Below are 57,429 nucleotides of genomic sequence, written 5' to 3'. Positions count from 1 at the left end.
GCGCGGGCGTCGTCGACGCGGGCGGGCAGGGCCTGGTGGCCGTCCTCGGCGCGCTGCTGGAAGCCGTCGGAGGGCGCCCCCAGGAGCGCGCCGTACGGCCCGCCCCCGACGTCCTGCCGCTGACCGGTGACTGCGCGGACGCGGGCGAGGGCAACGGCCCCGCCTTCGAGGTCATCTATCTGCTGGAGGCCCGCGACGAGGCGGTCGCCAAGCTGCGGAGCCGGCTGGACGCCCTGGGGGACTCCCTCGTGGTGGTCGGAGGCGACGGCCTGTGGAACGTCCACGTCCATGTCGACGACGCCGGAGCGGCCGTCGAAGCGGGGGTGGAGGCCGGCCGCCCCTACCGGATCCGGATCACCCACTTCGCGGCCGACCGGGGCTCGGCCCACCGGGAACCCGTCCAGCGCGCGGTCGTCGTGGTCGTACCCGGCGACGGGCTCTCCGGGCTGTGCGCCGAGGCCGGGGCCACCACCGTGCTCGCCCGCCCCGGCGAGCCGCCCGCCAGCGGCGAACTGGTCGATGCCATCCGCCGCGCGCACGCCCGCGAGGTGGTCCTGCTGCCGAACGACGCGCAGCTGCGCCACACCGCCGCCGCGGCCGCCGAACAGGCCAGGGGCGAGGGCATCCGCGTCGCCCTGGTCCCCACCCGCGCCGCCGTCCAGGGCATCGCCGCCCTCGCCGTCCACGAGCCCGGCCGCAGCTTCGACGAGGACGTCGTCGCGATGACCTCGGCGGCGGGCGCCACCCGGTACGCCGAACTGGCCGTCGCCGAACGGCAGTCGTGGACCATGGCGGGCATCTGCCAGGCCGGCGACATCCTGGGCCTGATCGACGGGGACGTCGCCGTCATCGGCGAGGACGTCCCCGGAACGGCCCGCACGGTCCTGGACCGGATGCTGTCGGCCGGCGGGGAACTGGTCACGCTGGTCCTGGGGGAGGACGTGCCCGACACCCTGGCCGACGAGCTGAGCGCCCACGTCCGGGAGGGCTACCTCGCCGTCGACACGGTCGTCTACCGGGGCGGCCACCAGGCGGCGCCTCTGCTCATCGGCGTCGAGTGACACGTCGGGCGGGGCGGCGCTCGGAGACATCTGTCAGTGGCGTGGTGTGCAATGGACCGCGTGTCCGCTTTCGATGAACCCCTCAAGAAGCTGCTCGGCGGAGCCACCGCGAAGGTGATGGCCGAACACCTCGACCTGCACACGGTCGGTGATCTGCTGCACCACTACCCGCGGCGCTACGAGGAGCGGGGCCGCCTCACGGCGCTCACCGAGCTTCCGCTCGACGAGCATGTGACGGTCGTCGCCCAGGTCGCCGACGCGCGGATCATGATGTTCAACAACGGCCGGGGCAAGCGGCTGGAGGTCACCCTCACCGACGGCAGCGGCCGGCTCCAGCTGGTCTTCTTCGGCCACGGCGTCCACAAGCCCCACAAGGAGCTCCTGCCGGGCCGGCGGGCGATGTTCGCGGGCAAGGTCTCCGTCTTCAACCGCAAGATGCAGCTGGCGCACCCCACGTACCAGCTCCTCGACGCGAAGGACACCGACGACCCGGCGGAGGTGACCGAGGCCGTCGACGCGTTCGCCGGGCAGCTGCTGCCGATCTACCCGGCCTGCAAGCAGCTCGACTCCTGGCGGATCGCCAAGGCCGTCGACACCGTCCTGCCCAGCGCGCAGGACGCGGTGGACCCGCTGCCCGAGGCGCTGCGCGAGGGGCGCGGATTCGTCCCGCTGCCGGAGGCGCTGCTCCGGATCCACCGCCCGCAGACCAAGGCGGACATCGCCGCCGCGCGGGACCGGCTGCGCTGGGACGAGGCCTTCGTGCTCCAGGTCGCACTCGCCCGCCGCCGTTACGCCGACACCCAGCTCCCCGCGGTGGCCCGCAGATCCGTCCCCGGCGGCCTGCTCGACGCCTTCGACGCCAAGCTGCCCTTCACCCTCACCGAAGGCCAGCAGAAGGTCACCGGGGAGATCTTCGGCGATCTGGCGACCGAACACCCGATGCACCGGCTGCTGCAGGGCGAGGTGGGGTCGGGAAAGACGATGGTGGCCCTGCGCGCGATGCTCACCGTCGTCGACGCGGGCGGCCAGGCCGCGATGCTCGCCCCCACCGAGGTGCTCGCCCAGCAACACCACCGCTCCATCACCGAGATGATGGGCGAGCTGGCCGAGAACTGGGGGCTCTGGCGCGAAGCGCCTCTTCAGGAGGGTGGTGGCGGGCGACGGGCGGGAATGCCCGGGGGCTCCGATCTCGGCACCAAGGTCGTCCTGCTCACCGGCTCCATGGGCACGGCGGCCCGCCGACAGGCCCTGCTCGACCTCGTCACGGGCGAGGCCGGGATCGTCATCGGCACCCACGCGCTGATCGAGGACAAGGTCCAGTTCCACGACCTCGGCCTGGTCGTCGTCGACGAGCAGCACCGCTTCGGCGTGGAACAGCGCGACGCGCTGCGTTCCAAGGGGAAGCAGCCGCCGCACCTCCTGGTCATGACGGCCACCCCCATTCCCCGTACGGTCGCGATGACCGTCTTCGGCGACCTGGAGACCTCCGTCCTCGACCAGCTCCCCGCCGGCCGCTCACCGATCGCCAGCCATGTCGTCCCCGCCAAGGACAAGCCCCACTTCCTCACCCGCGCCTGGGAGCGCGTCCGCGAGGAGGTGGAGAACGGCCACCAGGCCTACGTCGTCTGCCCCCGCATCGGCGACGACGCCGAGGAGGCCGCGAAGAAGGGGAAGGGGAAGAAGAAGGCCGCCCCCGAGGACGACGCCGAGAAGCGGCCGCCGCTCGCCGTGCTCGACATCGCCGACCAGCTCGCCAAGGGCCCTCTCTCCGGTCTGCGCGTCGAGGTGCTCCACGGCAGGATGCAGCCCGACGACAAGGACGACGTCATGCGGCGGTTCGCCGCCGGCGAGGCCGATGTCCTGGTCGCCACCACCGTCATCGAGGTCGGGGTCAACGTCCCCAACGCCACCGCGATGGTGATCATGGACGCGGACCGCTTCGGGGTGTCCCAGCTGCACCAGCTCAGGGGCCGCGTCGGCCGCGGCAGCGCCCCCGGTCTCTGCCTGCTGGTCAGCGAGGCCCACGAGGCGAGCCCCGCCCGGGCCAGGCTCTCCGCGGTCGCCGCCACCCTCGACGGCTTCGAGCTCTCCCGCATCGACCTGGAACAGCGGCGCGAGGGCGACGTCCTCGGCCAGGCCCAGTCCGGGGTCCGCTCCTCCCTGCGGGTGCTCAGCGTGATCGACGACGAGGAGGTCATCGCCGCGGCCCGCGAGGAGGCCGTACGCGTCGTCGCCGACGACCCCGAGCTGGAGCGCCTGCCCGAGCTGCGCACCGCGCTGGACGCCCTGCTCGACAAGGACAGGGAGGAGTACCTCGACAAGGGGTGATCAGGCGGATCCCCGGCGACGCCATATCGTGGGAGCACGGCACACGTCCCGTCCTGTGTGCCTCCCGCGACCCGAGGAACGACACCCATGACCCGCGTGATCGCAGGCGTGGCCGGCGGACGCCGCCTGGCCGTCCCGCCCGGCACCGGCACCCGCCCCACCTCCGACCGTGCGCGCGAGGGGCTGTTCTCCACCTGGGCGGCGCTCCTGGGCACGCTCGACGGCATCCGCGTCGCCGACCTCTACGCGGGCTCCGGCGCCGTCGGCCTGGAGGCGCTCTCGCGCGGAGCCGCCCACGCGCTGCTCGTGGAGGCCGACGCCAAGGCCGCGCGCACCGTCCGCGACAACATCCGCACCCTCGGCCTGCCCGGCGCCGAATTCCGCGCGGGCAAAGCGGAACAGATCGTGACGGGACCGGCACCCTCCGATCCGTACGACGTGGTCTTCCTCGACCCGCCGTACGCCGTCACCGATGACGATCTTCGGGAGATCCTGCTCACACTCCGTGCTCAGGGGTGGCTCACGGGCGACGCTCTCGTCACGGTGGAACGGAGCACCAGGGGCGGGCAATTCAACTGGCCCGACGGATTCGAGCCTCAGCGGGCCCGTCGCTACGGCGAAGCCACGTTTTGGTACGGTCGCGCCGCCTCTACGTGCGAAGACGCACGATGACCGCACCGGAGAGCGAGGGAACCACGTTGCGCCGCGCCGTCTGTCCGGGGTCGTTCGACCCCATCACCAACGGACATCTCGACATCATCGGTCGAGCCTCGAAGCTGTACGACGTCGTGCACGTCGCCGTGATGATCAACCAGTCCAAGAAGGGGCTGTTCACGGTGGACGAGCGGATCGACCTGATCCGCGAGGTGACGGCCGACTTCGGCAACGTCCAGGTCGAGTCCTTCCACGGCCTGCTGGTCGACTTCTGCAAGCAGCGCGACATCCCGGCGATCGTGAAGGGCCTGCGGGCCGTCAGCGACTTCGACTACGAGCTGCAGATGGCCCAGATGAACAACGGCCTCTCGGGGGTCGAGACGCTCTTCGTGCCGACGAACCCGACCTACAGCTTCTTGTCGTCCTCCCTGGTCAAGGAGGTCGCCACCTGGGGCGGCGACGTGGCGCACCTGCTGCCGCCGACGGTCCACGAGGCCCTCGTGGAACGACTCGGCCAGAAGTGAACCGCTGACTGTCCGTCACCAGGTGTCGGACGGGAGGCGACTGGCCTTACAGTCGTCCCGTCCGTCTCCAACAGCAGCAGAGAGTGGCGAGCACACGGTGGACGTGCAGAAGAAGCTCGACGAGATCGTCGAAACGGTCGGGAACGCCCGGTCCATGCCCATGTCGGCGTCCTGCGTGGTCAACCGGGCCGAACTGCTCGCGATGCTGGAGGAGGTCCGCGAGGCCCTGCCCGGCTCGCTGGCCCACGCCGAGGAGCTCATCGGCGGCCGCGAGCAGCTCGTCGAGCAGGCCCGGCAGGAGGCCGAGCGGATCATCGAGTCCGCCCGCGCGGAGCGCGGTTCGCTGATCTCCGGCACCGAGATCGCCCAGCGGTCCCAGGCCGAGGCGGACCGGATCCTGTCCGAGGCCCGCCGGGAGGCCGACGAGGTCCGCGGCGAGGCCGACGAGTACGTCGACAGCAAGCTCGCCAACTTCGAGGTCGTCCTCACCAAGACCATCGGCTCCGTCGACCGGGGCCGCGAGAAGCTCCTGGGCCGCAGCGAGGGCCTCGACGAGCAGGGTTACGAGGACCCCGACTTCGCCGAGGCGCCCGAGCGCAGCGCCGACCCCGAGACGCTCCGCCGGCGTGCCGACGACTACGTGGACACCAAGCTCGGCGCCTTCGAGGCCGTGCTCGCCAAGACCCTGGAGGCTGTCGGCCGGGGCCGCCAGAAGCTGCACGGCCGGGTCGCCACCGACGAGCTCGGCGCGCACATGGCCGCCCAGGACGCCGCGGGCGGCGGGCAGCACACCAGCGACGAGGACCACTGGGCCGGCCTGGCCGAGCTCGCCACCCCCGCTCCGCACCACAGCCCGCAGCAGCCCTCGTACGCGGAGCCCGCGCAGCCGGACTACGCGCCGGTCGCCGACTACCAGGACCCCGCGCAGACGGGTTTCCCCGTACAGGGGCAGCCCGAGCCGCAGTACGCGCAGACCTACGGCTACCAGGACTCGCAGCAGCAGCTCCAGGCCGACCCCTACGCCGCCTACCAGCAGCAGCCCGACGCGTACGGCGCCTACCAGCAGCAGGCGTACGACCCGAACCAGCAGCAGCAGGAGTACTGGCCGCAGCAGGGCCAGATCCCCGCTCAGCAGGGCGAGAGCGCGCTGGACGAGACCAGCCTCTTCGACACCAGCATGATCGACCTGGAACAGCTGCGCCGCTACGAACAGGGCCGCTGACCGGAGCGGGGCGACCGGATTGGGAGCTGGGCGGTACGTCCAGTATCCTGGCTCTTCGGTCGCGTGTATGTCCGCGATCCCGGCTGCCCTCTTTCCGTCAGGACAGGGGTGGCCCACCCGAAGCCGCACCACGCACATGATTTCGAAAGCAGGAAAAGCCCTGAACGGCCACCTCGATCACCGCAGCCCTCTCGTGTTCGATACGCGCGAGCTGGGCCGGCGTCCTGGTGCCATGAAGCGGCTGACCCGCACGGTGGAGGCACCCGGCTCCCCGAACCTCGGTATCGACGGGGTCATCGGTGTGCCGGAGAAGGCGCCCGTGGCGCTGGACCTCCGCCTCGAATCCGTCATGGAAGGGGTGCTCGTCACAGGCACCGCCCGTGCGACGGCCGAGGGGGAGTGCGTAAGGTGTCTGGAGCCGCTGGCCATCGAGGTCGCAGCGGACTTCCAGGAGATGTTCTCGTACCCTGACGCCGATGACCGGAACCGCAGCAGGACCGCGGACCCGGTCGACGACGCCGAGGACGACGAGGACAGGTTCTTTCTCGAGGACGACTCGTTCGATCTCGAGCCTGTGCTGCGTGACGCGGTGGTGCTCGCACTGCCGCTGCAGCCGGTGTGCAAGGAGACCTGTGCCGGTCTGTGTTCCGAATGCGGAATCAGGCTGGACGAGAATCCTGACCACCACCACGATGCCGTCGACATCCGTTGGGCGGCACTGCAAGGACTCGCCGAGACCGTTCAGGACGGCGAGAAGGACAACATGGGCGGCGCCGAACCGGGCGTCGACGAGAAGCAGGAGAAGTAGCCGTGGCTGTTCCGAAGCGGAAGATGTCGCGCAGCAACACGCGCCACCGCCGGTCGCAGTGGAAGGCTGCGGTCCCCACCCTGGTTTCGTGCGAGCGTTGCCAGGAGCCGAAGCTCCAGCACATTGCGTGCCCGAGCTGCGGCACCTACAACAAGCGCCAGGTCCTCGAGGTCTGAGCGGCTGGTGAGAGGCCCGATGTCTGAGTTGTCCAGCTCCAAGAAGCAGACAGACAACATCAACACAGCCTCGTCCCACACGCTTCTGGAAGGGCGGCTCGGGTATCACCTCGAGTCCGCCCTTCTGGTGCGTGCGCTGACCCACCGTTCGTACGCGTACGAGAACGGCGGTCTGCCCACCAACGAGCGGCTGGAGTTCCTCGGGGACTCCGTGCTCGGCCTGGTGGTCACGGACACGCTGTACCGCACCCACCCCGACCTGCCCGAAGGCCAGCTGGCCAAGTTGCGGGCCGCGGTGGTCAACTCGCGGGCGCTTGCGGAAGTGGGCCGCGGCCTCGAACTCGGCTCCTTCATCCGGCTCGGCCGTGGTGAAGAGGGCACGGGTGGCCGGGACAAGGCTTCCATCCTCGCCGACACCCTTGAAGCGGTGATCGGCGCCGTCTATCTCGACCAGGGCCTCGGCGCGGCCTCGGAGCTGGTTCACCGGCTCTTCGACCCGCTGATCGACAGGTCCTCCAACCTCGGAGCCGGCCTGGACTGGAAGACCAGTCTCCAGGAGCTCACCGCGAGCGAGAGCCTCGGAGTCCCCGAGTACCTCGTCACGGAGACCGGCCCCGATCACGAGAAGACCTTTACTGCTGCTGCTCGCGTCGGTGGTGTCTCGTACGGCACCGGCACCGGCCGTAGCAAGAAGGAAGCGGAGCAGCAGGCGGCGGAGTCCGCCTGGCGCGAGATCAGCGCCGCCGCGGAAGCGCGGGAGGCGGCGGCCAAGGCCGCTGTCGACGGAGGGGTCGCCGACACCCCTGCCGACCCGTCGCCGCACTCGGACGCAGCTCCGGCCTGAACGAAGGGGAAACCCCTCGGTGCCCTCGGGCATCGGGGGGTTTCGCTGTCTCCTCACCACCCCGACCGTCACTTCCCTTCCCGTCATCCCCCGAAGGAGCGCCCGCCGTGCCCGAACTGCCCGAGGTCGAAGTCGTGCGGCGGGGACTGGAGCGCTGGACGGCGGGCCGGACCGTCGAGGACGTCGAGGTCCTGCATCCGCGTGCGGTCCGGCGGCACCTCTCGGGCGGCGGCGACTTCGCGGCCCGGCTCCGCGGACTGCGCTTCGGCACGGCGATGCGCCGCGGCAAGTACCTCTGGGTGCCCCTCGACGAGGCGGAGTCCTCGCTCCTGGGCCACCTCGGCATGAGCGGCCAGCTCCTCGTGCAGCCCGAGGAGGCCGTCGACGAGAAGCACCTGCGCATCCGGATCCGCTTCGACGACGCCCTCGGTACCGAGCTGCGCTTCGTCGACCAGCGGACCTTCGGCGGGCTCTCGCTCCACGGGAACACCCCCGACGGCCTGCCCGACGTCATCGCCCACATCGCGCGCGACCCCCTGGACCCGGCCTTCGACGACACCGCCTTCCACCTGGCGCTGCGCCTGCGCCGTACGACGGTGAAGCGGGCCCTGCTCGACCAGTCCCTGATCAGCGGCGTGGGCAACATCTACGCCGACGAGGCGCTCTGGCGCAGCAAGCTGCACTACGAGCGGCCGACCGCGACCCTCACGCGCCCGAGGACGGCCGAGCTGCTCGGCCATGTCCGGGACGTGATGCGGGAGGCCCTCGACCAGGGCGGCACCAGCTTCGACAGCCTGTACGTCAATGTGAACGGGGAGTCCGGCTACTTCGACCGGTCGCTGGACGCCTACGGTCGCGAGGACGAACCCTGCCGCCGCTGCGGTACGCCGATGCGGCGGCGGCCGTGGATGAACCGCTCCAGCTATTTCTGCCCGCGCTGCCAGCGCCCGCCACGGGTCTCCTGACGCGCGCCGGACGCTCCCGGAGCGGTCAGAGGGGCTGGAGCCGGCGGCGCAGGAGGCAGAACTCGTTGCCCTCCGGGTCGGCCAGGACGTGCCAGCTCTCGGTGCCGGTCTGACCGACGTCGGCGGGCCTGGCCCCGAGGGCGAGCAGCCGCTCCAGCTCGGCGTCCTGGTCACGGTCGGTGGCGTTGACGTCGATGTGCAGGGGGAGCTTCCCGGCGCGCGGGTCGCTGCTCGGGCTGAGCACGAGGGTGGGCTGCGGACCGCCGAACCCGGTGCCGGGCGGCCCGATCTCGATGCTCCCGTCGTCCTCCCGGCCGATCTCCACGTAGCCGAGGACCTCGCTCCAGAACGCCGCGAGCCGCTCGGGGTCGGCGACGTCGAGGACCAGTTCACTGATACGGCATGCCATGCCCGTCAGTGTACGGAGACCCACGTGGCCGGCCCGGGACTTCCCAGAAGCCGGAGTCGCGGCCGGCCGGGGCTTCTCAGAAGCCGAAGTCCTGGGTCCACCAGGGGCCGCCGGAGCCGAGGTGGACGCCCACGCCGAGCGTCTTGTAGTCGCAGTTGAGAATGTTCGCGCGGTGACCCTCGCTGTTCATCCAGGCGTCCATGACGGCCTGCGCGTCGGCCTGGCCCCGGGCTATGTTCTCGCCGCCCAGGCCCTGCACACCGGCGGCGGCGGCGCGGTCCCAGGGGGTCGCCCCGTCCGGGTCGGTGTGGCCGAAGAAGTCGCGGGCCGCCATGTCCTCGCTGAAGTTCTGGGCGAGCGCGGTCAGTGAGGCGCTCGTGGTCACCGGGCTGCAGCCGACCTTCGCGCGCTCCTGGTTGACCAGGGAGAGCACGGCGGCCTGCGCGGTGCCGGCGGACGGGCTCGTCGAGGCGGTGGGCTTGCGGCTCGGGGTGGCGGAGGAGGACTCGGGAGTGGCCGGGGCCTTGGCGGCCGGGCTGGACGAGGTGCTCTTCCTCGGCTCCGCAGCGGGGGCCTTCGTCCGCTCCGGCGTCTTCGTGGCGGGCTTCGAGGCGGTGGCCGACGGCTTCTTGCTCGGCTTCGCGCTCGGGGTGGCGGAGGGCGACTTCGAGGGGGCGGCGGAACGGCCGGAACCCCGGTCGGCCTCGGCCGATGCGGAGGCCGACGTACGGCTGGTCGGCTCGGCCGAGGAATCGCCCTGGGTCAGCAGGTCGGGAGCGCCGCCCGCGTGGACCTGGTCGGCGGCCCCGCCACCGCTGACGCTGTAGCTGTCGCCACCGGGCAGCAGCCCCGAGGCCACGGCCACGGCTCCGACGGCCACGGCCGCGGAGACGCCGAGGAGCCCGGCGCGTACGGGCACACCGGCTCGCTTCTTACGGCGCGCACCCCGGCGCGCGTCCTCCGCGGTGGCCGCGTGCTGCTCAGCGGCGGGGGCCGCGCCTGCGCGTCGATGCCGTCCCATGCGCTGTGCCTTCCTCGTGCTCCGGGCGTCGTTCCGACGTCACCGTAAAGATCAAACTCACCCGTTCGGGTGAGGCTATTGCGAGGGGACCTTACGCCATGGCGGATTGGGGCGGCGTGCTCCTTGTGCAATTGGCCGGTTAGCGTTCGGGCATGAACGAAGACGCACGACTCGTCGTATGGGTACGCGGCCGAGTACAGCAAGTAGGGTTTCGCTGGTTCACCAGGGCAAATGCTTTGGAGATCGGAAACCTCACCGGCTTCGCCCTCAATCTCGACGACGGACGGGTGCAGGTCGTGGCCGAAGGGCCGCGTGACAATTGCCACCGTCTGCTCGACTGGCTCGGATCCGACGACACACCCGGACGCGTGGACGGCGTCACTGAGATCTGGGACACCCCGCGCGGTGGATACGAGGGATTCGCGATCCGCTGACCCCGCCCGGGAAAAGGGACCCGGATCCGCTGCGCGCACGAGGGATCGCGGGCGGTGAACGGAGGCCGCGCGGGAGTGCCGCACCCGAAATGACCTGCGGAAGGAGCCGGTACCCGGACATGGTTGCCAAGAGGCGCACGCCATGCCAGGCTGCGGCATTGACGAAGATCTCCACGCCCCTCGGGCCCCGCAGGAGAGTCGCGCCGCAAGATCGTCAGCCCGCGCGCCCCCGGGACACCCGGCCCCCTGGCGTGTGATCGTGTTGACCGTCAAACTTTTTGGTGAGACGCTGAAATCCCCGCGCACCTCAGCTGTTCGGCAGAGCTGGTGACAGCAGAACAGCAGTGAATTCACAGCACTGCTGAGCACCGCGGGTGCGATTCCCTCACGACCCACACCGCATCGGTCGGTCACTCAGTGTGGAGGACCTCTCATCATGGCAAAGGCGCTTCTCGGTTACGTCGGCGGTTCCGATCCGCGACTCCTCGCCGAGATGCGACGGCTTCAGAAGCGCGTCCAGGACCTGGAATCCGAGCTCGTACGGATCCAGGACGAGAACGACGCGCTCAACGCCGCCGCTCAGCACCAGGAGTCGCTGCTCGACAGCATCGACATCGACGTACCCCAGGCGGAGCCCGCGCTGACCTGACCCCACGGCCCTGCCGGGGCCGGCCGGGCCATACGCCAGCCGCTCGGGATCAATCACCGAAGTCTTCGTCACGGATCGTCGTCCCGGAATGTTCCGGAGCACCGAGGAATGCTCGTGGTCCGGTCCGCACGCGATCCGTCACGCTGGACTGTGCTCGGATGACTGCACAGCAGCACCGTGCATGATTTACAAGGGACGCTCCGGCGTCCCTTCTTTCTTTCCCCCCGGGCCGTCGTCGGCCTGTCGCTCTTCGCTTAACGTCTGATGTGCCCTGCACCTTCATCAGCGAAACCGAGAGTGAAAGGTAGAGTCCGGCGGCGTGCACCTCAAGGCCCTGACCCTCCGTGGTTTCAAATCGTTCGCCTCCGCCACCACCCTGCGGTTCGAACCGGGGATCACCTGTGTCGTCGGCCCCAACGGGTCGGGTAAATCGAATGTGGTGGACGCGCTCTCCTGGGTCATGGGGGAGCAGGGGGCCAAATCCCTGCGCGGCGGCAAGATGGAAGACGTGATCTTCGCCGGCACCACGGGAAGGCCACCCCTCGGCCGGGCGGAAGTGTCGCTGACCATCGACAATTCCGACGGCGCGCTCCCCATCGAGTACGCCGAAGTGACGATCACCCGGATCATGTTCCGCAACGGCGGCAGCGAATACCAGATCAATGGCGACACCTGCCGGCTGCTCGACATCCAGGAACTCCTCTCGGACTCCGGAATCGGCCGCGAGATGCACGTCATCGTCGGCCAGGGCCGGCTGGACTCCGTGCTGCACGCCGACCCGACGGGACGCCGCGCCTTCATCGAGGAGGCGGCCGGAGTCCTCAAGCACCGTAAGCGCAAGGAGAAGGCGCTGCGGAAGCTGGAGGCGATGGGCGCCAACCTGGCCCGCGTCCAGGACCTCACCGACGAACTGCGGCGCCAGCTCAAACCGCTGGGCCGGCAGGCCGCCGTGGCGCGCCGGGCCGCCGTCATCCAGGCCGATCTGCGCGATGCCCGGCTGCGGCTGCTCGCCGACGACCTGGTGCGGCTGAGGGAGGCGCTGCGGGAGGAGATCGCCGACGAGGCGGCCCTCAAGAAGCGCCGTGAGGCGGCGGAGGCCGACCTCAAGGCGGCACTCGCCCGCGAGGCGGACCTGGAGGACGAGGTGCGGCGGCTCGCGCCCCGGCTCCAGCGCGCCCAGCAGACCTGGTACGAGCTCTCGCAGCTGGCCGAGCGCGTGCGGGGCACCACCTCCCTCGCCGACGCCCGCGTGAAGAGCGCCACCGCCGCGCCGGAGGAGGAGCGCCGCGGGCGGGACCCGGAGGACATGGAGCGGGAGGCCGCCCGGATCCGCGAGCAGGAGGCGGAGCTGGAGGCGGCGCTCGAAGCGGCCGAGCACGCCCTGGAGGACACCACCGCGCACCGGGCCGAACTGGAGCGGCAGTTGGCGTCCGAGGAGCGCAGGCTCCGGGACGCGGCCCGGGCCATCGCCGACCGCCGCGAGGGGCTCGCCCGGCTCAACGGCCAGGTCAACGCGGCCCGCAGCCGCGCGGGTTCGGCGCAGGCCGAGATCGACCGGCTGGCCGCGTCCCGGGACGAGGCGCAGGAGCGGGCGGTCGCGGCCCAGGAGGAGTACGAGCAGCTCAAGGCCGAGGTCGAGGGGCTGGACGCGGGCGACGCCGAACTGGCGGAGCAGCACGAGGCGGCCAAGCGGGAGCTCGCCGGGGCGGAGTCGGCCCTCGGCGCGGCGCGCGAGGCGGTCACCGCGGCGGAGCGCAGCCGCGCGGCCGTCTCCGCACGGCACGAGGCGCTGTCGCTGGGCCTGCGGCGCAAGGACGGCACGGGGGTGCTGCTCGGCGCGGGGGACCGGCTCACCGGACTGCTCGGACCGGTCGCGGAGCTGCTCACCGTGGCCCCCGGGTACGAGGTCGCGGTGGCCGCCGCACTGGGCGCGGCCGCCGACGCCGTCGCGGTGACGGGCCCGGCCACGGCGGCGGACGCGATCCGCCTGCTGCGCAAGCAGGACGCGGGGCGTGCGGCGCTGCTGACGGGCGGAGCGGCGGGCGGACAGGTGCCCGCCCAGGCCACGGAGCAGCTGAGGCAGCCCGGCGACGGCCTCGCGGGACAGGTGCCCGGCCAGGCCTCGGGGGCGGAGCACGCCCCCTCGGCCGTCACGGCATCCGGTGCCGGGTCCGACGCCACGGCCTCGGGGACGGCGACGGCGGGCGCGGTGCAGGCCGGTCAGGCCGTCGCCACCGGGGAGACCGCCGCGCCCGCCGTCGCCGGACTGGTGCGGGGCCCCGCCGAACTGGTGGCGGCCGTAGGGCGGCTGGTGCGGGACATGGTCGTCGTCGGCACCCTGGAGGACGCGGAGGAGCTGGTCGCCGCCCACCCCGGGCTGACCGCCGTCACCGCCGAGGGAGACGTCCTGGGCGCCCACTTCGCGCACGGCGGGTCCGCAGGGGCCCCGAGCCTGCTGGAGGTCCAGGCCTCCGTCGACGAGGCCGCCGCCGAACTGGCCGAGCTGGCCGTGCGCTGCGAGGAACTCGCCTCGGCCCAGCGCGCCGCAGCCGCACGGCGGGCCGAGGGCGCGGCCCGCGCCGAGGAGCTGGGCGAGCGGCGCCGCGCCGGAGAGCGGGAGAAGTCCGGAGTGGCCCAGCAGCTGGGGCGGCTGGCCGGCCAGGCCCGTGGCGCGGCAGGGGAGGCCGAGCGGATGACCGCCTCGGCCGCCCGGGCGCAGGAGGCGCTGGAGCGGGCCACCGAGGAGGCGGAGGAGCTGGCGGAACGGCTGCTGGTCGCCGAGGAGACCCCGGTCGAGGAGGAGCCCGACACCTCCGTACGCGACCGGCTCGCCGCCGACGGTGCCAACGCCCGCCAGACCGAGATGGAGGCGCGCCTCCAGGCCCGTACCCACGAGGAACGCGTCAAGGCGCTCGCCGGGCGGGCCGACGCGCTGGACCGGGGGGCCCGTGCCGAGCGTGAGGCGCGCGCCCGCGCCGAGCAGCGCCGGGCCCGGCTGCGCCACGAGGCCGCCGTGGCCACCGCCGTGGCGTCGGGCGCCCGCCAGCTGCTCGCCCATGTCGAGGTCTCGGTCGTACGGGCCGAGGAGGAGCGGGGCAGGGCCGAGGCGGCGAAGGCCGAGCGCGAGCGGGAGCTGGCGGCCGAGCGGGGACGCGGCCGTGACCTCAAGAGCGAGCTCGACCGGCTCACCGACTCGGTACACCGGGGCGAGGTGCTCGGGGCCGAGAAGCGGCTGCGTATGGAGCAGGTGGAGGCGAAGGCGCTGGAGGAGTTCGGCGTCGAGCCGGCCGGCCTGGCCGAGGAGTACGGCCCCGAGCAGCTGGTGCCGCCGTCGCCCGCGGCGGAGGGCGAGGAGCTTCCGGCGGACCCGGAGGATCCGCGTAACCTGCCGAGGCCGTTCGTCAGGGCCGAGCAGGAGAAGCGGCTGAAGGCGGCCGAACGGGCGTACCAGCAACTCGGGAAGGTGAATCCTCTCGCCCTCGAGGAGTTCTCGGCGCTGGAGGAACGGCACAAGTTCCTCTCCGAGCAGCTCGAAGACCTGAAGAAGACCCGGGCCGATCTGATGCAGGTGATCAAGGAGGTCGACGAGCGGGTGGAGCAGGTGTTCACGGAGGCGTTCCGGGACACCGCGCGTGAGTTCGAGGGCGTCTTCTCCCGGCTCTTCCCGGGCGGCGAGGGCCGGCTCATCCTCACCGACCCGGACAACATGCTGACGACCGGTCTCGACGTCGAGGCCAGGCCGCCGGGCAAGAAGGTCAAGCGGCTCTCGCTGCTGTCCGGCGGCGAGCGATCCCTTACGGCCGTTGCCCTGCTGGTCTCCATCTTCAAGGCCAGGCCGAGCCCGTTCTACGTCATGGACGAGGTCGAGGCGGCCCTCGACGACACCAATCTGCAGCGGCTGATCCGGATCATGGAAGAGCTCCAGGAGAGCTCCCAGCTCATCGTGATCACGCACCAGAAGCGGACGATGGAGGTCGCCGACGCGCTGTACGGCGTCTCGATGCAGGGCGACGGAGTCTCCAAGGTGATCAGCCAGCGGCTGCGCTGAGCCCTCCCCGCAGTGGCTGACGCGTGGTCACATCGTCTTTACCGAATCTTCAACACTTCAACGCACCTTTTGGGCGCTCCTGGGTACTTGTGAGGAACCTCTTCACCGGAACCGGAGTCTTGACTTCGAAACTTGAACGCATAACCTCAGCAATGTTGTTTTTACCTTCAAGTGGTGGTCGGCCGGAAGCTGTGCGCCACTAGGAGGGCTCACCCCCCACACCTGACGTTGCGGCCAGGTACCAGGAGTTCATGTGACCAGCACATCTCGCGGACCGGAGTCCGGAGCCCGGGAGGCCCACCCGGACCACCTCGGCCATGTCATCTTCATCACCGCAGCCGCAGCGATGGGCGGCTTCCTCTTCGGATACGACAGCTCCGTGATCAACGGTGCGGTCGAGGCCATCCGTCACCGCTATGACATCGGATCGGGAACGCTCGCCCAGGTGATCGCCATCGCGCTGATCGGCTGTGCCATCGGCGCGGCGACGGCGGGACGCATCGCCGACCGGATCGGCCGTATCCGCTGCATGCAGATCGCCTCGGTGCTGTTCACCATCAGCGCCGTCGGCTCCGCGCTCCCGTTCGCCCTCTGGGACCTCGCCATGTGGCGGATCATCGGCGGCTTCGCGATCGGCATGGCCTCGGTCATCGGCCCGGCCTACATCGCCGAGGTCTCGCCGCCCGCCTACCGCGGCCGCCTCGGCTCCTTCCAGCAGGCCGCGATCGTCATCGGCATCGCCATCTCCCAGCTGGTCAACTACGGCATCCTGCAGCTCGCCGACGGTGACCAGCGCGGCAAGATCGGCGGCCTCGAGGCCTGGCAGTGGATGCTCGGCGTGATGGTCGTCCCGGCCGTCCTGTACGGACTGCTCTCCTTCGCGATCCCCGAGTCGCCCCGCTTCCTGATCTCCGTCGGCAAGCGCGACCGTGCCCGGAAGATCCTCGAAGAGGTCGAGGGCAAGAACGTCGACCTCGACGCGCGGGTGAACGAGATCGAGACGGCCATGCGCCGTGAGCACAAGTCCAAGTTCAGCGACCTGCTCGGGAGCCGCTTCGGCTTCCTGCCGATCGTCTGGGTCGGTATCGGGCTGTCGATCTTCCAGCAGCTCGTCGGTATCAACGTCGCGTTCTACTACTCGGCGACGCTGTGGCAGTCCGTCGGCATCGACCCGACCGACTCGTTCTTCTACTCGTTCACCACATCGATCATCAACATCATCGGCACCGTGATCGCCATGATCCTGGTGGACCGGGTCGGCCGCCGGCCGCTCGCACTCATCGGCTCCACCGGTATGGCCATCGCCCTGGCGTTCGAGGCGTGGGCCTTCTCCGCGGACCTGGTCGACGGCAAGCTGCCCAACACCCAGGGTGTCGTGGCCCTGATCGCGGCCCACGTGTTCGTGCTCTTCTTCGCCCTCTCGTGGGGTGTCGTGGTCTGGGTCTTCCTCGGCGAGATGTTCCCGAACCGGCTCCGCGCCGCGGCGCTCGGTGTCGCCGCCTCCGCGCAGTGGATCGCCAACTGGGCCATCACCGCGAGCTTCCCGAGCCTGGCCGACTGGAACCTGTCGGGCACCTACATCATCTACACCTGCTTCGCCGTGCTCTCGATCCCCTTCGTGCTCAAGTTCGTCAAGGAGACCAAGGGCAAGGCGCTGGAGGAGATGGGCTGATCCCCGCTGCCCCTCTCCTCGACCGCTGCCCCGGTCCGGCCCCATGCCGGCCCGGGGCAGCGGCATGTCACGGGCCCGGCCGCCGGACACGGCGTCAGAACCTGGCCGGCTCCCCGCCCATCCCGTCCGCGGGGCGCGGCAGCGCGGCGTACACCCCGGCCGCGACCAGGATCGTGGCCGCCCAGCCCAGCCCGTGACGCCCGATCCAGGACGCGGTGAGCGGGCCGGAGAACCACTCGACCTCGGTGAACAGCAGTCCCGTCACCAGGGCGGCGGCCCAGGCGGCCATGGCCGGCCGGCTGAAGCCCCCGGCGTACCAGTAGCCGCTGCCCGGCGCGGTGTCCATGAGGGCCACGGGATCGTACGTACGGCCTCTCAGCAGGTCCACGCCGAAGACCCCGAGCCACGCGGAGAACGTCACGCCCAGCAGCGTGAGGAACGACAGGAAGGTGTCGATGAAGCTGGTCGCCACCATCATCAGCGCTCCGCCGAGGAGCAGGCTGATCGTCGCGTTGACGCCCACGGCCCAGGCGCGGGGGATCGCGAACCCGAGGGTCTGCGCGGTGAAGCCCGCGGAGTACATCGACATCGCGTTGATCAGCGCCATGCCGACGACCGCCGTCAGGAGATAGGGCACCGAGATCCACTTCGGCAGCAGCTCGCCGATGAACGCCACGGGATCCTTCGTCACCGCCAGGTGCGGCGAGCTCACCGCCATCACCGCGCCCATCATCACCATCGGCAGCACGGTGACCAGCGCCCCGCCCACGGCCGCGCCGACCATCGCGCGGCCGGAGGCGGAGCGTGGCAGGTAGCGGGCGAAGTCGGGGGCGGAGGGGACCCAGCTGATCCCGCCGGCCGCCAGGGTCCCGATCCCCGCGATCATCAGTGCCGACGGGCCGGGGGGCCGGTCCAGGACCGTACGCCACGGGGCCGAGCCGATCAGATGGACCAGGACGAGCAGGCTCGCGGCGCCGAAGAGCTGGACGGAGGTCCGCGAGGACAGGCGCAGTGCCCTGATCCCCAGCCCGGACACGAGGAAGCTCGCCGCGACGAAGGCCGTCAGCGTCACCAGGATCAGCGTGTGGGTACGCCGGATGCCGAACGCCAGATCGAGAACCGCCAGCAGGGCGTACGAGCCGGTGACCGCGTTCACCGTCTCCCAGCCCCAGCGGACCACCCACAGCAGGGCCCCGGGGAAGAGATTGCCGCGCTGCCCGAAGACCGCCCTCGACAGTGCCATGCCCGGCGCCCCGCCCCGCTTGCCCGCGATCGACACGAGGCCCACCAGCCCGAACGAGACCACGGGCGCCGTGACCGCCACGAACAGCACCTGCCAGAAGTTCAGCCCGTCGAAGACGGTCAGCCCGGCTCCCACGGTCAGCAGCAGCACCGTCATGTTCGCCGTCACCCAGGTGGGGAAGAGGCTGCGGACCCGGCCGGTCCGCTCGTCGTCGGGGACGGGATCCAGGCCGCGGTTCTCCACGGGCAGCAGCGTACCTTTACGCCCAAACGTGGCATACCGACCATGCGGTGGACGCCCGCAGCTCCCGGCAGCCGCGCCGGACCACGGCTGTGGCCGATACTGGACGCGTTATGGAAATCGTCATCCTTGCTGTAGTCATCGCCCTGGTCGCGGTCGGCCTGATCAGCGGGCTCGTGGTCAGCAGCCGCAAGAAGAAGCAGCTGCCGCCCTCGGCACCGTCGAGCACGCCGACCCTCACTCCTCCCGCCGAGCCCCACGTCGGCGAGGAGGCCGAGACGCCGCGCGACGAAGCGCGGCGCACCATCGAGGAGGTCGGTCTCCCCGGCGCCGGGACTCCCGTGGAGGAGACCCCCGTCGTCATCGAGCCGGAGATCCCCGAGCTCGAAGTCCCCGAGCCCACCGCCGGCCGCCTGGTGCGGCTCCGCGCCCGGCTCGCCCGTTCGCAGAACTCCCTGGGCAAGGGGCTGCTCACGCTCCTGTCCCGCGACAACCTCGACGAGGACACCTGGGAGGAGATCGAGGACACCCTCCTCACCGCCGACGTCGGCGTCGCCCCCACCCAGGAGCTCGTGGAGCGGCTCCGTGAGCGGGTCCGTGTCCTCGGCACGCGTACGCCCGACGAGTTGCGCACCCTGCTGCGCGAGGAGCTCGTCACCCTGCTCGGTCCCGACTTCGACCGCACGGTGAAGACCGAGGGCGGCGAAGCGACCCCCGGCGTCGTGATGGTCGTCGGGGTCAACGGCACCGGCAAGACGACCACGACGGGCAAGCTCGCCCGGGTGCTCGTCGCCGACGGCCGCAGCGTCGTGCTCGGCGCCGCGGACACCTTCCGTGCCGCCGCCGCCGACCAGCTCCAGACCTGGGGCGAGCGCGTCGGCGCCCGTACGGTGCGCGGGCCCGAGGGCGGCGACCCCGCCTCGATCGCCTTCGACGCGGTCAAGGAGGGCATCGCCGAGGGCGCCGACGTGGTGCTCATCGACACCGCGGGCCGGCTGCACACCAAGACCGGCCTGATGGACGAGCTCGGCAAGGTCAAGCGCGTCGTCGAGAAGCACGGTCCGCTCGACGAGATCCTGCTCGTCCTCGACGCCACGACCGGACAGAACGGCCTCGTCCAGGCGCGGGTCTTCGCAGAGGTGGTCGACATCACCGGCATCGTCCTGACCAAGCTGGACGGCACCGCCAAGGGCGGCATCGTGATCGCGGTCCAGCGCGAGCTGGGCGTCCCCGTGAAGCTCATCGGCCTCGGCGAGGGGCCGGACGACCTGGCGCCGTTCGAGCCGGGCGCCTTCGTCGACGCGCTGATCGGCGACTGACCGCACGTACCCCGGGTACGCGTGAAGGGCGGTGGACCCCGGAGGGTTCACCGCCCTTCGGCGTTCACCACCGGTGGCATATGTAGGCGAGGGTGCCCAGCAGCAGCCTGGCCTGCGGGGGAGCGGCGGCCGTGTCCGGCACCGGCGGGCGCAGCCAGCGGACCGGGCCGAGGCCGCCGAGGTCCGACGGGGGAGCGGTGACGTACGCGCCGCGGCCCAGCGCGCGCAGGTCCAGGTCCGCGTCGTCCCAGCCCATCCGGTAGAGCAGCCCGGGCAGCCCGGCCGCGGCCCCGGGGGCGACGAAGAACTGGGTACGGCCGGACGGCGTCACCGACACCGGGCCCAGCGGCAGGCCCATCCGCTCCATCCGCACCAGTGCGCGCCTCCCCGCCGCCTCGGGGACGTCGAGCACGTCGAACGACCGGCCCACGGGGAGCAGCATCGAGGCGCCCGGCACCTCGGCCCAGGCGTCCGTGGCCATGCCGAGGGTGGCGCCCGGCGGCACCTCGTCGGCGAAGTCCAGCGGGTGCGCGCCGGGGGCGGAGCACGCCGTGTCACCGCACGAGCAGACGCCCGCCGAGGCGCGTGCGCCCGGCGCCACCGCCCAGCCCCAGAGTCCTGTGTATTCGGCCACCGCGGTCGCCCCGGCAGCACGGCCGCGCCGTCGCGTGCCGGACCGCATCTCCCGGATGCCGCCGATCGTGAAGCCCATGCCCCCTCCAACGGGTGCGACTCACCGGTGGTTACGACCGGAGTACGGGACGTCCTCCGCCGCCGCGGATCCGCCGGCGCGCGGGGTGGTGTCGCAGGAGTGTGCGAAGTGGACCGCGCGCCCCTGAGTGCTTCACTCCGCTTGCTGCTGATCGCGACCTGTCAAGTGAATCGCGGACTGCGCCGAACGGGTTAACTCGAAGGGGTGGCGAATGGTGGCGTTTCTGCAACGACCCTCGCAGGGGCGGTGATCGTAGGATTACCGTGGGTACTCGAAGCTGCAATTGCATGTGCAGTTGACTATGCCTCGGGCAAATCGCCGATCTGTTCGATAGTGCGCAACGCCCGTACGGGCCGCGCCGGGGCACGGCATTCTGGTAGAGGTTCGCGCGGACAGGTTTCGGCGGGATGGGGGCGTTCCAGTGAGTGGCAGCGGCGCAGGCGAGACGAATGCCGGGAAGCGCCCCAACGGGCAGTTGGGATCGTGGTTCGTCCGGAGCGGCTGGTCGAAGGGCGAGCTCGCCCGCCAGGTGAACCGCCGGGCCCGCCAGCTGGGTGCCCACCACATCAGCACCGACACCTCCCGTGTGCGCCGCTGGCTCGACGGCGAACAGCCCCGCGAACCGATCCCGCGCATCCTCTCCGAGCTCTTCTCCGAGCGCTTCGGCACCGTCGTCTCCGTCGAGGACCTCGGACTGCGCGCCGCCCACCAGGCGCCCTCGGTGGCGGGGGTCGACCTGCCCTGGGCGGGCCCGCAGACCGTCGCCCTGCTCAGCGAGTTCTCCCGCAGCGACCTCATGCTCGCCCGGCGCGGCTTCCTCGGCAGCTCCCTCGCCCTGGCCGCCGGCCCCACCCTCATCGAGCCCATGCAGCGCTGGCTGGTGCCCGTCAGCCGCGCGGGGCAGCCGGAACCCGAGCTGCCGACCGCCGAGAGCCGCCCCTCGCGGCTCTCCGGGCCCGAGCTGGACCTGCTGGAGTCCACCACGGCGATGTTCCGCCAGTGGGACGCCCAGTGCGGCGGCGGACTGCGCCGCAAGGCCGTCGTCGGCCAGCTCCACGAGGTCACCGACCTGCTCCAGGAGCCGCAGCCCCAGGCCACCGCGAAGCGCCTGTTCCGCTGCGCGGCCGAGCTGGCCGAGCTCGCGGGCTGGATGAGCTACGACGTGGGGCTCCAGCCCACCGCCCAGAAGTACTTCGTGCTCGCCCTGCACGCCTCCAAGGAGGCCGGCGACAAGCCCCTCGGCTCGTACATCCTCTCCAGCATGAGCCGCCAGATGATCCACCTCGGCAGGCCCGACGACGCACTCGAACTCATCCATCTCGCGCAGTACGGAAGCCGGGACTGCGCCACCGCGCGGACCCAGTCCATGCTGTATGCGATGGAGGCCCGCGCCTACGCCAACATGGGCCAGCCGAGCAAGTGCAAGCGGGCGGTCCGGATGGCCGAGGACACCTTCGCCGACGCCGCCCTCGACGACGAGCCCGAGCCCGACTGGATCCGCTTCTTCTCCGAGGCGGAGCTGCACGGCGAGAACTCGCACTCCTACCGTGACCTCGCCTATGTCGCCGGCCGCAGCCCCACGTACGCCTCGCTCGCGGAGCCCGTCATGGCCCGCGCCGTCCAGCTCTTCGGCGAGGACAAGGAGCACCAGCGGTCCTTCGCGCTCAATCTGATCGGCATGGCCACCGTGCATCTGCTCAAGCGCGAGCCGGAGGAGTCGACCGTGCTGGCCACCCAGGCCCTGAAGATCGCCAAGAGCGTCCGGTCGGAGCGCGTGAACACCCGGCTCCGCAAGACCGTCGACACCGCTGCCAGGGACTTCGGCGACATTCCCGAGGTCGCCAGGCTCACCGACCTGCTCACCGAGCAGCTGCCGGAGACCGCCGAAGCGGTCTGACACCGGCCCCCTGCCACCGGCCACGACGGCCCCCCGTACCACCCGACTCGGCTCCCCCATTGCCAGGTCAGCGGGTCGCCGTCGTGGCCGGTTCACGTTTCCGGGCGCTCCGGCCGCACCGTATGCGGCGCAGGCAGCATGGTAGGCAGCACAGGGGGCCCGACACCCCCGGTTCATCGGTACGTAACAACCGGCGCTTCTTCGTCACTGCGGTGAAACACCGTGCGGCATTCGTGGAAACCGCGCTGCGCGAATCTCATGGCGCATAACCGGCCCGCACCTTTTCACCGTGGTCCCGCACCCCCGCACGTGGCCGCACCGACGACGAGGAGACGCCGATGCCCCCAGGCATCACGACGCTTGCCGCAGACGCCCCCGAGCTGTCTGCCGCCAACACAGGGTTCATGCTCATCTGCTCCGCGCTGGTGATGCTCATGACCCCGGGTCTGGCCTTCTTCTACGGAGGCATGGTCCGCGTCAAGAGCACTCTGAACATGCTGATGATGAGCTTCATCAGCCTCGGGATCGTCACGATCCTGTGGGTGCTCTACGGATTCAGCCTCGCCTTCGGGACCGATGTCGGCTCCGTCATCGGCTGGAGCTCGGACTTCGTCGGTCTCAGCGGGATCGGCGTCACCGAACTCTGGGACGGCTACACGATCCCGACCTACGTCTTCGCGGTCTTCCAGCTGATGTTCGCCGTGCTCACCCCGGCCCTCATCAGCGGTGCCCTCGCCGACCGCGTCAAGTTCACCTCCTGGGCGCTGTTCATCACGCTCTGGGTCACCGTCGTGTACTTCCCGGTCGCGCACTGGGTCTGGGGCGCCGGCGGCTGGCTCTACGAGCTGGGTGTCATCGACTTCGCCGGCGGTACGGCCGTCCACATCAACGCCGGTGCCGCGGCCCTCGGCGTGATCCTCGTCATCGGCAAGCGGGTCGGCTTCAAGAAGGACCCGATGCGGCCGCACAGCCTGCCGCTCGTCATGCTCGGCGCCGCGCTGCTGTGGTTCGGCTGGTTCGGCTTCAACGCCGGCTCGTGGCTCGGCAACGACGACGGGGTCGGGGCCGTCATGTTCGTCAACACGCAGGTCGCCACCGGTGCGGCGGTCCTCGGCTGGCTCGCCTACGAGAAGATCCGCCACGGCTCCTTCACCACCCTGGGTGCCGCGTCCGGCGCCGTCGCGGGCCTCGTCGCCATCACCCCCGCGGGCGGATCGGTCAGCCCCCTCGGCGCCATCGCCGTCGGTGTGATCGCCGGTGTGCTGTGCGCCATGGCCGTCGGCCTCAAGTACAAGCTCGGCTACGACGACTCCCTGGACGTCGTCGGCGTCCACCTCGTCGGCGGTGTCATCGGCTCGCTCCTGGTCGGCTTCTTCGCCACCGGCGGTGTGCAGTCCGACGCCAAGGGCCTCTTCTACGGGGGCGGGCTCGACCAGCTCGGCAAGCAGGCCGTCGGTGTCTTCGCGGTCCTCGCGTACTCCCTGGTCGTCTCCGCGGTCCTCGCCTTCATCCTGGACAGGACGATCGGGATGCGCGTCTCGGAGGACGACGAGATCTCCGGCATCGACCAGGTCGAACACGCCGAGACGGCGTACGACTTCAGCGGCGCCGGCGGCGGCTCCGCGCCCCGCACCTCGGCCCCGGCCGCAGGCACCGCCGCGGCTCCGACGAACAAGAAGGTGGACGCATGAAGCTCATCACCGCAGTCGTGAAGCCGCACAGGCTGGACGAGATCAAGGAGGCCCTCCAGGCCTTCGGCGTCCAGGGCCTCACGGTCACGGAGGCCAGCGGTTACGGGCGTCAGCGCGGACACACCGAGGTCTACCGTGGTGCCGAGTACACCGTCGACCTCGTCCCGAAGATCCGTATCGAGGTCCTCGTCGAGGACGAGGACGCCGAACAGCTCATCGACGTGGTCGTCAAGGCCGCCCGGACGGGCAAGATCGGTGACGGCAAGGTCTGGAGCGTCCCGGTCGAGACCGCGATCCGCGTACGGACCGGTGAACGCGGCCCGGACGCACTCTGACCGACGGCCCTGTGAACGGAAAGGCAGCTGGGTGACGAGCACCGAAGTGACCACCGAATCAGAGGACTCGGGACCCAGCGGCTACGCGGCGGCCCGGCTGCGTCTCCTCCAGGAGGAGACGTGGTCCGGGCCGCCGCGCCGTGCCGCCCTGGCCCGGCTCACCGACGACTGGCTCACCGGCCTGTTCACCGCCGCCGCCGAACAGGCGGGGGTCCGCGGCGCCGCCCTCGTCGCCGTCGGCGGATACGGCCGCGGCGAGCTCTCCCCGCGCAGCGACCTCGACCTCCTGCTGCTGCACGACGGCAGCGCCGACGCCGGGGCCGTCGCCACCCTCGCCGACCGCATCTGGTACCCCGTCTGGGACCTCGGCCTGGCCCTCGACCACTCCGTACGCACCCCGGGCGAGGCACGCAGGACCGCGGGGGAGGACCTCAAGGTCCAGCTCGGACTGCTCGACGCACGCCCCGTCGCCGGGGACCTCGGCCTCGTCGCCGGGCTGCGGACCGCGATCCTCGCCGACTGGCGCAACCAGGCCCCCAAGCGGCTCCCCGCCCTCGACGAGCTCTGCCGCGAGCGGGCCGGGCGCATGGGCGAGCTCCAGTTCCTCCTGGAACCCGATCTGAAGGAGGCCCGCGGCGGCCTCCGCGACGCCACCGCCCTGCGCGCCGTCGCCGCGTCCTGGGTCGCCGACGCACCCCGCGAAGGCCTCGCGGAAGCCCGCCGTACGCTCCTCGATGCACGCGACGCGCTCCACCTGACCACCGGCCGGGCCACCGACCGCCTCGCCCTGCAGGAGCAGGACCAGGTCGCCGGGGCCCTCGGCCTCCTCGACGCCGACGCCCTGCTGCGCCAGGTGTACGAGGCCGCACGGACCGTCTCGTACGCCACCGACGTCACCTGGCGCGAGGTCAACCGCGTCCTGCGCGCCCGCTCCGTCCGGCCCCGGCTGCGGACCATCCTCGGCGGCGCCAAGCCCACGCCGGAACGCACCCCGCTCGCCGAGGGCGTCGTCGAGGCCGACGGCGAGGTCGTCCTCGCGCGCACCGCCCGCCCCGAACGCGACCCCGTGCTCACCCTCAGGGCCGCCGCCGCGGCGGCCGAGGCCGGACTGCCGCTCTCCCGGCACCTCGTACGCCACCTGGGCGCCGCCGCGCAGCCGCTGCCCGTACCGTGGCCCGCCCAGGCCCGCGAGGAGCTCGTCACCCTGCTCGGCGCCGGCGAGTCCACCGTCGGTGTGTGGGAGGCCCTCGAATCGGAAGGCATCGTCACCCGCCTTCTGCCGGACTGGGAGCGGGTCCACTGCCGCCCGCAGCGCAACCCCGTCCACACCTGGACCGTCGACCGGCACCTCGTCGAGACCGCCGTGCGCGCCTCCCACCTCACCCGCCGCGTCGGCCGCCCCGACCTCCTCCTGATCGCCGCCCTGCTCCACGACATCGGCAAGGGCTGGCCCGGCGACCACTCCGTCGCCGGCGAGGTCATCGCCCGGGACATGGCCGCCCGCATCGGCTTCGACAAGCAGGACGTGGGCGTGGTCGCCACGCTCGTACGCCACCACCTGCTGCTCATCGAGACCGCCACCCGACGCGACCTGGACGACCCCGCGACGGTCCGCTCCGTCGCCACGGCCGTCGGCAGCGCCTCCACCCTGGAACTCCTGCACGCCCTCACCGAGGCCGACGCGCTGGCCACCGGGCCCGCCGCCTGGAGCGCCTGGCGGGCCTCCCTCGTCGCCGACCTGGTCAAACGCGTCGCCGCGCTCCTGGCCGGTGAGGAACCCCCGGCGCCGGAGCCGCTCGCGCCCAACGCCGAACAGGAACGCCTCGCCGTCGAGGCACTGCGCACCGGCGAACCCGTACTGTCCCTGCACACCCGGCCCGAACCGGCCGCCGAGGACGGAGAACCCGAACCCGTCGGCGTCGAGCTCCTCATCGCGCTGCCCGACCGCCCGGGCGTCCTGCCCGCCGCGGCCGGGGTGCTCGCCCTGCACCGCCTCACCGTGCGCGCCGCCGACCTGCGCGCCGTCGAGCTCCCCACCGAGATGGGCGAGTCCGCCGGGCTGCTGGTGCTCAGCTGGCGGGTCGCGGCCGAGTACGGATCACTCCCGCAGGCCGCCCGGCTGCGCGCCGACCTCGTACGCGCCCTGGACGGCTCCCTGGACATCCGGGCCAGGCTCGCCGAACGTGAGGCGGCCTATCCACGGCGGCGCGGGGTGAAGGCCCCGCCCCCCAGGGTGACCGTCGCGGCGGCGGGCTCCCGGCTGGCCACCGTGATCGAGGTCCGCGCCCAGGACGCCCCCGGACTGCTGCACCGGATCGGCCGGGCGCTGGAAACGAGCGCGGTGCGGGTGCGCAGCGCCCATGTCTCCACGCTCGGGGCGAATGCGGTGGACGCCTTCTACGTGACGGACCCCGACGGTGCGCCGCTGGCTCCCGAGCGGGCCGCGGAGGTGGCCGTGCAGGTCGAGAAGGAGCTGGGCTGAGCCCTGGCGCCGGGCCCGGCGGTGAGGCCCTTCGCCGGGCCGCCCGCCGGGCCTTTCGTCACGAGAAACGGGCGAGGGCTTTGTGTTCTCCGGGGTCCGGATACCCTGGAGAGCGACTGACCTGCCACGCCCCCGACCCTGAGGACCGACGAGCGCCGTGTTCGATACTCTCTCCGACCGCCTTAGCGCGACTTTCAAAAACCTCAGGGGCAAGGGCCGCTTGTCCGAGGCGGACATCGACGCCACGGCTCGCGAGATCCGTATCGCCCTGCTCGAGGCCGATGTCGCCCTCCCCGTCGTCCGCGCGTTCATCGCCAACATCAAGGAGCGGGCGCGGGGCGCCGAGGTCTCCCAGGCGCTGAACCCCGCCCAGCAGGTCGTCAAGATCGTCAACGAGGAGCTCGTCGGCATCCTCGGCGGCGAGACCCGGCGGCTCCGGTTCGCCAAGAACCCGCCCACCGTGATCATGCTCGCGGGTCTGCAGGGTGCCGGTAAGACCACCCTCGCCGGAAAGCTCGGCCTCTGGCTCAAGAGCCAGGGCCACTCCCCGCTGCTCGTCGCCTGTGACCTCCAGCGCCCCAACGCCGTCAACCAGCTGAGCGTCGTCGCCGAGCGCGCGGGTGTCGCGGTGTACGCGCCGGAGCCGGGCAACGGCGTCGGTGACCCGGTCAAGGTCGCCCAGGACTCCATCGAGTTCGCCAAGGCCAAGGTCCACGACATCGTGATCGTCGACACCGCCGGCCGCCTCGGCATCGACGAGGAGCTGATGCGGCAGGCCGCGGACATCCGCGACGCCGTCAGCCCCGACGAGATCCTCTTCGTCGTCGACGCCATGATCGGCCAGGACGCGGTCAACACCGCCGAGGCCTTCCGTGACGGCGTCGGCTTCGACGGCGTGGTGCTCTCCAAGCTCGACGGTGACGCCCGCGGTGGCGCCGCCCTGTCGATCGCCCACGTCACGGGCAAGCAGATCATGTTCGCGTCGAACGGTGAGAAGCTCGAGGACTTCGACGCCTTCCACCCCGACCGCATGGCCTCCCGCATCCTCGACATGGGTGACCTGCTCACCCTGATCGAGCAGGCGGAGAAGACCTTCAGCCAGGAAGAGGCCGCCAAAATGGCCTCCAAGCTGGCGTCGAGCAAGGGCAAGGACTTCACGCTCGACGACTTCCTGGCGCAGATGGAGCAGGTCAGGAAGATGGGCTCCATCTCCAAGCTGCTCGGGATGCTGCCCGGCATGGGGCAGATCAAGGAACAGATCAACAACATCGACGAGCGTGACGTCGACCGCATGGCCGCGATCATCAAGTCGATGACCCCGAAGGAGCGCGCCGAGCCGACGATCATCAACGGCTCGCGGCGGGCCCGTATCGCCAAGGGCTCCGGTTCCGAGGTCTCCGCGGTCAAGGGACTCGTCGAGCGGTTCTTCGAGGCCCGCAAGATGATGTCGAAGATGGCCCAGGGCGGCGGCATGCCCGGGATGCCGGGCATGCCCGGCATGGGTGGCGGCCCCGGCCGTCAGAAGAAGCAGGTCAAGCAGGCCAAGGGCAAGCGCAAGAGCGGCAACCCGATGAAGCGCAAGGCCGAGGAGCAGGCCGCGGCGGCCCGTCGCGAGCAGGCGGCGCAGGGCGGCGCGTTCAACCTGCCGGCGCAGGAGGACAAGAACTTCGAGCTGCCGGACGAGTTCAAGAAGTTCATGGGCTGACCGGTCACGGACACGACGGCGAAGGGGCGCCCCGCCCGGCGGGGCGCCCCTTCGCCGTCACATGAGGGCCGCCGTCAGGACACGCACACCAGGTAGCGGAAGACGTTCGGCATCCACACCGTGCCGTCGGGCCGCAGATGCGGATGCAGGGCCTCCGCGACCTCCTTCTCCACCTGCGTACGGTCCGTCGCCCGTATCGCCGTGTCGAACAGCCCGGTCGACAGCAGACCGCGCACCGCGCTGTCCACGTCCGCGTAGCCGAACGGGCAGGACACCCGGCCCGAGCCGTCGGGCTTCAGCCCGGCCCGCGCCGCCACCTCCTCCAGGTCGTCCCGGAGCGCCGGCCGCCAGCCGCTCCCGGAGCGCGGCGCGCGCGCCGACTCCGTGAGCCGGGCCGCCACCCGCAGCACCGGGGCCGTGGCGCACCGCTCGGGCGGCCCCCAGCCGGCCAGCACCACCGTGGCGCCGCGTACGGCCAGCGGCACCGCGGACGCCAGCGCGGGCGCGAGCCCCTCGGAGTCACCGGCCGCACAGCCGATCGGCTGGAAGGCGGTCAGCAGGTTGTACGGAGCCTCACCGTCCGGGACGGCCGCCGGCATGCTGCCGAGGAGCCTCGCCCGCGGATCCGTACGGCCGGGGCCCGCGTCCTGGCCCTGCCCGGACGCGAGGCGCTCGCGCGCCAGGGCGAGCCGTTCGCGGTCGGTGTCGACGCCGGTGACGCGCGCCCCGCGCGAGGCCGCGATCAGCAGCGCGAGCCCGGAACCGCAGCCGAGGGAGAGCATCCGCGTACCGCCTCCGACTTCGAGGCGCTCGTACACCGCCTCGTAGAGCGGTGCCAGCATGCGCTCCTGGATCTCGGCCCAGTCACGGGCGCGGGTACCGGCGTCCACCGGGGCGGACGAATCCGCGTACCTGTGGTGCCGGACGAGCGTAGGTGTCATGGAATGCGCCCCAATCCGCCGTGAGGTCGGTCGTGCCCGAGTGAGGTCCCCCATGTCTATGTGCTGTGTATGTGCGCCCACAGCCCCCGTATGTCAGAGAACTCCGCATCGGCGGTCCCGTCCAGAGGTCGGACGGGGTGGGATGGCATTGCTTGCGTGCTCCGGTCGTGCGCCCCCGGCGCCGCGTGTCCGGTACGGCCGCCGGGAACAGCACGCCTGCTGCTCGCTTCCTCACAGTCTTACCCGACACGCGTGGCGCAGCACGTCGAGCGCCCCGCGCGCGGTCCGCGACCCGCCGTGCGACCGGTGTGCGGCCGCCCTTCCGTGCCGGGTACTGTCACCCGCGGGGCGCCCGTCCACGCCGGTGCGTACGCGTTGCTACGTACCAGCTTGGTGCGAGCTGTGAGACTTCCTCCGCTGATCTGCGCACCCGCCCTCGTCCGGACGCATCAAGGGCAACTGACTGGTACGTGCAAATTATTTGGGATGCCCCGGAATAGGAACACCGGAGCACTCAGGCTCGTTGTCACGACGTGAGCACGACACCACCTGTACTTGCCGCAGAGCTGGCACAGGCGTGGGCCGACATTCAGCGGTACCACCCCGAGCTGCCCGATCTTGCCGCGCCAGAGTCCCTGATCGGAGAGTCCTCGTCCGCCTGTGGCGCCGAGCTCTCCTTCGAACGGCTGCTCCATGAGGCAGTCCACGGCATCGCCGCCGCGAGAGGTGTCCGCGACACCTCCCGCGCCGGCCGCTACCACAACCGACGCTTCCTCGCGATCGCCGAGGAGCTGGGCCTCGATCATGCCGAGGAGCCCCACCCCAGCAGCGGATTCTCGCTGGTGACCCTGAATCCCGAGGCCAAACGCAGATACCGCCCGACCACCGAACGGCTGCAGCGGGCGCTCAAGGCGCACACCGTGGCCACCGCGGCGGACACCAAGCGCTCGTTCCGCGGTCCCGCCGCGCGGCACGGCTCGTCCGGGGGAGGGGTGCGGGTCAAGGCCGTCTGCGACTGCGGGCGCAACGTCCGCGTCGTCCCCTCGGTCCTCGCGCAGGCGCCGATCGTCTGCGGCGGCTGCGGCAAGCCCTTCCGCATCCCGGAAGCGGCGGTCGCGGTGGGGTGACCCGATGTGGTGTGGCACAATGGTCAGCTGTACTCGACAGTCGCACAGGACCCCTCTCTCCTCCGGCTGACGCGTCCATCGGGCACCCGAGTACCGCAACCCCACGTGGCATCTTTTGTGCCCAACCACGTCAGAGACCAGGAGACACCACTTCCGTGGCAGTCAAGATCAAGCTGAAGCGTCTGGGCAAGATCCGTTCGCCTCACTACCGCATCGTCGTCGCCGACTCCCGTACCCGCCGTGACGGCCGGGCCATCGAGGAGATCGGCCTGTACCACCCGGTGCAGAACCCCTCCCGCATCGAGGTCAACTCGGAGCGCGCGCAGTACTGGCTGTCCGTCGGCGCCCAGCCGACCGAGCCCGTCCTCGCGATCCTGAAGCTCACCGGTGACTGGCAGGCCCACAAGGGCCTCCCGGCCCCCGCGCCGCTGCTGCAGCCGGAGCCCAAGGCTGACAAGCGCGCCCTGTTCGAGGCCCTGGCCACGGACGGCGACGAGGCCAAGGGTGAGGCCATCACCCAGAAGGCCAAGAAGTCGGACAAGAAGGCGGACGAGGCGGCTGACGCTGCCGCGTCCACCGAGTCGACCGAGGCCTGAGCATGCTCGAGGAGGCTCTTGAGCACCTCGTGAAGGGCATCGTCGACAACCCCGACGATGTGCAGGTCGCCTCGCGTGACCTGCGCCGTGGACGCGTGCTCGAGGTCCGGGTTCACCCCGACGACCTCGGCAAGGTGATCGGCCGTAACGGCCGCACCGCACGCGCCCTGCGTACCGTCGTGGGTGCCATCGGCGGACGTGGGATCCGTGTCGACCTCGTCGATGTGGACCAGGTTCGCTGAAAGAGTTGAACACCGGCCGGGGCCGGGGAGGGCTTTCGAGCCGTCCCCGGCCTTTGTCGTCCGTACATCACCGCCTCCTCAGCAAGAGATCACCGGGAGAAGTAGCGTGCAGTTGGTAGTTGCGCGGATCGGTCGCGCCCATGGCATCAAGGGCGAGGTCACCGTCGAGGTGCGCACCGACGAGCCCGAGCTCCGGCTCGGGCCCGGGGCCGTGCTGGCCACGGAGCCCGCCGAGGCGGGGCCGCTGACGATCGAGACCGGCCGGGTGCACAGCGGCAGGCTGCTGCTGCGCTTCGAGGGCGTGCGGGACCGCACGGCCGCCGAGGCGCTGCGCAACATCCTGCTGATCGCCGAGGTCGACCCGGAGGAACTGCCCGAGGATCCCGAGGAGTTCTACGACCACCAGCTGATGGACCTCGACGTCGTCCTCGCCGACGGCACCGAGATCGGCCGGATCACCGAGATCACGCACCTGCCGTCGCAGGACCTGTTCATCGTGGAACGGCCGGACGGCAGCGAGGTGATGATCCCCTTCGTCGAGGAGATCGTCAGCGAGATCGACCTGGAGGAGCAGCGGGCCGTCATCACCCCGCCTCCCGGCCTCATCGACGAGAGCGAGGCCGTGATCGCCTCCACGCGCGACGAGGACGGTTCCGGCGAGGACGGCTCCGAGGACGACGCCGCGGGTGAAGCGAAGAAGGGCGACGCGTGATGCGGCTCGACGTCGTCACGATCTTCCCCGAGTACCTGGAACCCCTGAACGTCTCGCTGGTCGGCAAGGCGCGCGCCCGCGGCCGTCTCGACGTACACGTCCACGACCTGCGGGACTGGACGTACGACCGGCACAACACGGTGGACGACACCCCCTACGGCGGCGGCCCGGGCATGGTCATGAAGACCGAGCCCTGGGGCGAGGCCCTGGACGAGGCGCTGGCCGACGGTTACGAGGCCGGGGCGCACTCCCCGGTGATCGTGGTGCCCACCCCCAGCGGCAGGCCCTTCACCCAGGAACTGGCCGTCGAGCTCTCGGAACGGCCGTGGCTGGTCTTCACGCCCGCCCGCTACGAGGGCATCGACCGCAGGGTGATGGACGAGTACGCGACCCGGCTGCCGGTCATCGAGGTGTCCATCGGGGACTACGTCCTGGCCGGCGGGGAAGCCGCCGTCCTGGTGATCACCGAGGCCGTGGCGCGGCTGCTGCCCGGGGTGCTCGGCAACGCCGAGTCGCACCGCGACGACTCCTTCGCGCCCGGCGCCATGGCGGACCTGCTCGAAGGGCCGGTCTACACGAAGCCGCCCGAGTGGCGGGGGCGCGGCATTCCCGAGGTGCTGCTCAGCGGCCACCACGGCCGGATCGCGCGCTGGCGACGGGACGAGGCCTTCCGCCGTACCGCGCTCCACCGGCCGGACCTCATCGAGCGCTGCGACGCCTCCGGCTTCGACAAGAAGGACCGTGAGATGCTCTCGATCCTCGGCTGGTCCCCGGCCTCCGACGGGCGATTTTGGCGCAGGCCCGAGGCCGTGGAAGAATAGGCCCGCTGTACGTCCGGCGTGCGCCCCTGCCACAGGGGGAAAGACGCCCGCCCGATGTCATCAGCATCCGAACTTCACTCTCTCCCGTCGATGACCTGTGGCATCGGCGAAGAAAGCAGACCACATGACTTCCCTGCTCGATGGCGTCAACGCCGCTTCGCTCCGTACCGACCTCCCGGCGTTCCGCCCCGGTGACACGGTCAACGTCCACGTGCGCGTGATCGAGGGCAACCGCTCCCGTATCCAGCAGTTCAAGGGCATCGTCATCCGTCGCCAGGGCTCGGGCATCAGCGAGACCTTCACGGTCCGCAAGGTCTCCTTCAGCGTCGGCGTCGAGCGCACCTTCCCGGTGCACAGCCCGATCTTCGAGAAGATCGAGCTCGTCACCCGCGGTGACGTCCGTCGCGCCAAGCTGTACTTCCTCCGTGAGCTCCGCGGCAAGGCCGCGAAGATCAAGGAGAAGCGCGACCGCTGATTCACCTCCGGCGTCCACAGCGCGGCCGGATAGAATCCGGCTCCGATGGACACGGAAGCACAGCACATGGAGCGCGATCGCTCCTCCGACCCGGCAGACGGGACGGAGGAGGGGTCGCGCTTCACGCATGTCCGGAAACGGACGGGGGCGTCGCTCTCCTGGCGGCGGACCGTCTTCCTGGGCATGCTCTGCACGGTCGCCCTGCTGCTCTTCAGCGCGTTCGTGCTGCAGCCCTTCCTCATCCCCAGTGGCTCGATGCAGCCCACGCTGCGCGTCGGGGACCGGGTCCTGGTCAACAAACTGGCGTACCGTTTCGGCTCGGAGCCCCGGCGCGGCGATGTGGTGGTCTTCGACGGCACCGGATCCTTCGTGCAGGAGACGGCGACCGGCGGGAACGCACTCGGCGCGCTGCTGCACGGGGCGGCCGCGTCCCTGGGACTGGCCGAACCCGCCGGGTCCGACTTCGTGAAGCGGGTGGTGGGCGTGGGGGGCGACCGGGTGGTCTGCTGCGACGAGCGGGGGAGGCTCGAGGTGAACGGTGCGCCGGTCGCCGAGGAGTATCTGCACCCCGGTGACGATCCGTCCGACGTCTCCTTCGACATCGTGGTGCCCCAGGGCAGGCTCTGGATGATGGGGGACCACCGCAGCAACTCGCGGGACTCCCGGGACCACCTGGGGCAGCCCGGGGGCGGCATGGTGCCCGTCGAGCGCGTGATCGGACGGGTCGACTGGCTCGGCTGGCCGCTCGGCAGGCTGGGCTCCCTGGAGGGCACCGACGCCTTCACCGGCATACGGCCGGCGGACGCCGACCATGGGTAACCGGGGGCGCAGGCGCGGAGCACCGGACACGGACCCGTCGCTGCCCACCGGGTCGAGGCCGACCACGAGCCGCTCACTGCCCACCCGGGCGGAGCGCCGCAAGCTGGCCCGTAAGGTCAAACGCCGCAGACGCCGGTCCGCGATCAAGGAGATACCCCTCCTCGTCCTGGTGGCGCTGCTGATCGCGCTCGTACTCAAGACCTTCCTCGTCCAGGCCTTCGTGATCCCCTCCGGATCGATGGAGCAGACCATCCGGATCGGGGACCGGGTGCTGGTCGACAAGCTGACCCCCTGGTTCGGGTCCGAACCCCGGCGTGGTGACGTCGTCGTGTTCAAGGACCCCGGGGGCTGGCTGCAACAGGAGACCACCGCCACCGAGGACCCTCCCGCCGGGGTCAAACAGATCAAGGAACTGCTGACCTTCATCGGGCTGCTGCCCTCCGAGGACGAGCAGGACCTGATCAAGCGGGTGGTGGCCGTCGGGGGCGACACCGTGAAGTGCTGCGGCACCGACGGACGGATCACGGTCAACGGGGTGGCGCTCGACGAGCCGTACCTGAACCCCGGTGATGTGCCCTCCACTCTCAAATTCGAGGTAAAGGTTCCCGAGGGCCGGATCTTCGTGATGGGTGACCACCGTTCGAATTCCGCGGACTCGCGGTTCCACCTCGACAAGCCGGGACAGGGCACGGTGTCGGAGGACGAGGTCGTCGGGCGGGCCGTGGTGATCGCCTGGCCGTTCGGGCACTGGCGCCGGCTGGAGGAGCCGGGAACGTACGCCTCCGTCCCCGAGGGGAGCGCCGGAGCGACGGCCGGGAGGGTCCCGTCGAATAGTGTGTCCTCCCAGGATCGCAACGGAATGGTCCTGCTCCCGACCCCTGCGGAACTCCCGCTCGTTATGGGAGTGGTGGGCCTGCGCCGAATCGGGCGCGGGCGGTGGCACGGAGTGAGGAGTGGATGTGGGGGATTTGGCGGTCGGCGCACGATCCGGACACGACGAACCCGAGGACCGGCCTTCGAGCGACGGGGTCCCGGTGGATGCGGAGAGTGACGGCGAGTCCCCGGGCGGTGGCAGTACGGCGGCGAAGAAGCCGCGCTCGTTCTGGAAGGAGCTGCCGCTCCTCATCGGTATCGCGCTCATTCTCGCGCTGCTGATCAAGACGTTCCTTGTACAGGCGTTCTCCATCCCCTCGGACTCCATGCAGAACACCCTGCAGCGGGGCGACCGGGTGCTCGTCGACAAGCTGACGCCGTGGTTCGGCTCGGAGCCGGAGCGCGGGGAGGTCGTGGTCTTCCACGACCCGGGCGGCTGGCTCGAGGACACCGCGACGCCCGAGCCCAACGCGGTGCAGAAGTTCCTGAGCTTCATCGGACTGATGCCGTCCGCCGAGGAGAAGGACCTGATCAAGCGGGTCATCGCCATCGGCGGCGACACCGTCGAGTGCAAGAAGAACGGGCCGGTGACGGTCAACGGCAAGGCGCTGGACGACAAGTCGTTCATCTTCGAGGGCAACAGTGCCTGTGACGACGAGCCGTTCGGGCCGATCCACGTGCCCGAGGGCCGGATCTGGGTGATGGGCGACCACCGGCAGAATTCGCTTGACTCCCGTTACCACCAGGAGCTGCCCGGTCAGGGCACCGTCTCCACGGACGAGGTGGTCGGGCGGGCCGTGGTCGTGGCCTGGCCCATCAACCGCTGGGCGACCCTGCCGGTGCCCAAGACGTTCGACCAGCCCGGGCTGAACGCGGCCGCCGCGGCGGCCGTTCCCGGTGCACTGGGTGTAGCCGGAGCGCTGCCCCTCGTGTTCTGGCGTCGCCGCAGGCTGACCCACGGGCATACCGCCGGGTAGGGTGCCGACTCGGATCAGCGATTGTCGATCTCCGATGGGGGAGCGCTGGGATGAGTGGTTCAGGACGTCATGACGGCCGCGGCCGGCTCGGCAACGTGTTGTCGAACCTGGCCGTGGCCGTCGGCTGTGTGCTCTTCCTCGGCGGGTTCGCCTGGGGAGCGGTGGTCTACAAGCCGTACACCGTGCCGACCGACTCGATGACGCCGACGGTGAACGCCGGCGACCGGGTCCTGGCCGAGCGGGTGGACGGCGGTGACGTACGGCGCGGGGACGTCGTCGTCTTCACCGACTCGACGTGGGGCGATGTGCCCATGGTGAAGCGCGTCGTCGGCGTCGGCGGCGACAAGGTCGCCTGCTGCGACAAGGAAGGCCGCCTCACCGTCAACGGCAAGCCCATCGAAGAACCGTATCTGCGGGCCGAGGGCGCCTCCGCGCTCGCCTCGGCGGGCGGTGGGGCCTCTGCCTCCGCCCAGAAGTTCACGGCGGACGTGCCCGAGGGGCAGCTGTTCCTCCTCGGGGACGAGCGCAGCACCTCGATGGACTCCCGGGTCCATCTGGAGGACCCGGGTCAGGGTTCGGTCCCGCGCAGCGCCGTCGAGGCGCGGGTGGACGCCATCGCCTGGCCCATGAACGGCATGATCGGCCGGCCCGGCGCCTTCGCGTCGCTGCCCGGCGGTGTGTCGTCCGAAGGGCCGCTGCCGCTGCAGATCGGCGCCGTGGTGGCGGGTGCGGTGCTCATCCTGGGCGGAGCGGCCTACGGCCCGCTGGCGGCGCGCTCCGCACGGGGGAACACGAGGCCGAGGGCGTCCGCCGGTGCCCACTGAGACACGCAAGGTCGCGCGTGTGGTGCTGCTGGACCCGGACGACCGGATCCTGCTGCTGCACGGTTTCGAGCCCGCGGATCCGGCTTCGAGCTGGTGGTTCACCCCGGGCGGCGGCCTGGAGGGCGGGGAGACCCGCGAGGAGGCGGCCCTGCGGGAGCTCGCCGAGGAGACCGGGATCACGGATGTCTCCCTCGGCCCTCTGCTGTGGACGAGGACCTGCTCCTTCCCGTTCGACGGGCGGCGCTGGGACCAGGACGAGTGGTACTTCCTGGCCCGTACGTCGCAGAACGCGACCGACCAGAAGGGCCTCACCGAGCTGGAGCTGCGCAGTGTCGCCGGTCTGAGGTGGTGGACTTCCGCCGAACTTCTGGCCACGCGTGAGACGGTGTACCCGACCAGGCTCGCCGGGCTGCTGCGCACGCTGCTCGACGAGGGTCCCCCGAGTGTTCCGCTGGTTCTCGCCCCCGAAATCGTGTAATCGGCCAGGGGTGCGTGGGGCTGACGCACAATAGGGGGACGCACGGCTGAAGGGGAACATGCCATGAGTGCCGAGGACCTCGAGAAGTACGAGACCGAGATGGAGCTGAAGCTCTACCGGGAGTACCGCGATGTCGTCGGTCTGTTCAAATATGTGATCGAGACCGAACGGCGCTTCTACCTCACCAACGACTACGAGATGCAGGTGCACTCGGTCCAGGGCGAGGTCTTTTTCGAGGTTTCCATGGCGGACGCGTGGGTCTGGGACATGTACAGGCCCGCCCGGTTCGTCAAGCAGGTCCGCGTCCTGACATTCAAGGACGTGAATATCGAGGAGCTCAACAAGAGCGATCTCGAACTCCCGGGCGGCTGATCCGGGCATGATCCCGGGCCTCCCGCGCGCCTGATCCCCGTCCCCCCGAGCGTGACCCCCGATGTCCCGGTTCACTCGTCCGAGTGGCCGGGATATTCACAACGGTCCGGTTGTCCACCAAGATCCAAAAGATCGGCCGGGGCCCGTCACAGTCGGTGCCGGAGGTGGTGCCGATATGAACGCACGGGGGGCACTCGGGCGGTACGGCGAGGATCTGGCGGTACGGCTGCTGGTGGACGCCGGTATGACGGTGCTGGAGCGCAACTGGCGATGCCGCGCCGGAGAGATCGACATCGTCGCCAGGGACGGCGACGCGGTGGTCGTCTGCGAGGTGAAGACCCGCAGGGCGGGCTCCTTCGAACATCCCATGGAGGCCGTCACACCGGCCAAGGCCGACCGGCTGCGCAGGCTCGCCGAGATCTGGCTCCACCGGCACGGCGGTCCGCCGCCCGGCGGGGTCCGGATCGATCTGGTCGGCGTGATCATGCCCAGGCGCGGCGCCCCGGTCGCCGAACATGTGCGGGGCGTGGCCTGATGGGGTTCGCGCGGGCGTGCTCGGTGGCGCTGGTCGGCGTCGAGGGCGTGGTGGTGGAGGTCCAGGCCGATCTGGAGCCGGGGGTGGCGGCGTTCACGCTCGTCGGCCTACCGGACAAGAGCCTGGTGGAGAGCCGGGACCGGGTGAGGGCCGCCGTCGTCAATTCCGGGGCCGAGTGGCCGCAGAAGAAGCTCACGGTGGGACTCTCCCCGGCCTCCGTACCGAAGGGCGGTTCGGGTTTCGATCTCGCTGTCGCCTGTGCGGTCCTCGGCGCGGCGGAACGGATCGATCCGGCGTCCATCGCCGACGTGGTGATGATCGGGGAGCTCGGCCTCGACGGCAGGGTGCGCCCGGTGCGCGGGGTGCTGCCCGCGGTGCTCGCGGCGGCGGAGGCGGGCTACCGGCAGGTCGTGGTCCCGGAACAGACCGCCGGGGAGGCGGCCCTCGTGCCGGGCGTCTCCGTCCTCGGCGTACGGAGTCTGCGCCAGCTGATCGCGGTCCTCGCCGACGAACCCGTTCCCGAGGAGCCGCCCACGGACCGGGGCCGCCCGGACTCGATGCTCGCCGGGCTCATGGTGCCCGGAGCGGGCCTCGGTACCGGACTGGCCCCGCTGTCGGCCGACGGCACGGCGCACCGGCCCGACCTGGCCGATGTCGCGGGCCAGGAGCGGGCGCGCAGGGCCCTGGAGGTGGCCGCGGCCGGCGGACACCATCTGCTGCTGTCCGGGCCGCCCGGGGCCGGGAAGACGATGCTGGCCGAGCGGATCACGGCGATCCTGCCGCCGCTCTCGCGGCAGGAATCCCTCGAAGTGACGGCGGTGCACTCGGTCGCGGGCATCCTCCCCCCGGGTGAACCCCTGATCAGCAGAGCGCCCTACTGCGCCCCGCACCACTCGGCGACCATGCAGTCGCTCGTGGGCGGAGGCAACGGCCTCCCCAGGCCGGGAGCGGTGTCCCTGGCGCACCGGGGCGTCCTCTTCCTCGACGAGGCACCGGAATTCTCCGGGCGGGCCCTCGACGCACTGCGTCAGCCCCTGGAGTCCGGACATGTGGTGGTCGCACGCGCGGCCGGGGTCGTCCGGCTGCCCGCACGCTTCCTGATGGTGCTCGCCGCGAACCCCTGCCCGTGCGGGAGGCACACCCTGGCCGGTGCCGGCTGCGAGTGCCCGCCCTCGGCGGTGCGCCGCTACCAGGCGAGGCTGTCGGGGCCGCTGCTCGACCGGGTGGATCTGCGCGTCGAGGTCGAGCCCGTCGGACGGGCGGACCTGATGGGCAGCGGCGGCCGCGGGGAGACCTCGGAGGTGGTGGCGGCCCGGGTGCGGGAGGCCAGGGAGCGCGCCGGTGAGCGGCTCGCGGGCACCCCCTGGACCACCAACAGCGAGGTGCCAGGACATGAGCTGCGGACCAGGCTGGTCGCGGCACCCGGCGCCCTGATGGCGGCCGAACGGGACATGGAGCGGGGCGTCCTCACCGCCCGTGGCCTCGACCGGGTCCTGCGCGTGGCGTGGACCGTGGCCGACCTGAGGGGCGCCGACCGCCCGGACGCCTCGGACATCGCGGTGGCGCTGGAGCTGCGCACGGGCATCCAGCGGGGGGTCCCGATGCAGGCGGGTGCCCTGTGAGCGCCCCGCCGGTCCAGGGTGAGCGGGAGCGGCTGGCGCGCGCCGCCCTGACCCGGGTGTTCGAGCCCGGGGACGAGCGCGCCGGCCGCTGGATCCGGGAGGTCGGGCCCGTCGAGCTGATGCGGCGCCTCACCGGCGCGGACGGCCCGGCCCAGGTCCTCAAGGGGATGACGGCGACCCGGCTCGCCGGCTACCGCCTCCGGGCGTCGAGCGCCGCCCCGGGTAAGGACCTGGCGGACGTGGCCGCGATGGGAGGACGCTTCGTCTGCCCGGGGGACCGGGAGTGGCCCAGCCAGCTCGACGACCTGGGTGACGCGCGGCCGATCGGGCTCTGGGTGCGCGGACGGTCCGACCTGCGCCTCTGGGCGCTGCGCTCGGTCGCCCTGGTCGGCGCCAGGGCCTGCACGCCCTACGGGGCGCACATGGCGGCGGGGCTCGCCGAGCGGGGCTGGGTCGTGGTCTCCGGCGCGGCGTTCGGGGTGGACGGCGCCGCCCATCGCGGGGCGCTGGCCGCGGGCGGGGCGACCATGGCGGTGCTGGCCTGCGGGGTGGACGTGGCCTATCCGCGAGGACACGCCGGGCTCATCGGGCGCATCGTGGAACAGGGCATGGTCCTGGGTGAGCTGCCGCCCTCGGACCATCCGACGCGCAGCAGGTTCATCCTGCGGAACAGGGTGATCGCGGCGCTCACGCGGGGCACCGTGGTGGTGGAGGCCGAGTACCGCAGCGGCTCGCTGGTCACCGCGCGGAACGCCCAGCGGCTGGGCCGTTTCACGATGGGCGTGCCGGGCCCGGCCACCAGCGGTCTCTCGGCCGGGGTCCACGAACTCCTGCGCGGTGAGGGCGTCCTGGTCACCGACGCCGCCGAGATCACCGAACTGGTGGGGGAGATCGGCGAGGTCGCCCCGGCGAGGAGCGGCCCCGTCCTGCCCCGCGACCTCCTCGACGCCGCCTCCGCACGCGTGCTGGATGCACTGCCCGGGACGGGCGCCATGGACGGGCGCGACGTGGCCCGGAGCGCCGGAGCGTCGATGGACGAAGCGCTCGGTCGGTTGTACGAACTCCACTCACTGGGGTTCGTCGAACGCGAGGGCGACAGATGGCGGTTGACGCCGGGACCCACACGCAATGGGGACGCGCGGCGAGGCGGTACTTGACCCGGAGCATTCGGGTGAAAAGGTGATGCAGATGACTTCGGCAGCACCCGGCAGGGCCTGCGGGGGGCGGCGCGAGCGGTGACGGCCCGCGTCGTCGGGCCCGTCGGAGAGCGGCGGAACGACGAGAGATTTGGAAGGCAATCGCACCGCACGGTTCCCTCGTCCTGCGCGCACCGCAACACTTCAGTCACGCTACGCTCACAAGGATTCCGCCCCAGAGACACGTCCCAGCACTTCACAGCAGAACGGCTCAAGGCACCACATGCCCCAGCACACCTCCGGGTCTGACCGCGCGGCAGTTCCACCGGCTGCGCGTGGCACTGTGCGTCCTCCCGCGCCCTCCTCGCTCGACGAGTTGTGGCGTTCGTACAAGACCACCGGCGACGAGAGGCTGAGGGAGCAGCTGATCCTGCACTACTCACCCCTGGTGAAGTACGTCGCCGGCCGGGTCAGCGTGGGGCTGCCGTCCAACGTGGAGCAGGCGGACTTCGTCTCGTCCGGAGTGTTCGGGCTGATCGACGCCATCGAGAAGTTCGACATCGAGCGGGCCATCAAGTTCGAGACCTACGCGATCACCAGGATCCGCGGCGCGATGATCGACGAACTGCGGGCGCTGGACTGGATTCCGCGGTCCGTGCGGCAGAAGGCCCGCAACGTCGAGCGCGCCTACGCCACGCTGGAGGCGCAGCTGCGGCGTACGCCCTCGGAGGCGGAGGTTGCCGCAGAGATGGGCATCGCCCTGGAGGAACTGCACGCTGTTTTCAGCCAGTTGTCGCTCGCCAACGTGGTGGCCCTGGAGGAGCTGCTGCACGTCGGCGGCGAGGGCGGCGACCGGCTGAGCCTGATGGACACCCTCGAGGACACCGCGGCCGACAACCCCGTCGAGGTCGCCGAGGACCGCGAGCTCAGACGGCTGCTCGCCCGCGCCATCAACACCCTCCCCGAGCGGGAGAAGACCGTGGTCACGCTCTACTACTACGAGGGCCTCACCCTCGCCGAGATCGGCAACGTCCTCGGGGTCACCGAGAGCCGGGTCAGCCAGATCCACACCAAGTCGGTGCTGCAGCTCCGGGCCAAGCTGGCCGACGCCGGACGCTGAGCCGGGGTGGCTTCGGCCACCTCGTCCCGGACGCGGACCTCCCGTCCGACCGGCCCCGCCGTAGAGTGGAGGGGTGCCCAGGATTCGAGCGGCCTCCGTGGCCGAGCACCGGACCATGCAGCGCGGCGCCCTCCTGGACGCCGCACGCTCCTTGCTGTCCGAGGGTGGTACGGAGGCGCTGACCTTCCCCGCCCTCGCCGAGCGCACCGGCCTCGCCAGGTCCTCCGTCTACGAGTACTTCCGCTCCCGCGCGGCCGTGGTCGAGGAGCTCTGCGCCGTCGACTTCCCCGTCTGGGCCGCCGAGGTCGAGAACGCGATGGAGCGCGCCGGCACACCCGAGGCGAAGATCGAGGCCTATGTGCGACGGCAGCTCGACCTGGTCGGGGACCGGCGCCACCGCGCGGTCGTGGCGATCTCCGCGAGCGAACTGGACGCGGGCGCCCGGGAGAAGATCCGTGCCGCGCACGGCGGCCTGATCGCCATGATCGTCGAGGCCCTCGCGGACCTGGGCCACACCGAGCCGAGGCTCGCTGCCATGCTCCTGCAGGGTTCCGTGGACGCCGCGGTACGCAGGATCGAGCTGGGCGCGGCCGAGGAGCCGGGCATCGTGGCGGACACGGCCGTGGCCATGGTCCTGCGCGGCGTGCGGGGCTGAGCCGGCTCCGCGTCCGCCTCCGGGAGCGGCACACCGAACACCGGCAGCAGCCGGGAGGGTCCCCGTCGCAGCAGTGACGGAGGCAGCAGCGTCAGCGGATCCAGATAGACGTCCCCACGCCGCAGCCCCCAGTGCAGACAGCCGGAGGCGCAGTGGGACGGCTCCGGCCCGACCACCCCCACCACCTGCCCGGCGGCCACCTCGTCGCCCGCGGAGACCCGCGCCCGCACCGGTTCGTACGTGAAGCGCAGCGGCGGCTCCCCGCTCCCCGCCACGTCGACGGAGACCACCCCGCGTCCGGCCACCGCACCCGCGAAGGCGACCCGGCCCGGGGCGGCCGCCCGCACCGGCGTACCCGGCGGGGCCGCGAGGTCGACCCCGCGGTGGCCCGGCCCGTACGGACCGGCCGGCGGCTCCCAGCCCCGTACGACCAGGGGCCGGCCCGCGAGCGGCCAGGCACGCCCGCCGGCCGGCGGGGGTCTCTCCGCGGCCCGGGCGGAGGGCGGCCACAGCAGGACCAGCAGGACCGCCGGCAGTGCGGCGAGGAGGGCGGCCACCGACGCCGTCCGCAGCCGGGACGGCGGCGGTACGGCCGGTGAGCGCCCCGGACACGGCGGCCCGGCCGGACGGGCGGCACGGGGCCGGACATCGGTTCTTCCAGGTGAGAGACGCATGACGCAACGATCTCCCGGAGCCCCGATCCGCGGGGATCATGGCCCGGATCTGTGGACGACCGAGCGGTTGTGGACATCGCCGTCACCCTGCACCCGGCGGGTCCCGTACACTTCTTCTGGCGATCCGGGTCACCGGGTCGACTTCGCACGCCCCGCCACCTCCCTCTCTGCGGACGGTGGCCGCGCTCCTCGGTCCTCAGTGGCACGGCGCGTCGGGGCGTCAGGCGCGACAGCAATCCTGCGGTCGCGACAACCGAGTACCTCAAGGAGTACGGCCATGGCCGTCGTCACGATGCGGGAGCTGCTGGAAAGCGGCGTCCACTTCGGTCACCAGACCCGTCGCTGGAACCCGAAGATGAAGCGCTTCATCTTCACCGAGCGCAACGGCATCTACATCATCGACCTGCTCCAGTCGCTGTCGTACATCGACCGCGCCTACGAGTTCGTCAAGGAGACCGTCGCCCACGGCGGCTCCATCATGTTCGTCGGTACCAAGAAGCAGGCGCAGGAGGCCATCGCCGAGCAGGCGACGCGCGTCGGCATGCCCTACGTCAACCAGCGTTGGCTCGGCGGCATGCTCACCAACTTCTCCACCGTCTACAAGCGCCTTCAGCGTCTGAAGGAGCTCGAGCTCATCGACTTCGAGGACGTGGCCGCCTCCGGCCTCACCAAGAAGGAGCTCCTGGTCCTCTCCCGCGAGAAGGCCAAGCTGGAGAAGACCCTCGGTGGTATCCGCGAGATGCAGAAGGTGCCGAGCGCCGTCTGGATCGTCGACACCAAGAAGGAGCACATCGCCGTCGGTGAGGCGCGCAAGCTCCACATCCCGGTCGTCGCGATCCTCGACACCAACTGCGACCCCGACGAGGTCGACTACAAGATCCCGGGCAACGACGACGCGATCCGCTCCGTCACCCTGCTCACCCGCGTGATCGCCGACGCCGTCGCCGAGGGCCTCATCGCCCGTTCCGGTGCCGCCACCGGTGACTCGAAGCCGGGCGAGAAGGCCGCCGGCGAGCCCCTCGCCGAGTGGGAGCGCGACCTGCTCGCGGGCGACAAGAAGGCTGACGCCGAGGGCACCGCCGAGGTCCAGTCCTCCGTCGAGACGGAGAAGGACGCCGACGCCGACGCCAAGCCGGCCGCCATCGCCGACGAGCAGGCCGAGGCGCCCGCCGCGGAGGCCCCGGCCGCCGAGGCCCCGGCCACGGACGAGCAGGCCTGACACCCGTCAGTCACGGCTGAATGACGGCGGGGGCCGGTGCACCGGCACCGCCCCCGCCGTTCACCCGTAGATCTTTCAGACTTCGAGAGAGAAACAGACTCATGGCGAACTACACCGCCGCTGACGTCAAGAAGCTCCGCGAGCTCACCGGCGCCGGCATGATGGACTGCAAGAAGGCGCTCGACGAGGCCGACGGCAACGTCGACGGCGCCGTCGAGGCGCTCCGCATCAAGGGCCAGAAGGGCGTCGCCAAGCGCGAGGGCCGTTCCGCCGAGAACGGCGCCGTCGTCTCCCTCGTCTCCGAGGACAAGACGTCCGGCGTCCTGCTCGAGCTGAAGTGCGAGACGGACTTCGTCGCCAAGGGTGACAAGTTCCAGGCCGTCGCCAACACGCTCGCCGCCCACGTCGCCGCGACCTCCCCGGCCGACCTCGAGGCGCTCCTCGCCTCGGAGATCGAGTCCGGCAAGACCGTCCAGGCGTACGTGGACGAGGCCAACGCCAACCTCGGCGAGAAGATCGTCCTGGACCGCTTCGCGCAGTTCACCGGCGACTTCGTCTCCGTGTACATGCACCGCACCATGCCCGACCTGCCGCCGCAGATCGGTGTGATGGTCGAGCTGGACAAGGCCGACGCCGAGCTGGCCAAGGGCATCGCGCAGCACATCGCCGCGTTCGCCCCGAAGTACCTCTCCCGCGAGGACGTCCCCGCCGAGGTCGTCGAGGCCGAGCGCCGCGTCGCCGAGGAGACCACGCGCGCCGAGGGCAAGCCCGAGGCCGCGCTCCCGAAGATCGTCGAGGGTCGCGTCAACGGCTTCTTCAAGGAGGCCACCCTCCTCGGCCAGCCGTACGCGCTGGACAACAAGAAGTCCGTCCAGAAGGTCCTGGACGAGGCCGGTGTCACCCTGAAGCGCTTCACGCGTATCAAGGTCGGCATCTGAGTCCGTCCGCGAACAACGGTGGACCCCGATAGGGTCTGGTGCAGTCGTAGGCCGCACTCAGCCGGACGACCGCAGATCTGACGAGGAGGCCATTGCCGCTGAGGGACAACAGACCCACCGGCAATGGCCTTCTTCGTATGTGCACGAGGAGAATCTCCATGAACAAGGGTGCGGACGCCCCACAGGGTGACCACAAGCGCGACGACGGCACGATTTCCGGCCGCTTCATGCTGAAGCTTTCCGGCGAGGCCTTCGCCGGTGGCGGAGGTCTCGGAGTCGACCCCGACGTCGTGCACGCCATCGCCCGAGAGATCGCGGCGGTCGTACGCGACGGAGCGGAGATCGCGGTCGTCATCGGCGGCGGCAACTTCTTCCGTGGCGCCGAGCTCCAGCAGCGCGGCATGGACCGGGCGCGGTCCGACTACATGGGCATGCTCGGCACCGTCATGAACTGCCTGGCGCTGCAGGACTTCCTGGAGAAGGAAGGCATCGACTCGCGCGTCCAGACCGCCATCACCATGGGCCAGGTCGCGGAGCCGTACATCCCGCTCCGTGCCGTGCGGCACCTGGAGAAGGGGCGCGTCGTGATCTTCGGCGCAGGCATGGGCATGCCCTACTTCTCCACCGACACGACCGCGGCCCAGCGCGCCCTGGAGATCGACGCCGAGGCGCTGCTGATGGGGAAGAACGGCGTGGACGGGGTCTACGACTCCGACCCGAGGGCCAACCCCGACGCGGTGAAGTTCGACGCCCTGGAGTACGGCGAGGTGATCTCGCGAGACCTCAAGGTCGCCGACGCCACCGCCATCACGCTCTGCCGTGACAACCAGCTCCCGATCCTCGTCTTCGAGCTGACCGCGGAGGGCAATATCGCCCGCGCGGTGAAGGGTGAGAAGATCGGCACGCTGGTGAGCGACCGGAGCACCCGGGCCTGACGGCCCAGACGATGGACAACGGCCTGCCGGTCGGACACCGTGCAGGTGAGGACGCGACGCAGGATCCGCAGGACCCGACGATGCCGGGTCCGATCAAGACACGCAGGAGCACGTGGTGATCGAAGAAATCCTCCTCGAGGCCGAGGAGAAGATGGAGAAGGCCGTCGTGGTCGCGAAAGAGGACTTCGCCGCCATCCGTACCGGCCGTGCGCACCCGGCGATGTTCAACAAGATCGTCGCCGACTACTACGGCGCGCTGACCCCGATCAACCAGCTCGCCTCGTTCTCGGTCCCCGAGCCGCGGATGGCCGTGGTGACCCCGTTCGACAAGACCGCGCTGCGCAACATCGAGCAGGCGATCCGCGACTCCGACCTCGGCGTCAACCCGAGCAACGACGGCAACATCATCCGCGTGACGTTTCCCGAGCTCACGCAGGACCGCCGCAAGGAGTTCATCAAGGTCGCCAAGACCAAGGCCGAGGACTCCAAGATCTCGATCCGCTCCATCCGCCGTAAGGCCAAGGAGTCGCTCGACAAGCTCGTCAAGGACAAGGAGTCCGGCGAGGACGAGGTCCGCCGCGCCGAGAAGGAGCTCGACGACACCACCGCGAAGTACGTCGCGCAGGTGGACGAGCTGCTCAAGCACAAGGAAGCCGAGCTGCTCGAAGTCTGATGAACGACTCTTCCCGGGGCGCCCCGCAGGGAGCCGGTTACTGGAGCGCGCCCGAGATGGGGGGCGCTCCGGCGGGTCCTGCCCACGATGTGCACGGCGCCCAGCAGACTCGGCCCATGCCCATCGTGCCGGACGTTCCCGACGCAGGTAGAGACGCTGACGACCGCGATGACCGGAACAGGGACGCCGCGCGCGTCAGCGGCCCCCTGTTCCGTGACGAGGAGCCGCAGGAGCCCATGTCCACCCCGCTGCCCTCCCCGCCGCCCAAGAAGCGCGCGGGGCGTGACCTGCGTGCCGCCATAGGGGTCGGTGTCGGTCTCGGCGCCCTTGTGGTCGGCTCCCTGTTCATCGTGAAGGCCGTCTTCGTCGGTGTGGTCGTGCTGGCGGTGGTGGTGGGGCTCTGGGAGCTCACCTCCCGCCTCAAGGAGCGCAAGGGCATCAACGCCCCCCTCGTCCCGCTCGCCGTCGGCGGCGCCGCGATGGTGGTCGCCGGCTACGTGCGGGAGGCGGAGGGCGCCTGGGTCGCCATGGCGCTCACGGCCCTCGCGGTGCTCGTGTGGCGGATGACGGAGCCCCCCGAGGGCTACCTCAAGGACGTCACGGCGGGCGTCTTCGCCGTGTTCTACGTGCCGTTCCTGGCGACGTTCGTCGCGATGATGCTCACCGCGGACGACGGCGCCTGGCGCGTGCTGACGTTCCTCCTGCTGACCGTGGTCAGCGACACCGGGGCGTACGCCGTCGGCTGGCGCTTCGGCACGCACAAGCTGGCCCCCCGCATCAGCCCCGGGAAGACCCGCGAGGGTCTGTTCGGAGCCGTCGGCTTCGCGATGGTGGCCGGCGCCCTGTGCATGGAGTTCCTGATCGACGGCGGCAGCTGGTGGCAGGGACTGCTGATGGGCCTGGCCGTCGCCGCCAGCGCCACGCTGGGGGACCTCGGCGAGTCCATGATCAAGCGTGACCTGGGGATCAAGGACATGGGCACGCTGCTCCCCGGCCACGGCGGCATCATGGACCGGCTCGACTCGCTGCTGCCGAGCGCCCCGGTCGTATGGCTGCTGCTGGTGCTGTTCGTCGGATCCGGCTGAGCCGGCCCCGACCTCGCGCGTCGCGCGGTTTCACCGATGGGGCCCGCCGTCCACCGGACGGCGGGCCCCATCGGTGTGCTCGGAGGGCTCATGGCGTGCGTGCCGGTCACGGACCGGAGGGGCGGAGCCATGGCCCGGGTGACCGCTTGCGGGCCCCGGCCGTGGGTCGGCCCCGGCGGGGTACCCGGGAGGGACAGACATACCCCGTCACTCCGAGGAGGCTGGTGGCCGTGCGCGCGTGGAAACTCTGGCTGGACCGTAGTCTCACCGCGCAAGCGGTGCTGATCTTCGTCCTGGGGGTGGCAGGCAACGCCCTGTTACGCCGGGACGGGCAAGTCGGCTGGTGGGTGATCCAGACAGGGGTCTTCACCGCCCTCGCCATCGGCATCGTGGCCGCTCAGCGACGCAGGGTCGGCCGGGCGGCCGGCGTCGGCCCCCGGGGGATCGCCGAGCTCAACCGGCAGATCCGGCACGGCGAGGTGCCGAGCGATCCCGAGACGCGGGCGACCATGCAGAAGCTGGTCGCCGAGCAGCTGGGAAAGATGGAGCGGGGCGGCCGGTGGCTGCCGTACTGGCTGGCCTGTATGGGCCTGATCGCGGCAGGCATGCTCGCGCTCGGAATCGTCACCGGCTCCCTGGTCTTCCCGCTGGTCTTCGCGGTCGGCGTGGCCGTGTTCTGCGCCTGGATCCTGTGGATGCGCCGCCGCGCCCTGGAGCGCCACCGCCACATGAGGTCCGCACTGCAGAGCCACGGCTGACAGGGGTAGGCCGCGCGGGGCGTCCACCGTGGTCTCGGTCACGGTTCCCGCGCGGCCGGGCCGCCGGAGGCCTGCCGACCACGGCCGATGCGGGCGTCGCACCGCCCTGCGTGCCGCCCGGTCCCTCGGCGGACCTGAGGACCACGGCGTGTCTGCGACACTGGATGAACCATGCCTAAGCCCGGAGAACTGGCAGTCAGCGGTGGCTATATGCTCTTGACCTGCACAAATTCCGTGTACTCGATTCACCGACCCTGATTGGGCCGTCTCTGGGCCGTCAAGGCCCGTCGGACGCTCAACTCGGGTCTGCGACGGGTCGATCCCAGGCAGCAGTCGCCTGCGGGGGCAACAGAGGCGCCGCTCCAGGCGTAGCGGGGAGATATGCGACGTAGCCTCGAAGTCTGAAATCTGCTAGCGCGCGGGGCAGTTAGTACTAACTGCCCGGCCGGAAATTCTCCAGCGGCATAGGACCGGGCGCAGTACGATGTGCTCCGCAAGGGTGCTCGCTCTTGCGCAGTTTCTAGGGCGCTTGCTCTAGGAAGCCCAAGGAGAGAATCAAATATGGCTCGACAAGTCCACGTGCCGGCGGATGCAGTAAAGAATCTCATCCGTCAGGCGTACGAAGCTGGTGGCCCCTACCAGTGGGCGCGAGAAGCTTGGCGCAACTCGGAAGAGAGTGACGCCTCCATGATCCATTTTGGGATCGAGGAGCAGGCTGCGCGCAGCAAGGGTGTGCTTCGGCGCACGATTATGGACAACGGGTCGGGAATGCTCCCCGACGACCTTCTCGTGTTCCTGTCTTCCTTCGGTGGCGGCGGCAAGCCGATCGGCGTCGATGGCAACTTCGGTCAGGGGTTCAAGTCTTCGGTTCTGCCGTGGAACCCCTATGGCGTCGTCGTCATCAGTTACACCGAGGAGACACCTGACGGTGCCATGGTGTGGATCCAGCGCGAGGGGAACAGCTACACGTTCAAGGAGTGGGATGTCCAAGACGAGGACGGGATGTACCTCGGCCGAGAGGACGTCATGCTTCCGTACGCGGACCCGGAGCACGGATGTCACTGGGGGAAGATCCGTCCTGACTGGATGACCACAGGGACAATCATGGTGCTCCTCGGTGCCTCGGCTGAGAGTGACACCTGGCAGGGGGATCCTGAGCCCTCTCGGCGCGAGACCGTGGACGGGCTCGTGCGCTACCTCAACGGCCGGATCATCGAAGTACCTCACCGGCAGGGCAAACCGCTGGAGACGACGGTCGTAGATCTTTACCGCAAAGGTGAGTCCCACCGGCGGGAGACCAAGGACAAGACAGTTGAGCTGGCCGACGGAACGTCGATGGTGTGGCGGCCCAGGCGCGTTCACGGCCTGCGGCACTACATTCCTGAGACGCTTCTGACGGGTACCGTCCAGGTCGATGACCATGGCACAGTCGCCGAGTGGTTCTACGTTCCGGCCCCCGATGATCCGGTGAAGGGGACTAACGATTACATCGCCCAGCGGCCCGTTGTCGTGGTCGACTACCAGGGCGAGGCGTACCACGCGGACCATACGAAGCACCGGTATCGGCAGTTCGGCATCACGGACGAGATTCTCGGGCGTACATGGGTGATCCTGCGTCCGCCCGTGTTCAGCGACAGTCGACCCACCCGGTGGGGTGTGCTGACTCAGGCATCCAGGCACATCCTCATTACCAAGGGAGGCGGGGAGCTCCCCTGGGAGGAGTGGGGCGACCGGTTCTTCTCTGAGTTCCCCGAGCCGCTCAAGAAGGTTTTGAACGACATTCGCAGCGAGGCCGGAGCGCGTGCGGACGGCTCGATGGGGAAGAACATCACGCGTATCTTGGACCGGCTGAACTCACGGTTCAAGGCGTCACGCCTCACAACCTCAGCTGCAGGAAGAATTCTTGGAGTTCCGGCTGGAACAGCAGTCGTAGAGCGCCGAGAGGGCACGTCTTCCAAAGGTTCGGGAGGTAAGGGTTCGGTAGGTCGCGGACCGTCCGTCGAGCGGCAGGTGTTGCAGCCAGCTCGGGGCGGATCGTTGGCTGGCGCCCCTAACACTGCGAGGGGCGGCTACCCGGCGTTCGCCTGGGACCGCTTCGTCGGGACAGAGGCGAAGTACCTCGCCCGCTACGTGCAGAACGAGACGCGTGAGATCGATGGCGTGGAGCATCGTGGGGTCGTCTATCTCAACGTGGATCACCCCGTCTTCCAGCAGGAGTTCAGCTACTGGGCTAATGAGGTCTGGCCCAAGCCTGACTCCACCCAGGTGCGTGGCTTGGTGCAGCGCGTGTACGGGGAGGAGGCTGTCGCTCATGTTGTGCACGCACAGAACCTGAACGGCACGCTCGTGGGGCGCACGGAGTCGGGCGAGCCGATTGCCATCGGTAAGTCGGATGTCAGCGCCTTGCTCAGTCACGAGGCTCTGTCAGCAGCCCTTCTCGGGTTGGTCAACGTGGAGCAGCGGATCCTGACTCAGGGGGGCGGCCTCTTCGGCGGCAAGGCAAACGCCCGCTAGCCGAAACACCGTAGGAGTGTGCGCCTCACAGGTCTGCCTTCCACGCATCGACTTGTGAGGCGCATCCCCGTTCCAAGTGGGACCGCCGAATTCCCATCATGGCCCAGAGCCAGCATGGGAATGCTAAGCCGCTTGGACCGAGTCCGAGCCCTCATCGCTCCGGCGGGGACCGTAGAGCCCGTTCACAGCTCTTCGCGTGCGTCCCTCGCTACTCGGCATGAGGTGCGTATAGACCCTCAGGGTGAAACCCGGGTCGGTGTGCCCGAGGTAGCTGCTCACCGCCTTGACGTTCTCCCCAGCATCCAGGAGCACGGATGCGTAGAAGTGCCGCAGCGCGTGCATTCCATGCTGCCGCGCAGCCGGTAGAGGGCCGCCGCCCTCCGGATGCGCGATGAGGCCGGCCTCAGCCAGAGCTGGCTTCCAGGGACTGACGTTGAAGTTGCTTCGGTAGACGTGATTGCCCCGAGGCCCGGAGAAGACAAGGGGCCGGGTAAGGGGCGGCCCATCCGGCTTCAGCCATGGAAGCGTCACGTCCACGGGTGGGTAGCGCTGCACGTGCTGGGCCAGCACCTGCCCTACCTGCTCGGGGAGGGGTACGTCTCGCTCCTTCTCACCCTTGGGCGGTGCGAAGAACGCTCGGCCCTTCACTACCTTGATCTGCAGCCCAATGTGCAACCAGCCTGTCAGGAAGCCGATGGCGTCAACGGGAAGCCCGAAGATCTCGCCTTGCCGTAAGCCGCAGCCCGCACCGAGGTCGACCATGGCCTGGTAGCGCGATGGCAGTGCCTCACGCACAGCGAATGTCTGCTCAGCCGTCCACGGGACGACTCGGCCCCCACCTGGTTTTGGCGCAGTTACCGAACTTGACCGGCATGGATTGCGGGGCATGAGCATGTCGTCCACGGCTGCAGTCAGCACGGCTGACACCGTCGCGAAGATGCTTCGCCGGTATGACGATGCCAGGCCGGCGTCCTGCAACTGGCGTGTCCATGTGCGGATGTGTGTCGGTCGGAAGGAACCGAGCGGCCTCGTTCCGAGGTAGGGAAAGGCATGCAGCCGGAGCTGGGTCTCGGTAGTGGCGCGAGACGCTACGTTCGAAGTCTGAGCGGCGATCCAGCGCTCCGCGTACTGCCGGAACGTCGTTTTGCTGGCGGCCGGATCGATGTACTGACCGCGCGACATGTCGGCTTCGATCTGCGCGAGCCACTGTTCCGCGAGACGCTTCTGCCGGTCGGGAAAGGCCTTGGACCGCTCTGTGCCGTCGGGGCCGACGTAGCGGGCCCGGTAGCGACTGCCGTTGCCGTGGCGCTCGGTTTTCACACGGGTGGTACTGCCGTCGGGTGCGGTGCTGGTCTTGTACCAGCGGTCTTGGATGTGGCCGGCCAAAGGATGCTCCTGTGGACATGCGGCAGGGGCACGACCTGCGCGGGTCGTGCCCCTGCCGGATTGGTGGGTGTCAGGCGGCGGCGGTCTCGGTGTTGCTCTTGACCCAGGTCCGCACGGCGGCGGGGTCGTAGCGCAGATACTTGCCGATGCGGATGGCGGGCGGGCCGACGCCCGTCTTGCGCCAGGTGTAGAGGGTCTCGATGCTCGGCAGGCTGAACATTTCGATGAGGTCTTCTGGGGTGAGGTAGCGGTCCGGAAGGCCGGCGCGCAGGGTTGTCTGCGGGTCGGTCTCTGGGGCACGTTTCGGGGCCACGATGCGACTCCATGGAGGGGTGACGGCTGCGTGTGTCCTAGGTGCGGATTTCTGCGTCACCGCGTCACCCGCGTCATCTGAGGCTCTGACCAGGGGTTTTGGGTGACGGAGGTGAGCGAGTCTGCGTCACCGGTGCGTCATCGCCTGCGTCACCGGGTGACGCAGGTGACGCAGGATGACGCAGAGTCGGCCGTCTGCGTCACCGCTGTTGCCGCAGTTCAGGAGCGGTTTTCTGTCCGGGGTGACGCAGGTGACGCAGACCTTCCCTACTTAGGAAAGAAGGAGGGGTGTCTGTAGTAGTGGCGGTGATCCTTCATGCGTGAGAAGGAGCCCTTCGGGCACGCCTTTGGGGCGGCGTTCCGCCGGACAAGCAAGAGGAGCACCCGGCGCGGCGTGCTCTTCTTGCTTGTCCGGGTGACCGGGCGGTGCGGGTCAGAACGCTGCCGCCTGCTCGGGCGGTGCTGGTGGGCTCTGGCGCCTCATCTCGAGGTAGCGGCCCGTCTTGGTGCGACCCGAATCGACGAGGACCCCACGGGCGGCCAACGTGGGCTGGAGGCGCTTGAGGCGGTCGGAGAGGACTTTGCCCGTGGTCGGCCAGCCCTTGGGCAGGGGCCGCAGTTCGTCGCCGCTGTAGACGCGGCTGAGGCAGTGCAGCCACTCGGTGGACGTCATCCGCTGCTCGCCACCGGGCTCGATCGTGTCGGCGTGTGCGATGACGGTCTGCGCGAGCAGGTCCCCCTCGATGACGTCGTCGTTCAGGTCGTCGAGACTGGCCCGGTAGGCGGGGAGCGCCCGGAGACTGGTGGCCGCGTCGAACTGCGCGCACAGGTGCGCGAAGTCCGCCATCCGCAGATCGGTGGGCGTCTCAGCCCCGGCCGCCCGGACCTTGACCGTGAGGTCCAGGAGCGAACCGAGAATGACCGGCAGCGCCTCTGCGAACTCTGCCCACAGCTCGGCTTCGGTGCGGCGGACGTTGGGACGCTCCAGCCGCAAGGGCAGGAGCCGTTCGGCCAGGTCGGGCCGGATGACGCCGACGTCGATTCCGGTCAGGAGCAAGGGACGGCGGTAGCCGACGCGGAAGACGTCTCCGTCGGTGAACAGGGCGCGCTTCACCGACTCGGCTCCGGTGACGATGCAGCACATGGCGTCGGACAGGTCCGGCGTCATGTGAGAGAGGTTGTCCAGCGCAGTGACCCACCCCGCGGCTACGGCTGCGATGAGGTTTTCCTCGTCCTTCGGGGCCCGGCGCAGGTCGCCGGTCATGCCCTCGATGATCCGCACGAGCATCCGGCCGGCCGTGGACTTGCCCGCGCCCTGCGGGCCGGTGAGGAACGGGGCCGGGACGGGTACGGACGGCCCGAGGCAGCCGATCAGCCAGGCGAGAGCCAGGCACTCGGTTTCCGCGTTGGTGAAGTTGGTCAGCCGGAACAGGAGGTCGATGCCCTTGCCGTCGGTGTCCTTGGCAGGCAGGGGGAGTTCCCCGGTGAGCTGGGTGCGTCGCCAGCACACCTCGCGGGGGTCGGGCACGGTGATGTCCCAGCCGGTGGGGTGGATGCGGACGGACTGACCGTCGTTGCGGCCCAGGTCCAGCCACGTCGCTCCGTCGAAGCCAGGGGCCACGCGGATCTGCACGGGCTGGGTGGCCTCGGTCAGTGCCAGGGCTTCGATCAAGTCCAGCGCCTCCTTGAGTGCGGTCCCGTTGAACACGCCGCGCCCGTCCTTGAACAGGCCGACCATGAGTTCTTGGCGGTGGCTGCCCGTCGTGCCCTGCGAGCGGATCGGCCTGGCCACGGGGTGCCCGAGCTTCTGCGCGTAGACGGTGCCGTCGGCGGTGCGGAAGTACCGGAAGTGCGCCTGCGCGTAGTCGGTGATGACCTCGCGGGCAGGGTTCTTCTCGTCGTCAGCCATGTCACAGTCCCAACCTGGTCAGGGCGTTCGTCCACGCGTCATTGCAGTGCCGGGGGCCCTCACCCTTGGCCTGCGCGGCGGCGAACAACCGCCCCACATGGGCGTCGGTCAGGCACCCGCACCGACCGTGAGCGGACAGCACCGCGAGGAACGTGCCGTACACGGTCGCGTGTACCGCGCTGCGGGCTTCGGTGATGCGCTGCTCGGCCATGGCGATGCCCCGGTCCAGATAGGCCGGCGTGCGGTGACGGCATTCCCCGCCTCCGACCCGTGCGGACACGGCGATGGCATGCGGTGCGGGCCGGACCGGGGACGGCTGCTTGACGACCAGGGCGCGCACAGCGTCGGGCAGGGAGGTCATGGCGCCGGTGCCGGGGCCGAGCCATCGGGCGTAGGACATCGTGGACTTGATGTCGACGCCGGACCGCACGGCGTTCGCGGACTGCATTACGCCCCGGTAGATCCAGTGCTGGCCCCGCATAGTCGGCACGGTGCGGGTCGCGGGCAGGTGCTGCCGGGCCCAGGTGATGGCATCGGCGTGGTCGAGGTCGACGACGGTGAGCCCGGTCCCGCCGGGGTGGTAGGCCACCGCAGCGGTCTGCCTCCAGGCCGACGCCCAAGCGGGCCCGGTGAGGGTGGCGGGGTCGGTGGTGGCGGCAGCCCAGGCGTGGCAGGGGCGGGGGCACTGGCACGGCCCGGCCGTTTTCATGGTCGGCCGACCGCCACAGGCGTTGTCTCGGCAGGCAGGGCAGTTCCCGAACGGGACCTTTCCGGCTCGCAGCGGCAGGACGGGGACGGTGCGTGCGGCCAGAGCGAGGGCGGTGGCCAGGAGGGTGCTCATGCTGCGGCCTCCTTCTCGTAGGTGAGGAACTGCTGGCCGATCCATTGGGTGTAGGCGGGGGGTACGGCCTGGCGGGCTTCGGTCTTGTTCATCCAGGTGCAGCCCATGGCATCGGCGTAGGCACGCTCGCCCTTGTGTTCAAAGGGGAGGAGGCCCTTGTGGTGCCAGCAGGGCGGGAGGAGGTCCCCGCCGCCGCCCCAGGACGTTTCGAAGGCGCGGTGGCGGCGGACGTTGAGCCCGAACTGCGACCCGCACAGCAGGTAGTCGGGGCGCAGGGCGCCGCACCAGGAGGCTTCGGGGACGTTTTCGATGACCCAGGGGCGGCCGGTGGACTGCATGGCCTGGCGGCCGGCGGGGATGAGGTTTTCGTGGTCCTGCCGGTTGCCGCGCCAGGCGGTGACGCGGGCGAAGTACTGGCAGGGCCAGGACCCGTGGATGAGGTCGAACCTGTGCCCGTGTTCGGCGACGTAGTCGACGGCGTCGGCCTGGTGGAACTTGAAGGGGTAGTTCGGCATCGGGTTGATGTCGACGCCGACGATGTCGTATCCGGCGAGGTAGTAGCCCATGGACAGGCCACCGGCTCCGCAGCAGGCGTCCAGGAGCCGTAATCCGTTGGGCTTCCGCAACGGCAGGACGCGGGCGTTCACGAGGCCACCTCCACCGGACGGATCGCGGTGAGGAGGGTGCGGCCGATGTGCTCGGAGAATGCCGGGGGGATGGCTTCGGTGAGTTCCTCGCGGACATCGGTCCACGTGATGCCCATGGCTTCCTGCATCTCGGGGATGGTGGCTTTGCCGCCGCCGGAGCCGTATGCGGCGACGTAGGGGCCGTCGCGGTAGACGCCGTGGCGATAGCCCCGCACGTAGCCCCGGTGCCTCGGGTGCGCCGGCCGGGCGATGGTCCAGCGGCCCAATTCGAAGTTGCGGTGGCGCAGGACACCGAGATCGAACATCTCCCCACACAGGGACAGGTCCTTGCGGATCCTGGCCCGTCCGTTGGGCTGCTCGATCACGTACGGCAGGCCGGTGCGGTCCAGGAGTTCGCGGGTGGGCGCCACGAGGTCTTCGTGGGTGCCGCCCCAACCCTGGGACGCGTTGGTGCCCACGGTCAGGGCGCATCCGGCCTGGCAGGGCGGGGAGGTGTGCACGGCCGCGTACCGCTTGATCTCGCCGGACGTGATGAGGGCGGCGAGGTGTTCGAGGGCGTCGGCGCGGTGGAAGGTGAAGGGGTAGTTCGGGCGGTCGGCGATGTCGACGCCGGTTACCTCGAACCCGGCGCGGTGGTAGCCCATGGCCGCGCCGCCGGCGCAGCAGAAGAGATCCAGTAGGCGGGGCCGGTGGCTGGGCACTCGTCGGATCGGGACAGGTTGAGTCATGCTGGGTGTCTCCAGTTCTCGTGAGTGAGTTGCTGGACGAGGGCGG

Annotated in this window: 54 protein-coding genes and 1 pseudogene (1 of these 55 only partly in view); 43 read left to right on the top strand and 12 right to left on the bottom strand. The window is 70.5% G+C overall.

All coding sequences use genetic code 11. From position 1 onward, the window contains the following. The 9 genes from JKV81_RS26885 to mutM all read left to right on the top strand — a co-directional run. Nucleotides 1–1,061 carry the 3' portion of a DAK2 domain-containing protein gene (locus JKV81_RS26885; protein WP_129265653.1) on the top strand. 562 nt of this gene lie to the left of the window's left edge, so only the last 1,061 of its 1,623 coding nucleotides appear in the window; the start codon falls outside the window, past its left edge; the stop codon is at nt 1,059–1,061. Nucleotides 1,062–1,112: 51 nt separating this feature from the next. After that, nucleotides 1,113–3,389, top strand: coding sequence for an ATP-dependent DNA helicase RecG (gene recG, locus JKV81_RS26880; protein WP_202078183.1), 2,277 nt, complete (start codon nt 1,113–1,115; stop codon nt 3,387–3,389). A gap of 87 nt (nt 3,390–3,476) precedes the next feature. Beyond that, nucleotides 3,477–4,061 (top strand): 16S rRNA (guanine(966)-N(2))-methyltransferase RsmD, encoded by a 585-nt coding sequence (gene rsmD / locus JKV81_RS26875; RefSeq protein WP_124274886.1) that lies wholly within the window; start codon nt 3,477–3,479, stop codon nt 4,059–4,061. Between the two features lie 26 nt (nt 4,062–4,087). Continuing rightward, the gene (gene coaD / locus JKV81_RS26870) at nt 4,088–4,567 is read left to right on the top strand and encodes a pantetheine-phosphate adenylyltransferase (protein ID WP_187281890.1); all 480 of its coding nucleotides are present in this window, start codon (nt 4,088–4,090) and stop codon (nt 4,565–4,567) included. Between the two features lie 97 nt (nt 4,568–4,664). Beyond that, complete coding sequence (locus tag JKV81_RS26865) at nt 4,665–5,789, top strand: ATP synthase subunit B family protein (RefSeq protein ID WP_202078181.1); 1,125 nt, start codon at nt 4,665–4,667, stop codon at nt 5,787–5,789. Between the two features lie 136 nt (nt 5,790–5,925). Beyond that, entirely contained in the window at nt 5,926–6,597 is a 672-nt protein-coding gene (locus JKV81_RS26860; RefSeq protein WP_202078179.1) for a YceD family protein, read from the top strand. Between the two features lie 2 nt (nt 6,598–6,599). Next, entirely contained in the window at nt 6,600–6,773 is a 174-nt protein-coding gene (gene rpmF / locus JKV81_RS26855; protein WP_003965982.1) for a 50S ribosomal protein L32, read from the top strand. 19 nt (nt 6,774–6,792) lie between these two features. After that, the gene (rnc, locus tag JKV81_RS26850; protein WP_124274888.1) at nt 6,793–7,617 is read left to right on the top strand and encodes a ribonuclease III; all 825 of its coding nucleotides are present in this window, start codon (nt 6,793–6,795) and stop codon (nt 7,615–7,617) included. Nucleotides 7,618–7,724: 107 nt separating this feature from the next. Further along, nucleotides 7,725–8,582, top strand: coding sequence for a bifunctional DNA-formamidopyrimidine glycosylase/DNA-(apurinic or apyrimidinic site) lyase (mutM, locus tag JKV81_RS26845; RefSeq protein WP_124274889.1), 858 nt, complete (start codon nt 7,725–7,727; stop codon nt 8,580–8,582). 25 nt (nt 8,583–8,607) lie between these two features. On the opposite strand, the gene JKV81_RS26840 is transcribed toward mutM, so the two are convergent. Together JKV81_RS26840 and JKV81_RS26835 are read right to left on the bottom strand one after the other, a co-directional pair. Beyond that, the gene (locus JKV81_RS26840) at nt 8,608–8,991 is read right to left on the bottom strand and encodes a VOC family protein (RefSeq protein ID WP_129265656.1); all 384 of its coding nucleotides are present in this window, start codon (nt 8,989–8,991) and stop codon (nt 8,608–8,610) included. A gap of 76 nt (nt 8,992–9,067) precedes the next feature. Then, a complete protein-coding gene (locus JKV81_RS26835; protein ID WP_202078177.1) occupies nt 9,068–10,012 on the bottom strand; it encodes a CAP domain-containing protein in 945 nt (314 codons plus the stop codon). A 152-nt stretch (nt 10,013–10,164) separates the two neighbouring features. On the opposite strand from JKV81_RS26835, the gene JKV81_RS26830 reads away from it, so the two are divergent. The 4 genes from JKV81_RS26830 (at nt 10,165) to JKV81_RS26815 (ending at nt 16,815) form a co-directional block, all read left to right on the top strand. Next, nucleotides 10,165–10,446, top strand: a complete 282-nt coding sequence (locus tag JKV81_RS26830) for an acylphosphatase (RefSeq protein ID WP_124274892.1) — start codon at nt 10,165–10,167, stop codon at nt 10,444–10,446. 436 nt (nt 10,447–10,882) lie between these two features. Continuing rightward, nucleotides 10,883–11,095, top strand: a complete 213-nt coding sequence (locus JKV81_RS26825) for a hypothetical protein (RefSeq protein WP_033304037.1) — start codon at nt 10,883–10,885, stop codon at nt 11,093–11,095. 319 nt (nt 11,096–11,414) lie between these two features. Beyond that, on the top strand, nt 11,415–15,143 hold the full coding sequence (locus tag JKV81_RS26820) for an SMC hinge domain-related protein (protein WP_129265658.1): 3,729 nt from the start codon (nt 11,415–11,417) through the stop codon (nt 15,141–15,143). 253 nt (nt 15,144–15,396) lie between these two features. Next, nucleotides 15,397–16,815: a sugar porter family MFS transporter gene (locus JKV81_RS26815; RefSeq protein ID WP_129265659.1), complete on the top strand. Its 1,419-nt coding sequence runs from the start codon at nt 15,397–15,399 to the stop codon at nt 16,813–16,815. 94 nt (nt 16,816–16,909) lie between these two features. On the opposite strand, the gene JKV81_RS26810 is transcribed toward JKV81_RS26815, so the two are convergent. Then, entirely contained in the window at nt 16,910–18,301 is a 1,392-nt protein-coding gene (locus JKV81_RS26810) for a purine-cytosine permease family protein (RefSeq protein WP_202078174.1), read from the bottom strand. 110 nt (nt 18,302–18,411) lie between these two features. Between JKV81_RS26810 and ftsY the strand changes: the two genes are divergently transcribed. Next, complete coding sequence (gene ftsY / locus JKV81_RS26805) at nt 18,412–19,617, top strand: signal recognition particle-docking protein FtsY (protein ID WP_129265661.1); 1,206 nt, start codon at nt 18,412–18,414, stop codon at nt 19,615–19,617. A gap of 64 nt (nt 19,618–19,681) precedes the next feature. On the opposite strand, the gene JKV81_RS26800 is transcribed toward ftsY, so the two are convergent. Further along, nucleotides 19,682–20,329: a bifunctional DNA primase/polymerase gene (locus tag JKV81_RS26800; protein WP_129265662.1), complete on the bottom strand. Its 648-nt coding sequence runs from the start codon at nt 20,327–20,329 to the stop codon at nt 19,682–19,684. Nucleotides 20,330–20,750: 421 nt separating this feature from the next. Between JKV81_RS26800 and nsdA the strand changes: the two genes are divergently transcribed. The 5 genes from nsdA (at nt 20,751) to ffh (ending at nt 28,439) form a co-directional block, all read left to right on the top strand. After that, nucleotides 20,751–22,226: a transcriptional repressor NsdA gene (gene nsdA / locus JKV81_RS26795; protein WP_129265663.1), complete on the top strand. Its 1,476-nt coding sequence runs from the start codon at nt 20,751–20,753 to the stop codon at nt 22,224–22,226. A 338-nt stretch (nt 22,227–22,564) separates the two neighbouring features. Continuing rightward, nucleotides 22,565–23,917, top strand: a complete 1,353-nt coding sequence (locus JKV81_RS26790) for an ammonium transporter (protein ID WP_099177598.1) — start codon at nt 22,565–22,567, stop codon at nt 23,915–23,917. Continuing rightward, a complete protein-coding gene (locus JKV81_RS26785; protein ID WP_014048583.1) occupies nt 23,914–24,252 on the top strand; it encodes a P-II family nitrogen regulator in 339 nt (112 codons plus the stop codon). The genes JKV81_RS26790 and JKV81_RS26785 overlap by 4 nt, the downstream gene beginning before the upstream one ends. 31 nt (nt 24,253–24,283) lie before the next feature. Continuing rightward, nucleotides 24,284–26,734 carry a [protein-PII] uridylyltransferase gene (locus JKV81_RS26780; RefSeq protein ID WP_202078173.1) on the top strand — a complete coding sequence of 817 codons (2,451 nt, stop codon included), beginning with the start codon at nt 24,284–24,286 and terminating at the stop codon, nt 26,732–26,734. A 157-nt stretch (nt 26,735–26,891) separates the two neighbouring features. Continuing rightward, a complete protein-coding gene (gene ffh, locus JKV81_RS26775) occupies nt 26,892–28,439 on the top strand; it encodes a signal recognition particle protein (RefSeq protein WP_124274899.1) in 1,548 nt (515 codons plus the stop codon). A 74-nt stretch (nt 28,440–28,513) separates the two neighbouring features. On the opposite strand, the gene JKV81_RS26770 is transcribed toward ffh, so the two are convergent. After that, a complete protein-coding gene (locus tag JKV81_RS26770; protein ID WP_202078171.1) occupies nt 28,514–29,380 on the bottom strand; it encodes a methyltransferase domain-containing protein in 867 nt (288 codons plus the stop codon). A gap of 533 nt (nt 29,381–29,913) precedes the next feature. Between JKV81_RS26770 and JKV81_RS26765 the strand changes: the two genes are divergently transcribed. The 17 genes from JKV81_RS26765 to JKV81_RS26685 all read left to right on the top strand — a co-directional run bounded on the left by JKV81_RS26765 (nt 29,914) and on the right by JKV81_RS26685 (nt 42,764). Beyond that, a complete protein-coding gene (locus JKV81_RS26765) occupies nt 29,914–30,507 on the top strand; it encodes a hypothetical protein (protein ID WP_003965961.1) in 594 nt (197 codons plus the stop codon). Between the two features lie 155 nt (nt 30,508–30,662). Next, a complete protein-coding gene (gene rpsP / locus JKV81_RS26760) occupies nt 30,663–31,103 on the top strand; it encodes a 30S ribosomal protein S16 (protein WP_099177594.1) in 441 nt (146 codons plus the stop codon). Nucleotides 31,104–31,105: 2 nt separating this feature from the next. Beyond that, nucleotides 31,106–31,345: an RNA-binding protein gene (locus tag JKV81_RS26755; protein WP_014153811.1), complete on the top strand. Its 240-nt coding sequence runs from the start codon at nt 31,106–31,108 to the stop codon at nt 31,343–31,345. A gap of 106 nt (nt 31,346–31,451) precedes the next feature. Then, entirely contained in the window at nt 31,452–32,057 is a 606-nt protein-coding gene (gene rimM / locus JKV81_RS26750; protein WP_129265665.1) for a ribosome maturation factor RimM, read from the top strand. Beyond that, entirely contained in the window at nt 32,057–32,878 is an 822-nt protein-coding gene (gene trmD, locus JKV81_RS26745; protein WP_129267137.1) for a tRNA (guanosine(37)-N1)-methyltransferase TrmD, read from the top strand. The genes rimM and trmD overlap by 1 nt, the downstream gene beginning before the upstream one ends. Before the next feature lie 124 nt (nt 32,879–33,002). Continuing rightward, complete coding sequence (gene rplS / locus JKV81_RS26740; protein ID WP_033304056.1) at nt 33,003–33,353, top strand: 50S ribosomal protein L19; 351 nt, start codon at nt 33,003–33,005, stop codon at nt 33,351–33,353. Nucleotides 33,354–33,398: 45 nt separating this feature from the next. Continuing rightward, the gene (gene lepB, locus JKV81_RS26735) at nt 33,399–34,172 is read left to right on the top strand and encodes a signal peptidase I (RefSeq protein ID WP_129265666.1); all 774 of its coding nucleotides are present in this window, start codon (nt 33,399–33,401) and stop codon (nt 34,170–34,172) included. Beyond that, nucleotides 34,165–35,223: a signal peptidase I gene (lepB, locus tag JKV81_RS26730; protein ID WP_124274903.1), complete on the top strand. Its 1,059-nt coding sequence runs from the start codon at nt 34,165–34,167 to the stop codon at nt 35,221–35,223. Before lepB (JKV81_RS26735) ends, lepB (JKV81_RS26730) begins: the two co-directional genes overlap by 8 nt. Further along, entirely contained in the window at nt 35,141–36,022 is an 882-nt protein-coding gene (gene lepB / locus JKV81_RS26725; protein WP_129267138.1) for a signal peptidase I, read from the top strand. Before lepB (JKV81_RS26730) ends, lepB (JKV81_RS26725) begins: the two co-directional genes overlap by 83 nt. A gap of 50 nt (nt 36,023–36,072) precedes the next feature. After that, nucleotides 36,073–36,846 (top strand): signal peptidase I, encoded by a 774-nt coding sequence (lepB, locus tag JKV81_RS26720; protein WP_202078169.1) that lies wholly within the window; start codon nt 36,073–36,075, stop codon nt 36,844–36,846. Then, complete coding sequence (locus JKV81_RS26715) at nt 36,836–37,324, top strand: NUDIX hydrolase (RefSeq protein WP_202078167.1); 489 nt, start codon at nt 36,836–36,838, stop codon at nt 37,322–37,324. Before lepB (JKV81_RS26720) ends, JKV81_RS26715 begins: the two co-directional genes overlap by 11 nt. A gap of 63 nt (nt 37,325–37,387) precedes the next feature. Beyond that, nucleotides 37,388–37,696 (top strand): DUF2469 domain-containing protein, encoded by a 309-nt coding sequence (locus JKV81_RS26710; protein WP_003965949.1) that lies wholly within the window; start codon nt 37,388–37,390, stop codon nt 37,694–37,696. 175 nt (nt 37,697–37,871) lie between these two features. Further along, a complete protein-coding gene (locus JKV81_RS26705; RefSeq protein ID WP_129265669.1) occupies nt 37,872–38,231 on the top strand; it encodes a YraN family protein in 360 nt (119 codons plus the stop codon). Next, on the top strand, nt 38,231–39,853 hold the full coding sequence (locus tag JKV81_RS26700; protein WP_202078165.1) for a YifB family Mg chelatase-like AAA ATPase: 1,623 nt from the start codon (nt 38,231–38,233) through the stop codon (nt 39,851–39,853). The genes JKV81_RS26705 and JKV81_RS26700 overlap by 1 nt, the downstream gene beginning before the upstream one ends. Further along, nucleotides 39,850–41,010, top strand: coding sequence for a DNA-processing protein DprA (locus JKV81_RS26695; RefSeq protein WP_307820608.1), 1,161 nt, complete (start codon nt 39,850–39,852; stop codon nt 41,008–41,010). Before JKV81_RS26700 ends, JKV81_RS26695 begins: the two co-directional genes overlap by 4 nt. Nucleotides 41,011–41,272: 262 nt before the next feature. Then, the gene (gene whiG, locus JKV81_RS26690) at nt 41,273–42,109 is read left to right on the top strand and encodes an RNA polymerase sigma factor WhiG (RefSeq protein WP_099177583.1); all 837 of its coding nucleotides are present in this window, start codon (nt 41,273–41,275) and stop codon (nt 42,107–42,109) included. A 97-nt stretch (nt 42,110–42,206) separates the two neighbouring features. Continuing rightward, a complete protein-coding gene (locus tag JKV81_RS26685) occupies nt 42,207–42,764 on the top strand; it encodes a TetR/AcrR family transcriptional regulator (RefSeq protein WP_099177582.1) in 558 nt (185 codons plus the stop codon). Nucleotides 42,765–42,919: 155 nt separating this feature from the next. On the opposite strand, the pseudogene JKV81_RS36870 reads toward JKV81_RS26685, so the two are convergent. Continuing rightward, nucleotides 42,920–43,438 (bottom strand): annotated as a pseudogene (locus JKV81_RS36870) (peptidoglycan DD-metalloendopeptidase family protein); the annotation flags it as partial. Nucleotides 43,439–43,715: 277 nt separating this feature from the next. On the opposite strand from JKV81_RS36870, the gene rpsB reads away from it, so the two are divergent. The 7 genes from rpsB to JKV81_RS26645 all read left to right on the top strand — a co-directional run bounded on the left by rpsB (nt 43,716) and on the right by JKV81_RS26645 (nt 51,560). After that, nucleotides 43,716–44,657: a 30S ribosomal protein S2 gene (rpsB, locus tag JKV81_RS26675; RefSeq protein ID WP_129265683.1), complete on the top strand. Its 942-nt coding sequence runs from the start codon at nt 43,716–43,718 to the stop codon at nt 44,655–44,657. 101 nt (nt 44,658–44,758) lie between these two features. Next, nucleotides 44,759–45,595 carry a translation elongation factor Ts gene (gene tsf / locus JKV81_RS26670; RefSeq protein ID WP_124274910.1) on the top strand — a complete coding sequence of 279 codons (837 nt, stop codon included), beginning with the start codon at nt 44,759–44,761 and terminating at the stop codon, nt 45,593–45,595. 158 nt (nt 45,596–45,753) lie between these two features. After that, nucleotides 45,754–46,530, top strand: coding sequence for a UMP kinase (gene pyrH, locus JKV81_RS26665; protein WP_124274911.1), 777 nt, complete (start codon nt 45,754–45,756; stop codon nt 46,528–46,530). A 115-nt stretch (nt 46,531–46,645) separates the two neighbouring features. Then, nucleotides 46,646–47,203 (top strand): ribosome recycling factor, encoded by a 558-nt coding sequence (gene frr, locus JKV81_RS26660; protein WP_014153794.1) that lies wholly within the window; start codon nt 46,646–46,648, stop codon nt 47,201–47,203. Beyond that, complete coding sequence (locus tag JKV81_RS26655) at nt 47,203–48,288, top strand: phosphatidate cytidylyltransferase (protein WP_202078163.1); 1,086 nt, start codon at nt 47,203–47,205, stop codon at nt 48,286–48,288. The genes frr and JKV81_RS26655 overlap by 1 nt, the downstream gene beginning before the upstream one ends. 230 nt (nt 48,289–48,518) lie before the next feature. Then, entirely contained in the window at nt 48,519–49,046 is a 528-nt protein-coding gene (locus JKV81_RS26650) for a hypothetical protein (RefSeq protein ID WP_129265684.1), read from the top strand. Between the two features lie 561 nt (nt 49,047–49,607). After that, a complete protein-coding gene (locus JKV81_RS26645) occupies nt 49,608–51,560 on the top strand; it encodes a hypothetical protein (RefSeq protein ID WP_202078161.1) in 1,953 nt (650 codons plus the stop codon). A gap of 123 nt (nt 51,561–51,683) precedes the next feature. Here the strand turns inward: JKV81_RS26645 and JKV81_RS26640 are convergent, their stop codons facing one another. The 6 genes from JKV81_RS26640 to JKV81_RS26615 all read right to left on the bottom strand — a co-directional run bounded on the left by JKV81_RS26640 (nt 51,684) and on the right by JKV81_RS26615 (nt 57,383). Further along, nucleotides 51,684–52,946, bottom strand: a complete 1,263-nt coding sequence (locus tag JKV81_RS26640) for a tyrosine-type recombinase/integrase (RefSeq protein WP_202078159.1) — start codon at nt 52,944–52,946, stop codon at nt 51,684–51,686. A gap of 70 nt (nt 52,947–53,016) precedes the next feature. Continuing rightward, nucleotides 53,017–53,259, bottom strand: coding sequence for a helix-turn-helix transcriptional regulator (locus tag JKV81_RS26635; RefSeq protein ID WP_202078157.1), 243 nt, complete (start codon nt 53,257–53,259; stop codon nt 53,017–53,019). A gap of 432 nt (nt 53,260–53,691) precedes the next feature. Further along, complete coding sequence (locus tag JKV81_RS26630; RefSeq protein ID WP_202078155.1) at nt 53,692–55,167, bottom strand: AICE element replication initiation protein; 1,476 nt, start codon at nt 55,165–55,167, stop codon at nt 53,692–53,694. A 1-nt stretch (nt 55,168) separates the two neighbouring features. Next, complete coding sequence (locus tag JKV81_RS26625) at nt 55,169–56,008, bottom strand: bifunctional DNA primase/polymerase (RefSeq protein WP_202078153.1); 840 nt, start codon at nt 56,006–56,008, stop codon at nt 55,169–55,171. Further along, nucleotides 56,005–56,655 (bottom strand): DNA cytosine methyltransferase, encoded by a 651-nt coding sequence (locus tag JKV81_RS26620; protein ID WP_202078151.1) that lies wholly within the window; start codon nt 56,653–56,655, stop codon nt 56,005–56,007. Before JKV81_RS26620 ends, JKV81_RS26625 begins: the two co-directional genes overlap by 4 nt. Next, nucleotides 56,652–57,383: a DNA cytosine methyltransferase gene (locus JKV81_RS26615; protein ID WP_202078149.1), complete on the bottom strand. Its 732-nt coding sequence runs from the start codon at nt 57,381–57,383 to the stop codon at nt 56,652–56,654. The genes JKV81_RS26620 and JKV81_RS26615 overlap by 4 nt, the downstream gene beginning before the upstream one ends. Nucleotides 57,384–57,429: the final 46 nt, after the last annotated feature.

It is taken from the genome of Streptomyces silvae (genome assembly GCF_016745505.1).
Classification (GTDB): domain Bacteria; phylum Actinomycetota; class Actinomycetes; order Streptomycetales; family Streptomycetaceae; genus Streptomyces; species Streptomyces silvae.
This window is presented reverse-complemented; position numbering and strand designations above follow the sequence as displayed.

Coding starts and splice junctions, on each gene's coding strand:
- JKV81_RS26860 (WP_202078179.1), top strand. CDS start 5,926: ATGATTTCGAAAGCAGGAAAAGCCCTGAACGGCCACCTCGATCACCGC.
- JKV81_RS26655 (WP_202078163.1), top strand. CDS start 47,203: ATGAACGACTCTTCCCGGGGCGCCCCGCAGGGAGCCGGTTACTGGAGC.
- rnc (WP_124274888.1), top strand. CDS start 6,793: ATGTCTGAGTTGTCCAGCTCCAAGAAGCAGACAGACAACATCAACACA.
- rplS (WP_033304056.1), top strand. CDS start 33,003: ATGACTTCCCTGCTCGATGGCGTCAACGCCGCTTCGCTCCGTACCGAC.
- JKV81_RS26790 (WP_099177598.1), top strand. CDS start 22,565: ATGCCCCCAGGCATCACGACGCTTGCCGCAGACGCCCCCGAGCTGTCT.
- JKV81_RS26710 (WP_003965949.1), top strand. CDS start 37,388: ATGAGTGCCGAGGACCTCGAGAAGTACGAGACCGAGATGGAGCTGAAG.
- JKV81_RS26615 (WP_202078149.1), bottom strand. CDS start 57,383: ATGACTCAACCTGTCCCGATCCGACGAGTGCCCAGCCACCGGCCCCGC.
- trmD (WP_129267137.1), top strand. CDS start 32,057: ATGCGGCTCGACGTCGTCACGATCTTCCCCGAGTACCTGGAACCCCTG.
- JKV81_RS26785 (WP_014048583.1), top strand. CDS start 23,914: ATGAAGCTCATCACCGCAGTCGTGAAGCCGCACAGGCTGGACGAGATC.
- JKV81_RS26625 (WP_202078153.1), bottom strand. CDS start 56,008: ATGAGCACCCTCCTGGCCACCGCCCTCGCTCTGGCCGCACGCACCGTC.
- JKV81_RS26825 (WP_033304037.1), top strand. CDS start 10,883: ATGGCAAAGGCGCTTCTCGGTTACGTCGGCGGTTCCGATCCGCGACTC.
- JKV81_RS26705 (WP_129265669.1), top strand. CDS start 37,872: ATGAACGCACGGGGGGCACTCGGGCGGTACGGCGAGGATCTGGCGGTA.
- JKV81_RS26840 (WP_129265656.1), bottom strand. CDS start 8,991: ATGGCATGCCGTATCAGTGAACTGGTCCTCGACGTCGCCGACCCCGAG.
- lepB (WP_202078169.1), top strand. CDS start 36,073: ATGAGTGGTTCAGGACGTCATGACGGCCGCGGCCGGCTCGGCAACGTG.
- lepB (WP_124274903.1), top strand. CDS start 34,165: ATGGGTAACCGGGGGCGCAGGCGCGGAGCACCGGACACGGACCCGTCG.
- rsmD (WP_124274886.1), top strand. CDS start 3,477: ATGACCCGCGTGATCGCAGGCGTGGCCGGCGGACGCCGCCTGGCCGTC.
- JKV81_RS26700 (WP_202078165.1), top strand. CDS start 38,231: ATGGGGTTCGCGCGGGCGTGCTCGGTGGCGCTGGTCGGCGTCGAGGGC.
- JKV81_RS26835 (WP_202078177.1), bottom strand. CDS start 10,012: ATGGGACGGCATCGACGCGCAGGCGCGGCCCCCGCCGCTGAGCAGCAC.
- JKV81_RS26830 (WP_124274892.1), top strand. CDS start 10,165: ATGAACGAAGACGCACGACTCGTCGTATGGGTACGCGGCCGAGTACAG.
- JKV81_RS26770 (WP_202078171.1), bottom strand. CDS start 29,380: ATGACACCTACGCTCGTCCGGCACCACAGGTACGCGGATTCGTCCGCC.
- recG (WP_202078183.1), top strand. CDS start 1,113: ATGGACCGCGTGTCCGCTTTCGATGAACCCCTCAAGAAGCTGCTCGGC.
- rpsB (WP_129265683.1), top strand. CDS start 43,716: ATGGCCGTCGTCACGATGCGGGAGCTGCTGGAAAGCGGCGTCCACTTC.
- JKV81_RS26800 (WP_129265662.1), bottom strand. CDS start 20,329: ATGGGCTTCACGATCGGCGGCATCCGGGAGATGCGGTCCGGCACGCGA.
- pyrH (WP_124274911.1), top strand. CDS start 45,754: ATGAACAAGGGTGCGGACGCCCCACAGGGTGACCACAAGCGCGACGAC.
- ftsY (WP_129265661.1), top strand. CDS start 18,412: ATGGAAATCGTCATCCTTGCTGTAGTCATCGCCCTGGTCGCGGTCGGC.
- JKV81_RS26755 (WP_014153811.1), top strand. CDS start 31,106: ATGCTCGAGGAGGCTCTTGAGCACCTCGTGAAGGGCATCGTCGACAAC.
- lepB (WP_129265666.1), top strand. CDS start 33,399: ATGGACACGGAAGCACAGCACATGGAGCGCGATCGCTCCTCCGACCCG.
- JKV81_RS26645 (WP_202078161.1), top strand. CDS start 49,608: ATGGCTCGACAAGTCCACGTGCCGGCGGATGCAGTAAAGAATCTCATC.
- JKV81_RS26630 (WP_202078155.1), bottom strand. CDS start 55,167: ATGGCTGACGACGAGAAGAACCCTGCCCGCGAGGTCATCACCGACTAC.
- whiG (WP_099177583.1), top strand. CDS start 41,273: ATGCCCCAGCACACCTCCGGGTCTGACCGCGCGGCAGTTCCACCGGCT.
- tsf (WP_124274910.1), top strand. CDS start 44,759: ATGGCGAACTACACCGCCGCTGACGTCAAGAAGCTCCGCGAGCTCACC.